Annotated in this window: 30 protein-coding genes; 18 read left to right on the top strand and 12 right to left on the bottom strand. The window is 45.9% G+C overall.

Annotation, left to right across the window (positions count from 1 at the left end):
• Positions 1-190: 190 nt before the first annotated feature.
• From QUB06_RS25625 to QUB06_RS25615, 3 genes are all read right to left on the bottom strand, one after another.
• Positions 191-1,519, bottom strand: coding sequence for a GH39 family glycosyl hydrolase (locus QUB06_RS25625; RefSeq protein ID WP_333437677.1), 1,329 nt, complete (start codon positions 1,517-1,519; stop codon positions 191-193).
• A 73-nt stretch (positions 1,520-1,592) separates the two neighbouring features.
• A complete protein-coding gene (locus QUB06_RS25620; RefSeq protein WP_333437676.1) occupies positions 1,593-5,099 on the bottom strand; it encodes a glycosyltransferase in 3,507 nt (1,168 codons plus the stop codon).
• A 127-nt stretch (positions 5,100-5,226) separates the two neighbouring features.
• Positions 5,227-7,773 carry a glycosyltransferase gene (locus QUB06_RS25615; protein ID WP_333437675.1) on the bottom strand — a complete coding sequence of 849 codons (2,547 nt, stop codon included), beginning with the start codon at positions 7,771-7,773 and terminating at the stop codon, positions 5,227-5,229.
• A gap of 160 nt (positions 7,774-7,933) precedes the next feature.
• Here QUB06_RS25615 and QUB06_RS25610 point away from each other — a divergent pair, with 160 nt between their 5' ends.
• The 4 genes from QUB06_RS25610 to QUB06_RS25595 all read left to right on the top strand — a co-directional run bounded on the left by QUB06_RS25610 (position 7,934) and on the right by QUB06_RS25595 (position 19,429).
• Positions 7,934-10,252, top strand: coding sequence for a tetratricopeptide repeat protein (locus QUB06_RS25610; protein ID WP_333437674.1), 2,319 nt, complete (start codon positions 7,934-7,936; stop codon positions 10,250-10,252).
• A 182-nt stretch (positions 10,253-10,434) separates the two neighbouring features.
• Positions 10,435-11,727, top strand: coding sequence for an ATP-binding protein (locus QUB06_RS25605; RefSeq protein WP_333437673.1), 1,293 nt, complete (start codon positions 10,435-10,437; stop codon positions 11,725-11,727).
• Positions 11,728-12,135: 408 nt separating this feature from the next.
• A complete protein-coding gene (locus QUB06_RS25600; protein ID WP_333437672.1) occupies positions 12,136-17,331 on the top strand; it encodes a PAS domain S-box protein in 5,196 nt (1,731 codons plus the stop codon).
• 712 nt (positions 17,332-18,043) lie between these two features.
• On the top strand, positions 18,044-19,429 hold the full coding sequence (locus QUB06_RS25595) for a lipid-A-disaccharide synthase-related protein (protein ID WP_333437671.1): 1,386 nt from the start codon (positions 18,044-18,046) through the stop codon (positions 19,427-19,429).
• Between the two features lie 136 nt (positions 19,430-19,565).
• On the opposite strand, the gene QUB06_RS25590 is transcribed toward QUB06_RS25595, so the two are convergent.
• Positions 19,566-20,357: a 2-phosphosulfolactate phosphatase family protein gene (locus QUB06_RS25590; RefSeq protein ID WP_333437670.1), complete on the bottom strand. Its 792-nt coding sequence runs from the start codon at positions 20,355-20,357 to the stop codon at positions 19,566-19,568.
• 89 nt (positions 20,358-20,446) lie between these two features.
• Between QUB06_RS25590 and QUB06_RS25585 the strand changes: the two genes are divergently transcribed.
• Positions 20,447-21,340, top strand: coding sequence for an EI24 domain-containing protein (locus tag QUB06_RS25585; protein WP_445251422.1), 894 nt, complete (start codon positions 20,447-20,449; stop codon positions 21,338-21,340).
• A 3-nt stretch (positions 21,341-21,343) separates the two neighbouring features.
• Here the strand turns inward: QUB06_RS25585 and QUB06_RS25580 are convergent, their stop codons facing one another.
• Positions 21,344-21,598, bottom strand: coding sequence for a hypothetical protein (locus QUB06_RS25580; protein ID WP_333437668.1), 255 nt, complete (start codon positions 21,596-21,598; stop codon positions 21,344-21,346).
• Positions 21,599-21,905: 307 nt separating this feature from the next.
• On the opposite strand from QUB06_RS25580, the gene QUB06_RS25575 reads away from it, so the two are divergent.
• From QUB06_RS25575 to QUB06_RS25555, 5 genes are all read left to right on the top strand, one after another.
• Positions 21,906-23,411 (top strand): MBOAT family O-acyltransferase, encoded by a 1,506-nt coding sequence (locus QUB06_RS25575; RefSeq protein ID WP_333437667.1) that lies wholly within the window; start codon positions 21,906-21,908, stop codon positions 23,409-23,411.
• Between the two features lie 10 nt (positions 23,412-23,421).
• Positions 23,422-24,360, top strand: coding sequence for a hypothetical protein (locus QUB06_RS25570; RefSeq protein WP_333437666.1), 939 nt, complete (start codon positions 23,422-23,424; stop codon positions 24,358-24,360).
• A 187-nt stretch (positions 24,361-24,547) separates the two neighbouring features.
• Positions 24,548-25,279: a DUF7873 family protein gene (locus QUB06_RS25565; protein ID WP_333437665.1), complete on the top strand. Its 732-nt coding sequence runs from the start codon at positions 24,548-24,550 to the stop codon at positions 25,277-25,279.
• Positions 25,280-25,418: 139 nt separating this feature from the next.
• A complete protein-coding gene (locus QUB06_RS25560) occupies positions 25,419-25,619 on the top strand; it encodes a hypothetical protein (protein WP_333103761.1) in 201 nt (66 codons plus the stop codon).
• 123 nt (positions 25,620-25,742) lie between these two features.
• Positions 25,743-26,672 carry a serine/threonine-protein kinase gene (locus tag QUB06_RS25555; RefSeq protein ID WP_333437664.1) on the top strand — a complete coding sequence of 310 codons (930 nt, stop codon included), beginning with the start codon at positions 25,743-25,745 and terminating at the stop codon, positions 26,670-26,672.
• On the opposite strand, the gene QUB06_RS25550 is transcribed toward QUB06_RS25555, so the two are convergent.
• The 3 genes from QUB06_RS25550 to QUB06_RS25540 form a co-directional block, all read right to left on the bottom strand.
• Entirely contained in the window at positions 26,666-27,292 is a 627-nt protein-coding gene (locus QUB06_RS25550; protein WP_333437663.1) for a J domain-containing protein, read from the bottom strand. The two genes, QUB06_RS25555 and QUB06_RS25550, sit on opposite strands and share 7 nt — an antisense overlap.
• Before the next feature lie 130 nt (positions 27,293-27,422).
• Positions 27,423-28,016 carry an ATP-dependent Clp protease proteolytic subunit gene (locus QUB06_RS25545; protein ID WP_190657906.1) on the bottom strand — a complete coding sequence of 198 codons (594 nt, stop codon included), beginning with the start codon at positions 28,014-28,016 and terminating at the stop codon, positions 27,423-27,425.
• A gap of 255 nt (positions 28,017-28,271) precedes the next feature.
• A complete protein-coding gene (locus tag QUB06_RS25540; RefSeq protein ID WP_190741967.1) occupies positions 28,272-28,931 on the bottom strand; it encodes an ATP-dependent Clp protease proteolytic subunit in 660 nt (219 codons plus the stop codon).
• A gap of 72 nt (positions 28,932-29,003) precedes the next feature.
• Between QUB06_RS25540 and QUB06_RS25535 the strand changes: the two genes are divergently transcribed.
• The 4 genes from QUB06_RS25535 to thrB all read left to right on the top strand — a co-directional run bounded on the left by QUB06_RS25535 (position 29,004) and on the right by thrB (position 32,539).
• Entirely contained in the window at positions 29,004-30,239 is a 1,236-nt protein-coding gene (locus QUB06_RS25535; RefSeq protein WP_333437662.1) for a VWA domain-containing protein, read from the top strand.
• 196 nt (positions 30,240-30,435) lie between these two features.
• A complete protein-coding gene (locus QUB06_RS25530; protein WP_333437661.1) occupies positions 30,436-31,002 on the top strand; it encodes a Uma2 family endonuclease in 567 nt (188 codons plus the stop codon).
• A 4-nt stretch (positions 31,003-31,006) separates the two neighbouring features.
• Positions 31,007-31,483 (top strand): tetratricopeptide repeat protein, encoded by a 477-nt coding sequence (locus QUB06_RS25525; protein WP_333437660.1) that lies wholly within the window; start codon positions 31,007-31,009, stop codon positions 31,481-31,483.
• A 90-nt stretch (positions 31,484-31,573) separates the two neighbouring features.
• Positions 31,574-32,539 (top strand): homoserine kinase, encoded by a 966-nt coding sequence (gene thrB / locus QUB06_RS25520; RefSeq protein ID WP_333437659.1) that lies wholly within the window; start codon positions 31,574-31,576, stop codon positions 32,537-32,539.
• A gap of 282 nt (positions 32,540-32,821) precedes the next feature.
• Here thrB and QUB06_RS25515 read toward each other — a convergent pair whose 3' ends face one another.
• On the bottom strand, positions 32,822-34,093 hold the full coding sequence (locus QUB06_RS25515) for an ATP-binding protein (protein WP_333437658.1): 1,272 nt from the start codon (positions 34,091-34,093) through the stop codon (positions 32,822-32,824).
• Between the two features lie 463 nt (positions 34,094-34,556).
• Between QUB06_RS25515 and QUB06_RS25510 the strand changes: the two genes are divergently transcribed.
• The 4 genes from QUB06_RS25510 to QUB06_RS25495 all read left to right on the top strand — a co-directional run bounded on the left by QUB06_RS25510 (position 34,557) and on the right by QUB06_RS25495 (position 39,863).
• Positions 34,557-37,253, top strand: a complete 2,697-nt coding sequence (locus QUB06_RS25510; RefSeq protein ID WP_333437678.1) for an endonuclease MutS2 — start codon at positions 34,557-34,559, stop codon at positions 37,251-37,253.
• Positions 37,254-37,256: 3 nt separating this feature from the next.
• Entirely contained in the window at positions 37,257-37,487 is a 231-nt protein-coding gene (locus QUB06_RS25505) for a hypothetical protein (RefSeq protein WP_333437657.1), read from the top strand.
• A gap of 17 nt (positions 37,488-37,504) precedes the next feature.
• Entirely contained in the window at positions 37,505-38,110 is a 606-nt protein-coding gene (locus tag QUB06_RS25500; protein ID WP_333044296.1) for a DUF3038 domain-containing protein, read from the top strand.
• 157 nt (positions 38,111-38,267) lie between these two features.
• Positions 38,268-39,863, top strand: coding sequence for a DUF4335 domain-containing protein (locus QUB06_RS25495; protein WP_333437656.1), 1,596 nt, complete (start codon positions 38,268-38,270; stop codon positions 39,861-39,863).
• Between the two features lie 187 nt (positions 39,864-40,050).
• Here the strand turns inward: QUB06_RS25495 and QUB06_RS25490 are convergent, their stop codons facing one another.
• The 3 genes from QUB06_RS25490 to QUB06_RS25480 all read right to left on the bottom strand — a co-directional run bounded on the left by QUB06_RS25490 (position 40,051) and on the right by QUB06_RS25480 (position 42,093).
• Positions 40,051-40,275: a hypothetical protein gene (locus tag QUB06_RS25490; RefSeq protein ID WP_333437655.1), complete on the bottom strand. Its 225-nt coding sequence runs from the start codon at positions 40,273-40,275 to the stop codon at positions 40,051-40,053.
• On the bottom strand, positions 40,241-40,624 hold the full coding sequence (locus QUB06_RS25485; RefSeq protein ID WP_333437654.1) for a VanZ family protein: 384 nt from the start codon (positions 40,622-40,624) through the stop codon (positions 40,241-40,243). The genes QUB06_RS25490 and QUB06_RS25485 overlap by 35 nt, the downstream gene beginning before the upstream one ends.
• 122 nt (positions 40,625-40,746) lie before the next feature.
• Entirely contained in the window at positions 40,747-42,093 is a 1,347-nt protein-coding gene (locus QUB06_RS25480) for a DUF3370 domain-containing protein (RefSeq protein ID WP_333437653.1), read from the bottom strand.
• Positions 42,094-42,233 lie beyond the last annotated feature (140 nt).

Raw genomic sequence — 42,233 nt, 5'->3', positions numbered from 1 at the left:
CTGTGAAATTACTCAATTTCATACTCTGACTCTAATACACCTCAGTTCCACTTTAAAATATGTTGGTAATGACAAGGCTTTGAGGCAGGGGTTTCAACCCCTGTCGGACTATCGGTTTAACGTGTTTGTTGACACAAATGGGCGCCGTCGTGTCCCTACAACTTGTCCACAATTCAAGAGGATAGCTAGCTCACTTGCTAACCGTCAATAAGTAGCCTTCGTGGACGTTGAAATTAGGGATAACATAAGCCAAGCTGCCGCTACCCACCGAAAAACTTTCTTCTTTAACGGTGACAAGCTGTGGCACTGCTCCTTCTTGATTGTTGGGAATTTTTTCTAATTTTAGATTGATTTTCTGACCTCTTTGAATACCTAGCTGCTCCAAATTGCCGAGGGTTAATCTTACCGTTGTTGCTGAGGAAAAATTGGGATCGAAATAACCTAAAAGTATCTGTGCTTTACCTTCTGGATTTGACTTGCTGGCTAAAGCGACAAGGCGATTGTTATTTGACCAACTCCGCACCCGCGAATTAACTCCGTCAGCATAAGCTTTGTAAGTCCACCAAGCTGCTCTTGGCTCAAAAGTATTAGGCGTGACCATCCCACTCAGCGTATTGTTGAAGCAATTGCTAACTTTATTTGGCCCTTGAGTATCCCAACAAGCTCTGCAAGCACCGTCAGCTTTTGCATACTCTAAGTTATACAAATAACCTAATATTTCCCCCGGCTGGTACTGCGCTAAGTTCCCGACAATTTCGTTGACGTAAATTTTTTGCAATTTCAGTTCCTTGTAAGAAGGACTTTGCTGAAAATTGCGTTTAGCCTCAATTACGTGATCGTCAACAAATAAAATCATCGCGTCGTTAAGTTCGTGCCATGAGAGGAAATTAACTTCAAGTTTGTTAGCCTTGCAGTAATCCAAAAAAGCCGCGAGATATTCTTTGCTGTAGTGGCCGAGGCTCGGCCCGCCAATCATTGCTGACGGCCCCAATTCTTCCCGCAAGATTTTGTAAGCTCTTTTGTAAGTTTCAAAGAATTGTTCTCTGCTTCCCTTCCAAAATGGATCTTTCCAATCTGGCTCATTCCATACATCCCAAATAATTTTCTTGCCTTTATTTTGCTGGGCTAACTGTCGGATGAATGCTTCCCACGCGGGGTAGTTTTGATAGGGCCAGCCATTGGGATTGCTACCGTAGCCCCACAAGTCGCTAACTACTAACTGAAACTCGGCTCCGCTGGCGATTATGCGATCGTAAATATCGAGTCTCCCGGCCCGCCAAAGTTTGGGCTGCAAGGGTTTGATAGAACTATCCGGCGGTTTTGTGGTGTCGATTCCGTGCAGGATGCCACTCATGGAAATTGTACCGGTGGCTGGCTGTCCAAAATCTACTGTAACGTTCGATCGCAGTTGGGCGATCGCTCTTGGCTGTCCCAAATAGGCTATTAACAGAACAGTGACAATAGCTAAACAAATTGGCAGCAGTTTATTAATACGTGGGAACTTGAATGTAAATTGCATATCTTTTCTTTGGTTGATGTTTTGTGGAATGGGCCGGAGAGCCCGTTCCTAAGAATGCTACAATAGCTCAGTTTTAACGAACCGATGAAAACACTTCAAAACCCTGTATTGATTCTATCACTTGTTGCCACGATCGGGAGTTGATCAGCTCGTTGCTATCGAAATTAACTCCTTTTTCCGCAGCGAAAATACCAAAATTTTTCACCCAATCAAAGATAGTTTCTGTGGTAAAATAAGGCGTGCAGGCCCAAGCTGATTGCAAATTATTCACCATCTCGGACATATCTCCCCGATCGTAAGCCTCCCAAGCTTTCCACACTAAATAATAGTATTTCAGCAGGCTATCCACTTGCTGTACCTGCTTTTTGAGTTTCGGACTAATAGAGAAACTGTCGATCTCATCGTCACTTATAAATGCCTGTTCAATTATTTCTCCATATTCCCGAAGCATCCGTTCTTCTTTGAATAGTTCTTGGGCTCGCGCTTTGCACGCTTGTCCTGCAAGTCTACGCGATTCTGGATTGTCTGCCCATATTTCCACCGTTTCTACTAACTCTTTTACTGTTCCTTCTGGGTCGATTGTAGGATCGGGGAGCAACTTTCCTGTATCTCCCAATTCTTCAGGAATCCCGCTGACTGCTGTGGCAATTACGGGCAATCCTTTCGCCATTGCTTCCATAATTGCTAGTGGCATTCCCTCTGCTTGGGAAGATAAAATAAAGATGTCGCTGGCGTCGAGCCAATCGGCAATATCCCAGCGCTGTCCTAAGAATTTAACCTGTTCTTCTACTCCCAATTTGCTCACAGTTGCTCTTAATTCAGGTTCCAGATTGTCGTGAGTAGTAGACCCAGGCCCGGCCCAAACAAAGTAAATTTGGGGCCAAATGGGACGATTTTTTAATTGGGCGATCGCCTGCAATTGATACTGATATCCTTTAATTGGAGTCAATCTCGCCGCCGTGAAACAAACAACAGCATCTTCGGGGATTCCTTGTTCTTGACGCAGGCGTTGGCGAGTGGAAAGATTCGGCGGCTCAAAATAACTATTTGGTCTGCCATAATAGATTACTTTTCCCCGTTTGAGACGTGCTTTAAATAGACTTTGGAACAAGTTTAAATTTTCGTGGGAAACTGCTACTGCTGCTTTGGCTACAATGTACTGGTAGGCAACTGCATCGAAATAGGGAATTTGATCGCCGCGATCGAAGGTTTCATAATTGCGATTGATATAACCGAGACTGATTATGTACGGTATATTTTGCTCGATCGCAACTTGTTTAGCTGCAAAGTTAGCCATCGGCCAGCCGTCACTAAATATAATTAAATCCGGTCGATCCTGGGCGTAAATCTTTTGAGCATCATCCAAATTGTAAGCTATTCGCAAAAACTCTTTCATCGTGTCGAACTCTAGCCAAATATGTTCGATACCTAGCTGTTTTTGTTCGGTAATTAAAGGGTTAGAAGCTTGACTTTGAACGCTGGTAACTCGGTAGCCATCGGCAGCTAATTTACACATCAGCGAGTGGTTAAACTGAGCCAAACCGCCGACTCCTGAGTCTTCTGTGTACAGGAGTACGTGCTGTCTTGGCTGCCGAGAAGTCGAACTGGGGGTCGATTGGAACTGATAAGGATTGTTAGCTGCGATCGCCACTATGTCTTGCCATTCCTGTAAATTGGTTAAAGCATAGGCATCAAAGTGGTAGCCGTACTGTTCCGAAACTCCCTTAAAAGTTTCCAACCAATTAAAAACAGTTTCAGTACCTGTCAAACGAGTGTAATGCAGAGATTTTTCTAGACTTTCGACCATTTCTGGCAAATATCCGTCGCGGTACATCCGCCATGCTATCCATACGAAACACTTGTAACGTTCCGCGCGTTTCAAGTCACGGATGTGCGGAGGCAAATCTGGTCGAGCGAAAAATTGCTCCATCAAAATTTCGGTATTTTTCATTAATTTGGAGCCGTTAGACATGATATTGCTGTCGTGCTGACGATAGCAGGTTAATATCTCTTTTAACCAAACTGACTTGCAGCCTTTTAAACCTAAACGTAGCACAAAATCTAAATCTTCGGTTGGCGGCAAGCGATGATCGAAACCCCCCAAGCGTTCCCACCACTCTCGCCGCAGCATCATGGCGCTGGGCCGCACTGATTTGTAGAAAACAAAGGCTTCTAAATCTAATTTTGGTTCTTCTTCCCAAGGCTTTACTCCATAAATGCCTTCGTCGTTTTTGCCAACAATAACCCAACCTGTTTGCACCATATCTAATGTGGGGTCAGCGTCAAAGCAAGCTACTTGTTTTTCGAGTTTTTCTGGTAAGAAGAAGTCGTCAGCATCTAAAAAAGCTAAAAATTCGCCTTTGGCTAACTTACAAGCACGATTGCGAGCAATTGCTGCTCCTTGGTTATCTTGATAGATGTATTGAATTAAATCGAGGTAAGGTGATAAAACTTGGCGAGTGTTGTCAGTTGAGCCGTCGTCTACGACGATAATTTCCCAGTTTTGATAAGTCTGTTCCAGAACACTTTCTACGGATCGGACAATGTAGCGCTCGCAGTTGTAAGCCGGGATGATGACACTGACGCGCGATTTTTGGGGAGTAATAATACTAGCCATTAATTGTTTCCATTCTGGTAATTGTCTGAGAGAAATGGCATCTATGTTGCAACCGTAGGTCTTAGCAATTTCAGTGATGCGCTTTACCCAATCTGCTATAGTTGCTGTCAGGGAGTACGGGGTATAATCTAAAGATTTTTGCAAATAGTCAGTCATTTCTGCCGGATAGCCGCTGTAGTAAAGTTGCCACGCCATCCATGTCAGAGCCTCATAAAAAGCAAGCTTTTCTAATTGGCGGATGTCCTCTGGCAAGTCGGCTCTACTGAAGAAATTTTGCTTTAATTTAATACAAAGGTTTGCCTGTTTTAGCGCTCTCTGGATGGACACATTTTGCCCGTGCTGGCGGTAGCATACTGTCACTTGAGGCAACCAAGCAGCTTCGCAACCAGATAGTGCTAAACGCAAGATTAAGTCGGCATCATCTACTGAATCATACTGAGAATCAAAGCCACCGACTCGTTCCAGCCACTGCCGCGAAAACATCATCGCACTGGGAAGTAGTGGCAGATAAACAATCCAGGTTTTTAAGTCTAGCTGAGGCAAGTATTCCCAGGGTTTGACATCGAAAATACTTTCGCCTTGCTCTTTAACCATTCGCCAGCCACTATTAACAATTCCTAATGATGGCTGAGCGTCAAATAACGCAACTTGTCCAGCTAACTTATCGGACAATAAAAAGTCATCTTGATCTAAAAAAGCAATTAATTCACCTCGGGATTCCTGAATTCCTCGGTTTCTCGCGGCAGCTACTCCTTGGTTTTCCTGATAGACATAGCGAATTTTTTCAACATAAGGCTGCAATGCTTGGCGGGTGTCGTCGGTTGAGCCGTCGTCTATAACGATAATTTCCCAGTTTTTATAGGTTTGGTTGATGACGCTTTCTACCGCTTGTGCGATGTAGCGAGAGCCATTATATGCTGGAATAATTACACTTACTCGCGGTGTCGAATTTGGCATTGACATGAGTTTTATCGGTGATAAGGGAGGGTTCGGCAACTGGTTCTGTAAGGGATGTAACGGATGTCAGGCAGAAGGCAGATGCAATTTTACTGCTGATAACAATCCGAATTTTTAAGGTAAATCTGGGATTTTAGCGTGCATAAAATACAGATTCAATTCCCTGTACTTCCTCTACTAATTGTTGCCATTCTGGTGAGTTAATTAGAGAATATGTATCTAAATACTGCCCTTGAGCTGACGAAAAATTGCCAAAATATTCTACCCAGTTTAATAGCGTTTCTGTAGTCAAAAAAGGTGTGTACTTCAAAGATTCTAGAAGCGACTTCTGCATTTTTATTAGATCTTCTTGACAGTAAGCCTGCCAAGCATTCCACACTAAAGAGCTGTAATGCACCCGGCTTTCTATCTTCGTTATTGACCTCTGAACCTCTTTTTGAGTAACAAATTGATCTGTTTGGTTATCATCGCAAACTAAAGCTTTTTCGATCGCCTCAATCGACTCTGCCAACATCCGTTCCTCTTTAAACACTTTCTCGGCCCGCTGCTTGCAACCTTGACCGATTTGATGTCGCAATTCTGGATTCATCGCCCAAGATTCTACAGTTTTCGCCAATTCCCTCGCGGTTCCCTCTGGATCGGTATTCGGATCGGGCAACAATTTCCCAGTATCGCCAAGCCCTTCAGGAATGCCGCCCACAGCCGTTGCCACTACCGGCAATCCCTTAGCCATCGCTTCCATGACTGCAAGGGAAGGCGCTGCATCTGCCACAGAAGTCAAAATGAATATGTCGCTAGCATCCAGCCAATCTAGGATATCCCAGCGCTGTCCGATCGCCTTCACGCGATCGCTCACCCCTAACTCTTTAATAGTTTCCCTCAATTCTATTTCTACATTGTCAGCGCTTCCCTCACCCGTTCCTGCCCACACAAAATACAGTTTAGACCACACCGGAGACTGCTGCAACTGCTTGATTGCTTCGATCTGATATCGATGCCCTTTAATCGATGCCAATCGAGCAGATGTGAAACAGACAATCGCATCTTCAGGAATATCTATTTCTTGTCGCAGGCGTTGACGAGCCGCAGCATTAGGAGGTGCAAAATATTTGGGAGAACGCCCCAAGTAAATCACTTGTCCTCGCTCTTTTGGCAACTTGAAATGTTGGCACAATACATTCAAATGTTCGTAAGCCCCAACAACCACCGCTCTAGCTTGCAGGCCGTGGTAGAGCACTCCTTCTACATAAGGCACTACATCCCCGCAGGAAAAAGTTGCGTGTTCTGGTATAACTAACCCGATCACCATCATGTATGGTATTCCCATTTCTATAACTACCTGTTTAGCTGCAAAATTGGAAAATGGCCAACCATCGCTAAAAATAATCATATCCGGTTGATTGCTAGCAAAAAGCTCTCGTGCATCCTGAGTATTTCTTAACACCCGCTGTAAATCTTTATGACCGCTAAAATCCAGCCACAAATGCTCTATACCTAACTCTCGTTCTCGCTCAAGCAAGGGGCTAGAATGTTGGGTTTGCACGCAGGTGACTCGATAGCCTAATAGGGCTAACTGGCAAAGAATGGCATGATTGTACTGCGCTAAGCCTCCCACGCCCGGATCGTCAGTGTTGTAGAGTAGAATGTGGGCTTGCGCTTTTGAAGGCGTGGGAATAGAACTTTGTTGAGATTGGGGTGGATTAGTCATCACCATCAAAATTATCTCTTGCCATTGGGCTAAGTTACTCAGCGAATAAGCGTCAAAATTTTCACCATATTCTTCCGAAGCCATCTGAAAACTTTCTAGCCAATTCAAAACTGTTTTTGTGGGCGAAAAATGCGTATATTGCAATGACTCTTCTAAACACTGGGCCATCTCTGTTAGATGACCGTCGCGATACATCCGCCATGCCAGCCACTTTAAGCATTGATAGCGTTCTGGGTTTTTTAACTGCCGGATTGACTGAGGCAAATCGGGTCGAGCGAAGAATTTTTTCATCACAATTTCTATATTCTTCATTACGCGAAAACCGCTTGACATGAGATTAGAATTGTGCTGGCGATAACAGGTAAGTGTCTCTTCTAACCAAACTGCTTTGCACCCTTTTAAAGCTAAACGCAAGGCAAAGTCTAAATCTTCTGCTAGGGGAAACTGAGAATCGAAACCGCCCAATTTTTCCCACCACTTTCGGCGCAGCATCATCGCACTCGGTCGCACGCATTTATATAGAATAAAGCTTTCTAAATCTAATTTAGACGCTTGCTGCCAAGGCTTGACAGCAGAAATCTCTCGCCCGGTTTCATCGACGATCACCCAACCTGTTTGCACCATATCTAAGGTGGGGTCAGCGTCAAAGCAAGCTAGTTGTTTCTCTAGCTTGGATGGCCGGAAATAGTCATCGGCATCTAGAAAGGCTAAAAACTCCCCTTGTGCTAGTTGGCAAGCAATATTTCTGGCGGCTGCTACTCCTTTATTTTCCTGATATATGTAGCGAATTCTGTCAAAATAAGGCTGCAATACTTCCTGCGTGCGATCTGTCGAACCATCGTCTACAACTATAATCTCCAAATTAGTAAAAGTTTGACATAGGGCGCTCTCCACCGCTTGTACGATGTAGCGAGATCCATTATATACAGGTATAATTACGCTTACTTGCGGTGTTTGAGTATGTGTTGACATTATTTAGCTCGCTGTTAACCTATGATTATCTAGTTTATATTAATGTCGCGGACATTCAGCATTATTCTCTGTTCGGTAGCTCTACTTACAAAAACTTGAACTTTGGCAAAGTGTAACATATAATTTTACATGGAATGATTACTCAAAAGGAAAATAAAAAATGAATTCAGAAACAGTGCAAGTGAATTTCCAGCAGCAGGCAGAAATTTATTTGGCTACAGGGAACTTCGATCGGGCGATCGCACTTTGCCAACAAGTTTTGGCATCTGAACCCAATTCAGCAGAGACTTGCAAGACCTTGGGAAAGGCGCTGCAAGCTCAGGGTAAACTAGAAGACGCAAGGTATTGGTATAAAGTTGCGATCGCCCTGCAACCCGATTTTGCCGAAGCTTTTGCTAACCTCGGCACTCTCTGCGCTACATTGGAACAGTGGCAAGAGGCGATCGCCTGTTACCAAAAAGCCATCTCCCTGCAACCAAACTTTGCAGGATTTTACCGTAATTTGAGCCGGATATTTACCCAAGTCGGTCAAGCTGAGGAAGCGGCAAACTGTTGGTATCAAGCACTCATCGTAGAACCAATAGAAATAGCAGAAGAATATCTCGATTTAGGTAATACTTTCCTTGCCCAAAAGAAGGCAGAAAAAGCGCTAGTTTGTTACCACCGCACCATTTATTTAAACCCGAGCTTTTGCGAAGCTTATTGCAAAATAGCAGAAGCTGCTAGCGAGCTAAAGCAGTGGGACGAAGCTATTATTAACTACCGCAAAGCTATTCAACTCCAGCCGGAGATTTCGGATTTTCATTACAAATTAGGCAATGTTTTGCAAGCTAAGGAACTCTGGCGCGAAGCGGAGGCTGCCTACCGAAAAAGTATTGATTTAAATCCCAATTCTTTTTTGTCCTACTACAACTTAGGCAGCGTGCTGCTCAAGTTAGAAAAATGGCAAGAAGCTGCGATCGCCTATCGCACGGCTGTTGAAATTAACCCGGATTATTCTTGGTCTTACTACAGCATCGGTGCAGCTTGCGATCGATTAGAAGAATGGTCTGAATCCGCCGCAGCTTACCAGCGCGCTACTGAATTAGATCCGAATTTTTTCTCAGCTTTTCACCAGTTAGGGGATGCTCTTTTTAAACTAGAAAAATGGTCAGAAGCTGAGGCTGCATACGAACGGGCGATCGCACTAAATGCGGATTTATTTTGGTCTCATTATAACTTAGCTTTGACTTTAGTTAAACTTCAAAAGTTTGAAGCCGCAACACTCGCTTATCGGCGGGCGATCGCACTCAATCCAGAATTCTCTTGGACTTACCACAATTTAGGAGCAGCGCTGTTAAAAACCCAACAGTGGAAAGCCGCAGCTACGGCTTACCAACGTGCTATTGAACTTAATCCCACTATTTCTTGGTCTTATTACAATTTAGGCGATGCTTTGAGTGGAAATCACGCATGGAACGATGCTGTTTCCGCCTACCTTTGTGCGCTTCAAATCGAGCCGTCCCTCCCTAAAATTTACATAAAGTTAGGTCAGGCTCTAATTAAAAGAACTCCGGTAGATTCAGATGTAGCAACTAGCTACTATCACCACCAAAGGCAGCCGCAGCACGCCCCTGAATTTTACTGCGAAATCGCCCAAAAGTTTGCTGAGAGCGATCGGCGTAACGAAGCCATAATGTTGTACTTGATGGCATTAGAAATTCGACCCAAAGATCCAGAAATCTCCCAAAAATTAGAGGAGATTTTAGAAAAACAGCGTCAAACAGGGGAATCTACTCTATTATTAGAGTTAGAAGCTAAGGATATTCGCGATCGCTATATCGCCCGAGTCGCCAAAGGCAAGACTTTTGCAGAAGTCGGTGGCTTGTGGGGAACTGTCAGCGAAAAAGTATCTGTAGCTAGCAAATACGGTGCAGTTTCTCTGACAATGATTGATGCCATGCCGGCATCCATGCACTGGTGGCAAGATTTTCACGATCGCATGACAAGTTTAAATATTGCTAATTATCACTGTATCAATCAAGATATCACTCAGATTCAGCTTGCAGACATTGGCGAGCCTTACGACGTAGTTCACTGTGCAGGAGTTTTGTACCATCACCCCCATCCGTTGCAGATTTTAGTTGCCTTGCGTCAGATAACTCGCGAGCATTTAATTTTCACTTCAGCTATTACCCAAGAAGTTATAGAGAATGAGTTAGGACGCTATGAACTTCCCCCTTCTGGAGTAATGTTTATTCCAGCTTTGGACGACGCTGAACGAGCTATTTTAACGGCTTACTGGCAGCCATACATCAACAACAACGCACTTATAGGGATAACTGAAAAAGCCGTTTTTGACATGGACAATTTTGCGGCGTGCTGGTGGCTGCCTACAGCTACAGCTTTAGAAGCTATGTGCAAAGTCGCGGGATTTAAAGTTTTAGACAAAGGATTGACTTGGAACAATAATGCTCTGACTCTGCTGCTGGGGATTTGAGGATTGGTAAACGAACAATAACAGGACTTGCTTGTACACAAACGGCTAAACACCCGGTTTATGAGCGGGTTCCTCGTTTTCTTTCTCGATATTCCTACTAGAAACCGGGTGTTTTCCGTAAGTCTTAAATAAAATAGCTGCCAACCTTTTTTGTGAAGAAAACAGGAACTGGGAAATAATCAATGAACAATCAGCAACCAGGGACGCCGTTAGGAAACATTTTAGTAGTAGACGATACAGCAGAAAACCTGCGTCTGTTGTCTACGATGTTGAGTCAGAGGGGGTACACCCCCCGCTGCGTGATTAACGGAAAAATGGCTTTGAGAGCCTGCAATTCTAATCCACCCGATTTGATTTTGCTCGACATAATGATGCCGGAAATGAACGGTTACGAAGTTTGTCAGCATTTGAAATTAGAATCTAAAACTCGCGAAATCCCGGTAATTTTTATCAGCGCTAAAGATGAAGTTTTCGACAAAGTAAACGCATTTGCTGTGGGAGGTGTTGACTATATCAGCAAGCCATTTCAGTTTGAAGAAGTGCTTGCCCGCATCGAAAGTCACCTCAGCCTGCGGAATTTACAAAAGCAGCTAAAAGAACAAAATATGCTGCTGCAAGAAGAAATCACGAGCCGCTTAGCAGTCGAAAAAACTCTTCAGGAAAAAAACCAAATTTTGCAACAAGAAATCAGCACCCGTTGCGCCGTTGAAAAAGCTCTGCAAGAGCAAAATTTGGTACTCCAACAAGAGATATCCCACCGCCAGCGCGCCGAATCGGCTCTATTAAAATCTAACCAAGAATTGGCGCGTTCAAATGCGGAACTAGAACAATTTGCTTATGTGGCTTCTCATGACTTGCAAGCGCCTTTAGCAACCATTGCTAGTTACGCTCAACTTTTAGAAAAACGCTACAAAGACCAACTCGACAGCCAAGGTAGTAAGTTTATCGGCAATATCGTTCAGGGCTGCACCCGAATGCAAACTTTAATTGACGATTTACTCGAATATTCGCGCGTTGGCAGGAGTCGGAAACCTTTTCAACTGACAGATTGCAATCATGCAGTCGAGCAAGCACTCGCGAACCTGCAAGGGGCGATCCGCGAGACTAAAGCCGTTGTCACCTACAGCGAATTACCCACGGTAATGGGGGATATTTCTCAACTTGTACAGCTCTTTCAAAATTTAGTCAGCAATGCGATTAAATATCGCCACGATGCACCGCCTGTGGTTCATATTACCGCTTGCAAACAGGAGGAAAAGTGGTTAATTTCTGTCTCAGATAATGGAATTGGTATTGCTCCGCAGCATCAAACACGCATATTTCAAATTTTCCAGCGCTTGCACACTCAAAGAGAATATTCTGGGACAGGTATTGGTTTAGCAATTTGTCAAAAAATTGTGGAACTTCACGGCGGATCTATCTGGGTGGAATCGGAACCGGAGCAAGGTTCAACTTTTTACTTTACCCTCGCTTAATCGAGACCTACTTTCGGCAAATGCTATAAGCTATAAAGTAGGTAAATTTTATTATTTTATAAACTTTAACTCCTAACCTAGAAGGTAAAATATAGAAGTTAATACTATTTAATAGTGTAGATGAAAGCCCTGAATAATTGGGAAGGACTGTGACTATCGGGGTGGGGAGAGGGACTACAGTTGCATTCTTTTTTTAAATGGTATAAATGACCAGTTAGAATAAAAATTGTTTTCCGTTGACAGTCTAGTTAGTGGGTGATAGAATTTTAATTATTAAACATAATTTTTGTAGCGCTTGCTTACCCCCCAATCTGACGGTCGATGTATGTGTAGGTGCAATTGAATGACTGCCATGAAAATACCAGGTAAAATTCAAGTGAGTTTAACATTTTCTTGAGTATAAATATTATGAAAGCAGTTTTTAACTTAGCTTTGCCTCCTATCTGCTTTAAAGTTCTGTTAGTAGAAGACAACCCTCAAGAAGCTGAGCTGATTGAAGATTTGCTGTCAGAAATTGGCGGCGCGCAGCGTATAGTGCTGACGAAAGTAGAGCGCCTTAGCGAAGCGCTGCAGCGATTGAATCAAGAAACTTTTGACATAATTTTATTAGACCTTTCACTGCCAGATAGTCTGGGAATCGAGACGGTGGCTCGAATACAAGAGTACGGGGTAAATGTGCCGATCGTAGTTCTGACCGCCCAAAACGACGAAGAACTTGCCCTGCGGTTGATTTCGGTCGGCGTACAGGATTATTTGGTAAAAAGAAAAATCGACAGCGAACTGTTAATTCGATCGCTCCGTTACGCCATAGAACGCCAGAACAGTCAAGATGCTTTGCGAAAAAGTGAAGAAAAATATCGCTCGGTGGTGGAAAATTCCCTGATCGGCATTGCCATCATCGCTCCAATTATTGACAGCGAAATTCCTCTAAATTGCCCCTGGATAGAAGTTAACGATGCCCTGTGCAATTTGCTGGGGTATGAGCGCTACGAACTCGTGCAAAAGAATTGGCTAGAGTTGACTCATCCAGAGGATTTGGAGGCTCATTGTGAAAAATTTTCTCAGATGTTAGCAGGTAGGCTCGACGGTTACATCTTAGACAAAAAGTGGCTCAGAAAAAACGGCGAAATAGTTCACACGCGAGTTTCCCGGCGCTGCATCCGCCGCATGGACGGGTCTATCGACCGGATAATCGAAGTAGTGTTGGACGTGAGCGATCGCTACCGCTACGAAGCCAAACTGAAAGCGTCAGAAGAATTTTTAAACCACACCATAAATGCTACGCCCGACCCAATTTTTGTCAAAGACGAGCAACACCGCTGGATGATATTAAATGATGCTTTTTGTCAGTTGGTCGGCAAATCGCGCCAAGAACTGATCGGCAAATCAGATTATGACTTTTTTCCCCAATCAGAAGCTGCTGTTTTTTGGACAAAAGATGAAGAAGTATTGACAACGGGTATCTGCTGGGAAACCGAAGAACAATTCACAGACTCGGCAGGGAAAGAACACATAATTTCTACAAAAAAAAGCGTCTTCAAAATAGCAGACGGCAGTAAAGTAATAGTGGGTACAATTAGAGATTTTACCGAATACAGACAGCAACAAAAAGCCCTGGAACAAAGCGAAGCTCGCTTTCAAAAATTGGTAGCTAACCTGCCGGGAACAATTTATCAATTACGAAGGTCAGCCAATGGAAAAATGTCTTTCCCCTACATCTCTTCAGGCAGCCGGCAACTCTACGAATTAGAGGCCGAAGCCATAGAGGAAAATGCGGAACTAATTTCCAATGGAATTCACCCAGACGACCTCTTAGATTTAAAAGCATCGATGGCAATTTCAGCTACTACGCTGGAACCTTGGCAGCAGCAGTGGCGACAGACTTTGCCATCTGGAAAAGTTAAGTGGCTGCAAGGAGCTGCGAGACCAGAAAGGCTCACTAATGAAAGCAAATCTGGCAGCGAAGGCGATATTATCTGGGACGGTTTAGTGATGGATATCACTGAATTAAAGCAGGCACAAACAGAGCGCGATCGTTTTTTTACCATCTCCTTAGACTTGCTTTGTATTGTAGGTTTTGACGGTTATTTTAAACGTTTAAACCCAGCTTGGTCAACAGCTTTAGGCTACAGTATTAGTGAATTGTTTGCCAAGCCAATGATCGAATTTGTTCATCCAGACGATCGAAAAGCCACCGCAGCCGAAGGAGCAAAACTAATAGCGGGTACGTCCAGTATCTCCTTTGAAAACCGCTACATCTGCAAAGACGGTTCTTACAAATACTTCCTGTGGACGGCATCGCCATTTAGCGAAGAAGGTTTAATCTACTCAGTCGGTCACGACATTACCTCTCGTAAACAAGCAGAGTCCCAACTCCAGCGACAAGCAGTAGCAATGGCCGCTGCTTATGACGGAATCGCCATTTTTAATAATAATAAACAATGTATTTATTCCAACGACGCTTATCTCAAAATGTACGGCTTGGCTAGCCCTAGCGAACTGTATGGTAAGAAATGGGAAATGCTCTACAGCAAAGCAGAAAATCTATTTTTTGAACTACAAATAATGCCGAGGCTCCTCCAAAAAGGGTACTGCAATATAGAAGCTACCGGTCAGCGCCGGGACGGTACTAAGTTCCCTCAAGAATTGTCGCTGACAATGCTGGTCGGTGGCGAAATCATTTCTATAGTCCGCGATATAACTAATAGAAAACAGGTAGAATCAGCCCTGCGATCGAGCCAGCGCCGGTACCAAACTTTAGCAGAAGCATCGCCAGTTTGCATATTTCACACCGACACCTTGGGAAATTGTCTTTATGTCAATAAACGGTGGAGCGAAATTACGGGATTAAACGCCGAATTAGCAGCAGAAATTGGCTGGATGAATGCCATACATCCCGATGATGTGGAGCGGGTGAAAAATGAATGGCATCGAGCAATTATTGAGAAAATTCCTTTTAAATCAGAATACCGCTTTCAGCGTCCAGACGGTCGTGTAATTTGGGTGATAGGTCAGGCAATTGCAGAAATCGGAGACAAGCAGGAAATTAAAGGCTATATCGGCACTATTACTGATATTAGCGATCGCAAAAAAGCAGAATTAGATTTGCTGCGAGTTACTCAAGCGGTGGAAAGCACCAGCGATGCGATCGGCATTGCTGACTTGACAGGGCGATCGCTCTACCACAATCAAGCCTTTGTTCAACAGTACGGCTACACCGCAGAAGAACTAAACACAGCAGGCGGATTAACAGCAATTTACCCCCAAACTAAAGTGCTGCTAGAAATGTTTAAAACGATCCGTAAAGGCAAATCTTGGCAAGGCGAGCTCAAAATCCAAACTAAAAACAACGAACTGGTAACAACTTTATTTCGTGCCGACGCCATTAAAGATGAAACTGGTCATTTAATCGGGTTAGTGGGAGTAATTACCGACATCACCGACCGCAAAAAAGCGGAGATGGCACTGCAGCAGCAATTAAGGCGAGAACGGCTGGTAGTTGCCATGCTCGATCGCATTCGCTCTTCCCTAAATTTAGAAGAAGTCCTGACAACTGCTGTCGAAGAAGTGCGGCAATTTTTGCAAACAGACCGCACAGTTATTTACCGCTTTAATCCTGACTGGAGCGGTCGGGTAGTTGTCGAATCCGTAGCCCAAAATAGAATTTCGCTGTTAAATCTTAACAATATTGATGGCTGTTTTAGAGAGAAATTTGTTGATGTTTATCAGCAAGGCTGTATTAGATCAATGGCAGATATTTACCAGGAAAATTTGACGGAATGCCACATGAAATTTCTCGAAGGAATTGAAGTAAAAGCTAACTTAATAGTGCCGATTTTACAAGCACGAGAAAGCATTTCCCAGACCCAACAGACCGCAGAAAATCAGCTCTGGGGACTGCTGATCGCCCAGGATTGCAGAGGCCCCCGTCCCTGGGATGCCTCAGAAATAGAATCCCTCCGGCAATTGTGCGTGCAATTGGCGATCGCGATCCAGCAATCCACGCTATTTCAACAAGCACAAACGGAAATTGTCGAGCGCAAACTTGCAGAATCTGCCCTCCAACAAGCTGCATTAGCCGCAGAAAGCGCCAACCGCGCCAAAAGCGAATTTCTTGCCAATATGAGCCACGAACTACGCACGCCTTTAAACGGCGTTTTAGGTTACACTCAAATCCTCAAAACCGACAAAGACTTAAGCTCAGATCACCAAGAAAGTCTCAGCAATATTCAACAGTGCGGTCAACACCTGCTGATGTTAATCGACGATGTTTTAGATCTTTCCAAAATTGAAGCTAGAAAAATGGAACTCTACCCGGAAGAGTTAAATTTTATAAATTTTCTCAAAAACATTGCCGATCTCTTTCAGATGCGGGCCTCTCAAAAAGAAATTTTATTCAATTACGAACAAGTCTCTCCCCTGCCTAGCTGCGTTCGTGTCGATCCAAAAAGATTGCGCCAAATTCTCATAAATTTACTCAGCAATGCCGTTAAATTTACTAACAGTGGCGGTGTGACTTTCAAAGTCGGCTATGTCGGCACCGGGGCCTGGAGTCGAGGGCAAGGAGAAAATTATGAGTTCTCGACTTTGAGTTCGGAACTGAAAGAAAATTATATGCGCTTCGCCCACAATGCGATCGCAGCCAAACACGCTTTAAAAATCCGCTTTCAAGTCGAGGATACCGGCACGGGCATAGACCAAAGCAAGTTAGAAGAAATATTTTTGCCTTTCCACCAAGTAGGAGGCAATACATTTGTTGAAGGTACAGGTCTCGGACTCTCGATTAGCCAGAAATTAGCGAAACTAATGGGTGCCGAAATTCGCGTCCACAGCACTTTGGGAAAAGGCAGCACTTTTTGGATAGATTTAGAATTACCAGCAGCTAAACGGTACTTGGAGGTGTCTCCTTTGCAGGAAAAACGCTGGCTTGTCGGTTTTATTGGCAACAAACGGAAAGTGCTAATCGTGGATGATAATCAACTGGATCGCGATTTGTTGTGCAGGCTGCTGCGGCGTTTGGGATTTGAGGTTGCAGAGGCGAAAAACGGTCAAGAATGCCTCTGCAAAACAGTTGAATTTCAACCGGATGTGATTTTAATGGACTTGCGGATGCCTGTAATGGATGGCTTAGAAAGTGCCAGAAAACTGCGGCAGTTGCCGGAAGTAAAAGATGTTGTGTTAATCGCTATGTCAGCTAGCGTTTTCGAGGCTACGCAGCAAGATAGCATCCTCGCAGGGTACGATGATTTTCTTCCCAAACCGATCGAAGCAAATCACTTTTTGGAACAGTTGCGCGTGCATTTGGGACTAGAATGGATTTATGGGGAATCTTCGGAAAACAAAAAGCGCAAAACTCCCAGTTTGTCACCCGCCTCTGATTTTCCTGCTTATTCTTCTCTGTTACCTGCGGCTTCTGAGTCAGTAGCAAAACTTTTGAAACTCGCAGCTATGGGCGACATTGAAGAAATTTTTGAGGAGAGTGCTAAGCTGGAGAGTTTAGATAAAAAATTAGTGCCGTTGGTCTCTAAGCTGCGCCAACTTGCTAAGGGATTTCAGCTCAAACAAATTCGGAATACTTTAAAGCAATATATCGAGGGAAAATAGTATGACTATCATGGTTGAGAGCTTGGCTGGATACATATAATTTAGATGTGGAGCAACTTACCGCCGGGAGCATCTCATCTTTGTAAAAACACTTCTTCTGGCTCCTTCCTCCTTCCTTCTTCCTCTTTTCTCCGGGCTCCTGACTCCTGACTCCTAACTCCAATTTTGGGCTTGGCTGCTTTCATTGAGATGCTCCCCTTACCGCCGCGTTATTTAGCCGGATATCTGGCAATTGTCGATCGCGCAATTGTCAGTGCAGGCGGCGGTAACTCCCAACATTAAACAAGTTATTTGGCTGCTTCAGAAGTTGTATCCCAGAGTCCGATCAACTGCTGTTAAATGCCAGATATCTTTGGGTAAAGCAGAGATTTTGAGCAGCGCCGGATCGGGTTGGATTCTACCGCGTTTTGTACTATTTCAAACAAGAATTTTCTGGTAAACTAAAGTGGAAAGTGGCTTTCCATCCCTAGACTGAAGTCCCAGGGTTTGCCGGGTATTTTTTGACAAGAGAGTTTTTGAGCGAGTTGGGATTGAAATTACTTTGCCTCATAGATTTTGAGCGCCTCCTGTGGCTCCCCATTACCGGGTTTTATACTCTTTCAAACAAGAATTTTCTGGTAAACTAAAGTGGAAAGTGGCTTTCCATCCCTAGACTGAAGTCCCAGGGTTTGCCGGGTATTTTTTGACAAGAGAGTTTTTGAGAGAGTTGGGATTGAAATTACTTTGCCTCAGTAACGGCCACGGAGAAGACGCGATCGCCCTTCGCGTCTTGCAGGAACTGCAACAGCACCCGCATCCGCCAGAATTAGCCGTGTTTCCGCTAGTGGGCGAAGGGCAAGCTTTCGCTCAACTAGAAAACGCCCGCATCATCGGCCCGGTGCAGCGGATGCCTTCGGGCGGCTTTATTTACATGGACAGAAGGGAATTTTTGCGCGATGTCAAAGGCGGCCTGCTTCAGTTGACAATCGCTCAGTTTAAAGCCATCCGCGCTTGGGTGCGGACGCAACAACAGTCTGGGAATCAAGACGGGGTTATTTTAGCCTGCGGGGATATTGTACCGCTGCTGTTTGCTTGGCTCAGCGGCGCGCCCTATGCCTTTGTCGGTACGGCCAAGTCCGAGTATTATTTGCGGGACGAGGACGGGCCTCTGGCTCGCAAATCCAGGGTCTTTGGTGGGTGGAATTGGTCGCGATCGGTTTATTTGCCTTGGGAGCGTTGGTTGATGACTCGATCGCGCTGTCGAGCCGTTTTTGCCAGGGACGCCCTGACCGCCGAGACTTTACAAAAGCTGGGAATTCCCGCTTACAATCTTGGAAATCCGATGATGGACGGACTCGAACCGGAAAACCCAGCCGGTTTTTACGGCCCTGATGCAGAGTTTCGGGAAATTGAGCGATCGCTCATCATCACCTTACTCCCCGGTTCTAGAGCGCCGGAAGCCTATGCTAATTGGCTGCTAATAGTAGAGGCTGTAGCCGGAATTTTATCGCTGTTTGCCGATCGCAAATTGTTATTTTTCGGAGCCATTTCTCCCCAGTTAAACTTAGAAGCTTTGCGACCTAGTTTAGAATTTTTCGGCTGGCGACAAGACGGGGAAGCTAGAACGCAGCGGCGAGAAGGAAGTATTTTGCGACCTCCTGTTTCAAGCGCTCAAGAAATTCAAAAAGAATCTCCTAATTTGCTATTACCGCTGACATTTGTGCAGAGAAACGCCACGATGATTTTGACTCAGCAAAGTTTTAACGATTGTTTGTACGAAGCCGATTTAGCAATAGCAATGGCCGGAACGGCTACAGAACAATTTGTAGGTTTAGGAAAACCCGCGATCGCCATTCCCGGAAACGGCCCGCAATTTACTCCAGCTTTTGCAGAAGCTCAAAGTCGCCTGTTAGGCCCGTCATTAATTTTAGTCAAACATCCCGCTGAAGTTGCCGGCGCCGTGCAGTCTTTGCTCCGCGACCCCGACAGGTTGCAGCTAATCGCTGAAAATGGCTGGCGGCGCATGGGAGAACCCGGTGCAGCAGCCAGAATTGCCGAATGTTTAATTCAGCGGTTCGGCGGTGAATGCAGCAATTCTCAATTGCCTGCAATAGACTAGGGACAAAACAATGTTTTGTCCCTACCAAGTATGTTTAATTCTACTTGCTTTTAAAAAATATTGTTCATTAACTACCTACTAATTTCCGTAGGGTGCGCCTAGGCGCACCTTACTAATACTGCATTCGCAGAAGATTTCAATTCGCCGCTTTTTCTGATGATGGAACCCAGAAATTAGCTTGAGGAATTTTAAAATCCGACTTAACCAAAACTCCCGGTTCTCGCTGCACCGGCAGCACATCTAAAGTATCCGTTTGCGCGCAATATTTTAAATCTTCAATAACACCTAAACCGAGGAGGCGCTGGCCGTGGCTGGCCCTTTCCAACAATTCGTGCAACCTATCTTGCCAGTGCAGATAAAGAGCAATAGCCCCAAATACTTCATCGTTACCAGCAAAATCGCTCGCAGGAATACCGCTTTCTGCTAGGAGACTTTGGGCGATCGCACCAGCACAAACCGTATCTTCCAACGAATAACTCCCTTCCCAACCAGAACCCACAATCCAAATAGTTTCTGGCTGTTTATTTAACAAAAACTGCACCACAGATTTGCGGTTAATCAAAGCCGCCGTTAACACAGTTGCAGCAGCTTGCACTCTCTCCAGAGCCCGAGTACCGTTAGTTGTGCTGATAAAAATTCGCTTCCCAGTCACCTTTTCTGGCGTGCAGTCCAGGGGGGAATTCCCCATGTCAAATCCGTCAACTTTGCCGCCGCCGCGTTCTCCGGCGCGAATCCGCTTATCTGCAGGCCATTTTTCGCTCTCGGCCATTAGCTTATCTAAGTCGCTGAAAACTTGGACAGCTTCTGCCCCATTATTCAGGGCCGTTGCCATTGTCGTAGTCGCCCGCAGCACATCAACTGCGATCGCGCAAGCCGGCATTTTGTCGGCTGGCGTAAGTTCCGGGGTATGGTAAATAAAAAGCTTCACTTTTGGGCTACCTGCGATAAATCCTCATCAGCAATAATAATGGAAAGTGGATGATAGAAAATAGAGTCGAGTCCTCAAAAGCAGAAAATATGTCAAAACAGCTCAATTCAAACCCCGCCCACGCCGCCATTACCGCACCAATTAGACTCCTGGCAGGTTTCACCTATCCTTTGCGAGCTTTCACGCTGATTTTGCAAACTCCCAAGCTGTGGACTTATGTATTAGTTCCCGTGGTGCTAAATTTTATAATTGGTATTGGTCTTTATTTAAGCTTGCTATTTCCCAGTTTGGCAGGGATAGACGTTTTAGTTGCCGATTTGTCCGTCCGATTTAATGCTCTAATTGCGAGTTTTCCAGCTTGGCTGAGCTTTCTCGGCGTGTTAACAGTCGCTTTCGGCTGGCTGCTGCGCGTACTCCTAGTGTCAGGACTTTTGCTGATAATTGGATTTTTGTTAGTGCAGTTTGGCGTGATTTTAGGTTCGCCCTGGTACGGCAAACTTTCCGAACAATTGGAACTTCTGCGGAACGGTCAATTGCCCGCAGAAGAACCAATGAATTTGGCGAGTAGTTTTCGAGATATTCAAAGGGCGATCGCCTTTGAACTGCGAAAACTACAAATTTTGTTGAGCGTCGGTATACCGCTGCTGCTGCTGAATTTTATCCCGGGAGTCGGCTCTATTCTTAGCAGTTTGGGTGGCGTAGCTTTGGGCGCGACTATTGTCTGTTTGGACTTTTTAGATGCACCTTTGGAGAGGCGCAGGCGACCTTTTCAGGAGAAGTTGGAGATAATTTGGGGGAGTTTGCCGGCCAGCGGGAGTTTTGGTTTGGTTTGTTTGGGTTTGGTGAGCATTCCCCTGTTGAATCTGTTGGCCATTCCGCTGTGCGTGACGGCGGGAACGTTGTTTTTTTGCGATCGCATTTGGCCGGCCCGCTTTGCCCCAGAAGAAACTCATAGCGATCGAGAAACTAACATTACCAATTAAAAACTAGGAAGATGCTTCTTCCTTCGGCTGACTCTGGGAGTTAAGACTCAAAAACGGGCTTAACAACAGCCAGCTAATGAAGAAAAAGGATGCTGTAAATAGCTGGACAATATCGATCGCCGACAAATATCCGTCAGATAATAGTGCAATAGTTCTATCTGTCAGCCCGAATATCCAAGAGAGAATCCCAAACAGCCAAATGCCTTTTTGGAGCATGGGCAAAAATGCTGAAACTTCGGAGTTTTGCTGCTTGTTCATTGATTTAGCCCTTGTTTGCGAAAAGTCTGATTAACCGGGGCACCCCAAGGGCTTAAGGATTTTTGGTGTCTCCTCGGATTCCCTTTGTTATCTATATGTTAAGAAATATTTCCCGATATGACAACGCGCCCTGAGAGGGATTCCCGCATCTATCTCCAGAGGTAGTTGGAGCGCTGACAAAGAGTTATATTTGCTACACTTTGGTAGGATGCGCGATCGCGATCGGGTTCTGGGCCACTCTTGCCATGAGTCCCAGGCGCTTGATATAGTGGGTCACAGGCTAGGTAAAATAGCGAAATCACAAATTATGTTATTTAACAGTATTGAATTTTTAGTATTTTTTGCGATTGTTTTCGCCATATATTATTTCCCTCCGTTGCAAAAAGTGCAGGTTCCCATCCTGATAATTGCCAGCTTTATTTTTTACAGTTGGAGCGCCCCCGCACTGTTGCTGATCCTGCTACTTTCCATTATTATCAATGCTACAGTCAGCTTTCAAGTTGCCAGAATTCCTGACAAAAAACAGCGAGTTTTTTGGGCTTTATCGGGAGTCGTTCTCAATGTATTAATTTTGAGTTTGTTTAAATACGCCGGTTTGCTAACTAACTTTGTTACCGATGTTTTTAATATTGCTCGTTCCGAAGGCAGTATTGCTTATTTATTCTTAAAATTGCCTCTGCCTATCGGCATTTCTTTCTACACCTTTGAAGGCATAAGTTTAATCGTAGACGTACTGACTCAAAAAAACAAAAGCGAAACCGAAGCAAACGCTTACGTCTCGCCCAACTTCACCCAACACCTGCTAAATACTTCATTTTTTATTAGCTTTTTCCCCAATTTACTGTCAGGCCCGATTTTAAAATCCCAGACTTTTTATCCCCAGATTGTTCCTAAATACTTTAAAGATATTCCTTGGAATTTCATTTTTCGCTCGCTCGTAGTCGGCTACTTCCTAAAAATGGTCATCGCCGACAACTTAAAAGACTATACCTTCTGGATCAGCTTTCCCTACTACCAAGGATTTGGAACTATTACCAACCTGACACTGCTGTTTGGCTACTCAATACAAATTTTCGCCGATTTTGCCGGTTACTCCTTAATTGCGATCGGTTTTGCTGCTGCTTTGGGTTACAAAATTCCCGACAATTTCGACTTTCCTTACATCTCTCGTTCCCTCTCCGAATTCTGGAGAAGGTGGCACATTTCCCTCTCAACTTGGCTCAGAGATTATCTATATTTTCCCCTCGGCGGAAACCGCAAAGGAAAAATCAGGACTTATGTTAACTTAATGATAGTAATGACTTTAGGAGGATTATGGCATGGGGCTGCTTGGAGTTATGCAGTTTGGGGAATTTATCACGGCTTGGGTTTAGCCGTAGAACGCTTTTTTGGCTTCGACAAATCTAAAAACAAATCGCAAGAACCAAATCAAGCAGAAACCAAACCACTCTGGCAGCAATTATTATTGGACAGCCTTAGCGTTTTAGGAATTTTCTCTTTTGTTTCCGTGGGATGGCTGCTTTTCAAACTGCCTCGATTTGAAGAAGCGGTTGACTTCGCAGTTACTTTAGTTCGCAACTATAAAGTCAAGCCCGGTTGGAGTCACATTATTCCGACGCTAATTTTTTGCCTCCCCGTAGTAATTTATCACATTCCCCATTTTCCCACTTGGCAAAATAGGATGAAACAGGATTCAAATAAAAACGGTCAAAAAGTCTGGAGCTTGTATCAAGATTTAGCTTTAGGAATTATGCTAGCAATGATATTCCTCAACAGTGGCAGCTCGAAACAATTTATTTATTTCCAATTCTAGAAGGTGTTCTATGTTTGTCAAATTCCCGTTGCGACCGATTTTGCGCCCGGTACTAATTTTTCTGTTTATAATGAGTTTTTATCAAGTGCTCGTCAGCGGCGGAGTTTTGCCTGCTTCCGAGGGAGTTAGCCTAATTCAAAATAATATTGTCAAAGCTCAAAGGTATGTATATCAGGATGATTCCGATCTGAAAATGGTAATGGTAGGTAGTTCTCTAGCTGCCAACCTTAATATTAAAGACATTGGAGAGGGCGTAAAGAGCATAGCATTAGGCGGAGGAGCGAGCCAAACAGGTTTAGAAATAGTTAAAAGAAGTAAAAGCAAGGCTCGGATCGTTTTGGTAGAAATAAATGATACTATTATCCGCAAAATAGATGCAGAATTAGTGGATTCTTTGTATCACCCTATTTTTTATTGGTTACGCCAGTATCTACCGATGATGAGAGAGGAATACCGTCCCATTAGCATTTTTGTTGATTTTTTTAAAAGTCGCTCGAAGCAGAATCAAAAAATGACGCGAGAGGCTCTAGACAGATTAGAAGGTCGAAATCTTACTCCTGAATTATCGCAAAAAGCTATCCAAACGATAGTTGATATTCAAAGTCAACCTTTGTCTAAACAAGATGCAGAAGCTATAAAAAAAGAAGCTGAGTTTATTAAAAGTCAAATCGCCGAAATTAACAAGAATAGCGGGGCAAAAGTAGTTTTATTTGACATACCGCAAGAGTCGCGAGTTAACGCTGCAATCAGGAGAAAACAAGTCCAAGAATTGGCTAAAAAGCTGTTCCCGTCCGACCGTTTTGAGTGGCTGCCGCCCCCAAAAGATCGAGAATGGCGTACCAATGACGGTGTTCACTTGATCCGCAGCGACGCTAGAGATTTTGCCGAGTTTTTGAGGGATAAATTGCTGGGCACGGGTAGTGGCGGGATCTCTGGGCACCGCGCCTAGAAAAGAAAGCTTGTAATGTGTAGTGAAGTATGTCATACTACAAACTGAGCAAGTTTGGTTAAAGAACGATCGTGAGGTTTGTACTGAGGAGGGAGGGTTCTCAAAGCCCCAAAAGCCACAGGACAAAACATTTGATTATCAGTATTAACCCGGCTTGATATGAGTTCAGCGTCAATAAAATCGAACAATGGCACGCTTAAATCAGATTATTGCGATCGAAAAAGGCATCAAAAGCCGCTCCGTCCAAGAACTCGCAGAAGCTCAAAAAGCTCTCCAGAAGCCCGCTGTGCTTTCTGGAATCTCCCGCACTTACCGTCCCAAAGACGAAGAAGGCGAACAACTGCCGCCAGAGTCCAAAAAAGTTGAAGTCAAAGCAGAAGAGATTATCCGCAAAACGACTGAAGTTTTGATCAAACTCTTCGACGTAACCGCAACCAAAGATTGGACAAATTGTAGCGCCCGCGCGGACGTAACTGTAGACGGAAACGTGCTTTTGAGCCAAGTTCCCGTCAGCTATTTGCTATTCATTGAAAAGCAGTTAGCAGATTTGCAAGCATTTATCAAAAAACTTCCAGTCTTAGATGCTTCCGAGACTTGGAACTTCGATGCTTCGGCAGACTGTTGGGCCACAGAACCGGTGCAAACTCTCAAGACTTTTAAAACTCCGCGCAATCACGTTAAAGCTGAAGCTACCGAACACCATCCGGCTCAAGTCGATGTTTATTACGAAGATATTACGATCGGCTATTGGCGCACTGTCAAGTTTTCTGGAGCTTTACCAGCGCGGCGGATCAATGAGTTGCTGCAAAGGGTGGAAATCTTGCAGCAAGCTGTTATGTTCGCCCGCGAAGAAGCTAACAATTCTGAAGTTGAGGAACAGAGAGTGGGAGAGCGAATTTTTCAGTTTATTTTCCGCTGATTGCTTGCTTTTTTGATAGTTATGGTTTAAGATATAAACAGAGTACAAGTTAAAACTCAAACTTCAACTTAAACCGTACAAATGTGACAGTGCAGGTTCGACTCCTGTCCCTTCTACCCAAAATAGGGGGGTAGCCCAATTGGCAGAGGCAGCATTGCGTACAAATTCAACAGCAAGTTATTACTCTAAACTCAGCATTCACCGCCGATCGCTAAAACGAATGTCAGGAAAAAATAACATCATCGAGGTTGCTGGCTCATATCCAGCCCCCTCTACCAAACGCAGGGGGGTAGCTCAATCGGTAGAGCGCGATGCTATTAATCTTAAATCCTTGACTTAAATGTGATAGCGTGCGTAAATGGGCGGTAAATATAAACCCAGTAGTAAGGTCAGAACTGCTGGGTTTTATGCTAATAATTGAATCAATTTGTTAAATCCGTCTGTCGTGGACGTATCAAGGCCGATGATTTACTGCATCAATCCTCAATGCGAACAACGCGAAAATCCTGCTGCTGCTCAAAATTGTCAGGCTTGTGGCACGGATTTGTTAATTGCCGATCGCTATCGTATCCTTAAACCAGTGCGATCGCCCAATCCCGCACGCCCCACAGACATCTTTGAAGTTGAAGACTTGGGAACCGGGGAAAACGAATGGGGCACTGTCAAAATTTTAAAAGTCTTGAAACACACCCACAACCCCGATTTAGTTCGCTTGTTCAAGCAAGAAGCGCGAGTTTTGATTTGGCTGGCGGGAAAGGGCTCAGTTCCCCAAGTCGAACCTGACGGTTATTTCCAAATTAAACTCCCCCATAACTTCCAGAAATTGTGTTGTTTGGTGATGGAAAAAATTAGCGGAGAAAACTTGGCAGAATTCTTAGATAAAAACCAGCACGTTTCTCAAAAACTAGCTCTTGATTGGCTGCAACAAATTACCAATATTTTGCAGGAAATCCACAAATATCATGTAGTGCATCGGGATATTAAACCATCCAACCTGATGGTTGAAGCCAATGGAAAATTGAGATTAATTGACTTCGGCGCCGCCACAGAAGCAGAGATAGAGACCGCACCCATAGGTTCTGCTGGATACGCCGCACCGGAACAAATTCTAGGTAAAGCAGGCGTGCGATCGGACTTTTTTGCCCTAGGGCGTACTTTTGTACATTTATTAACAGGCATAGAGCCGATCGACTTTCCCGTTAATGGAAAAACTGGTAAAATTAATTGGAGGAACCAGGCTGTAGATATTGACCCGTTACTCCTAGAGTCGATCGACGAATTGATAGAACCGCTACCAGAAAACCGGCCTGAAAATACCCAAGTTATTTTAGAAAAATTAAAAATTCACGACGCCGACCCCCTGAAAGAGGGGGACGCAACATCGCTTCAATAAATCTGTTCCAACCTGCGAAAATCCCGCTCAACTTCTGCCCACAAAGCCCGATTGTGAGGGTCAGTTTTCACAGCCTTTTTCAAATAAATTCTCGCCTTATCAACCTGCTTTTCTCCGATCAAATGTCGTCCCCAGCGCTGATAGGCGATCGCCTGCCACTGACGCACCTCCAAATCTTCGGGAACCCGCTGGGCCAAACCCTCAATCAAGGCGATCGCCCGCGGGAACCTCTGATATTTCAGCAACTGCTGCAACTCAACATAAGCATCTTGCTTTAACTTTTGTTCTACCGCGGACAGATCCGCATGAGATTGAACCGCAGCCTCTTTTCGAGTCACCTTAACTGCTTGGGGTTGAGCTTTCACCCCCCGATCCGGCGGTGTCCAAGTAGGCGGCACAGTTGAATTGGCAACTTTCGACTCCGCAACATGGTGGGGGGCAACCTTCACCAGGAACTTATAAGCCTCAGTAATAGCAATAAACTTATTCTTAGCCTGTTCGTTTCCCGGATTCACATCGGGGTGATACTGTCTGGCTAACTGCCGATAAGAGGCCTTAACTTGCGATAAACTCGCACCAGACCTCAGTCCTAACTGTCGGTAATAATCTGCAATATCCATCTAGCATGAATGAGCGTTGATAATACCATTAAATATGGCAGAATCCTTAAATGTAAAGATTCTGCCAAAATTTACTGCGAACTAGGTTGTAGTGCGAGGGTTGCCCGCACTACTGAGGCGAAAAAACAACTTACGGACGATCTTCGATCACTCTGTCAATCAAGCCGTATTCCTTGGCTTCCTCAGCGGACATGAAATAGTCGCGATCCATGTCCTTCTCGATTTTCTCGATCGGCTTGCCAGTATTCTTAGCATAGATATTATTGAGTTCGTGGCGCAGCCGGAGAATCTCTTTCGCCTCAATCTGAATATCCGTTGCTTGTCCCCGCGTCCCCCCAGAAGGCTGGTGAATCATGATTCGCGAGTGAGGCAAAGCTAACCGTTTCCCCTTCGCACCGGCAGCTAACAGGAAAGAACCCATCGAAGCAGCCAAGCCCACACAAATCGTCACCACGTCCGATTTAATGTGCTGCATGGTATCAAAAATAGCCATGCCTGCCGACACCATCCCACCTGGGGAATTGATGTACAAAATAATATCCTTACCTGAATCTTCCGAATCGAGATAGAGCATCACAGCGATGATTTGATTGGCAATTTCATCGTCAACGTCCCTGCCCAAGAAAATAATCCGTTCCCGGTAGAGGCGATCGTAGATATTAATCCACTGAGTATCATAACCCCCCGGCATCTTGTAGGGAACTTTTGGCACACCTATAGGCATAATTCGGAACTCCGTTTAGTTGGTAATTGGTAATTGGGAATTGGGCATCGGGAATTGGTAATTGGGCATCGGGAATTGGGAATCGGTAATTGGGAATCGGTAATTGGGAATTGTTAGTCCTAAAAAGACTATTGAATAACTAATCAGGGTAGAAACTACTAGCCATTAACCCTTAATTATTACTCATGCCCATTCCCCATTTCCCATTACCTATTCCCCATTCCCCAGTCCCCATTTCCAATTCCCCATTCCCAGTTAGATGACTCCAGCCGGCAGCGGTTTCGGCAATTCTTCCGAACTTTCAAGAACGCGATCGATCAAACCGTATTCTTTAGCTTCATGGGGCGTCAGGTACAGCAACCGATCCATATCTTTAGTAATCTTTTCGATCGGTTGGCCCGTACAGCTTGCAAAAATCTCAAGCATCGTCGCTTTATTTGCCAGCACTTCCTTAGCCCGAATTTGAATGTCGCTTGCTTGACCCCGCGTGTAAGCCTTGGGTTGGTGCAACACAATCGAAGCGTGCGGCAAACTCGCCCGAAAGCCTTTTGTACCAGCCGCTAACAGCATCGCAGACATCCCCATTGCCGAACCGAGGCAAATAGTGTGCACGGGCGGCTTAATATACCTGATCGTATCGCAGATAGCGAAGGCTTCTGTTTCAAAGCCGACGGGTTCGCCACTGTAACCAGAAGTGCCGGTCGAGTTGATGTAGATTTTGATCGGCTTATCCGGGTCTTCGTACTGCAAGAACAACAGTTCAGCGATAATCAGTTCTGTTACCGCAGGCACTAGAGGCATCCCCAGATAAACGATCCGCTCCTTCAGCAACAGGGATGGCAAATCGGGAGGTGGCGTCCGAGAGTTCCCTTCCCCGTAGTATGGCGATTGCACAGCTTTAATTGGTGTGTTCATATAACCGAAATGTTGCCTGAACTGATGGAGCTATTCTTAAAGAAATAGTAACGCAATCTTTAGGTATCCCGCATGAAAGTTAGTTTGCTCCCGGTTTTAAACGACCCTAACCTTGACGCTGCTGCGCCCTCGACGCAGCGCCAGCTAGCTATTTCAGTGTCTGCGATGGCAAGCTCGATCGACTCCAGCGTACCCTTAAACCTGTGCCTGATTCTCGACCACAGCGGTTCGATGGGCGGACGCCCCTTGGAAACCGTCAAACAAGCCGCCGGACGGTTGCTTGATCGGTTGAAGCCCGGGGATCGCTTTTGCGCGGTGGCTTTTGACCATAAAGCCAAAGTCCTCGTCCCCAATCAAATTGTGGGAGACCCCAGTAGCATTAAACGGCAAATTGAGCAATTGCGCCCGGCCGGCGGCACAGCAATTGATGAGGGCATTAAGTTAGGTATTGAAGAGTTGGGCAAAGGCAAAAAAGAAGCTATATCTCAGGCGTTTCTGCTGACTGACGGCGAAAACGAACATGGCGACGACAACCGTTGTTTGAAGTTGGCGAAACTAGCCGCCGAGTATAATATGACTTTAAATTCTCTGGGATTTGGCGATAACTGGAACCAGGATATTTTGGAAAAGATTGCTGATGCAGGCGGCGGTGCTCTGGCTCACATTCAGCGTCCTGAAGATGCGGTTGACGAGTTTGGTAAACTATTTAGCCGCGTCCAAGGTGTAGGTTTGACTAATGCTTATTTGCTATTTTCCCTAATGCCAAAAGTGCGGTTAGCCGAACTCAAACCGATCGCCCAAGTTGCCCCGGATACGATCGAATTACCGGTACAGCAAGAGGGCGATCGCTTTATGGTGCGCCTGGGAGATTTAATGAAGGATATAGAGCGAGTAGTTTTGGCTAATATTTATATTGGACAGTTGCCCGAAGGTACACAGACGATCGGGCAATTGCAAATTCGCTACGACGATCCGAGTGTCGGTCAAGGTTTGCTTTCCGATCCCGTTGCACTTTCCGCTAATGTCCAGAAACTTTATCAGCCGGCTCTTAACCCGATGGTGCAGCAGCACATTTTAGCTTTGGCTAAATACCGCCAAACTCAACTTGCAGAAACTAGATTGCAACAGGGCGATCGCGCCGGCGCGGCAACGATGCTGCAAACGGCTGCTAAAACTGCTTTGCAAATGGGCGATAAAAGTGCCGCAACTGTGCTACAAACCTCTGCTACTCGTTTGCAGTCTGGTGAACAATTGAGTGAAGCCGATCGCAAGAAAACTCGGATTGCTTCTAAAACTATTTTGAAATAATTGGGCAATGTCAAAATTAGGCAATGTGAAAATTAGGCGATTTCAAAATTAGGCGATTGGAAATCGCGACTACACAAACAAAACCCGCCTGCGCGGGTTTCAACATTCTGGTTTTTGCAGCCACAGGTTGAAAACTGTGGCTGCTGTGGATGCTCGATCGTTTAGAATGTTTGTATCACCTATCAAGAGTGTTTGTATGAGCCAGACAATATCTGATAAAGTACGCTGGACTACCGCCGATTTAGAACTATTGCCCGATAACGGCGATCGTTATGAAATTATTGATGGAGAGTTATTTGTGACTAGAGCACCGCATTGGGGTCATCAAAAGGCTATAGGCAACCTCTACCAAGAACTTAATACTTGGTCGCGAGAAACTAATTTAGGAGAAGCAGGAATCAATCCGGGTATCATTTTCACGGATGCTGATAACGTTATTCCTGATGTAGTTTGGGCCAGCAATGAACGCTTGGCTATCTTGCTAGACGAAGCCGGCCATTTAACCGCCGCACCTGAGCTAATTGTTGAAGTATTGTCTCCCGGTACAGACAATGAAAGACGGGATAGAGATTTGAAACTCCGACTCTATTCGGTACGAGGAGTACAGGAATACTGGATTGCGAATTGGCGGTTGCAGCATATTGAAGTTTATCGTAGGGAACAAGCAAGTTTAAGGTTAGTTGCTACGCTGTTGAGCGCTGATGAATTGACCTCGCCTTTGTTACCTGATTTTAGTTGCTCTGTCGCTCGAATTTTTGCTTAGATTTATGAAACACTTTTACCGGGCGATCGCCCTTTGGGGATTTGTTACCGTTTTGGGTGGCATATCCCCTGCCATTCCAGCAGAGTCAGCGCCAATACTCATCGTTCAAAATTCTGCTGAAGACTTATTTAATAGTGCTTTAGCCAAATCAGAAGCAGGAGATATTCAAGGGGCGATCGCCGATTACACCGAAGCCATCCGCCTCAACCCCAACTACGCCAAAGCGTACAACAAACGCGGCATCATCCACGGTCGCAATCTCAAAGACTATCAAGCAGCTAAAGCAGATTTCGATCGCGCAATAGAAATTAACCCCAACTACGGCGACGCTTACTACAACCGCGCCAGAGTCCGCGAGTTCTTAGAAGACAAACCGGGGGCGATCGCCGATTATCAAAAAGCAGCCGAACTCTATCAAAAAGACGGCAATACCAACGATTCTCAAGATGCTATCAAGCACATTGAAATGCTGCAAGAATAAATGGCTTTTGAAAACATAGTATAATATCCTGCGATCGGCGTTCATCCGCATTCATCTGCGGTTAAACACTCCAAATTAACTATTCAAAAAATGCCCGAAACTTCCACCGTCACCATCACCGTACCCGCCACAACCGCCAACCTGGGCTCCGGCTTTGACTGCATCGGCGCCGCTTTAAGCCTCTACAACCGCTTCCAATTCTCCCGACTCGAACCTTCAGCAACAGAGAAACTCAAAATTACTGTTACAGGCAAAGAAGCCGCCAAAGTCAAGACAGATGACAGCAATCTCGCTTATCAAGCTTTTCTCAAGTTATACGAACACCTGAAGCCATCGCCGCCCCCTGTAGCGATACATATAGATATGCAAGTTCCGCTGGCTAGAGGTTTGGGGAGTTCCGCCACAGCTATTGTCGGTGGGTTAGTCGGTGCAAATGAATTAGCCGGAAAGCCTTTGACTCAGGTGGAAGTGATGCAATTGGCGATCGAACTTGAAGGACATCCCGACAACGTTGTCCCCGCTTTACTCGGAGGATGTCGCCTCGCTGCTAGCAATCCACCCCCCCAACCCGCCCTTAGCAAGGGGGGGCAGGGGGGGGGTGCTTGGGAGATTTGCGATATTCCCTGGCATCACAATATTGTGCCCGTGGTAGCCATTCCCGATTTTGAACTTTCTACAGCCGAAGCGCGCCAAGTTTTGCCCGCAGATTACAGCAGGGCTGACGCGATTTTTAATGCTGCACACCTCGGTTTGCTAGTGCGGGCTTTGGAAACTGGGAATGAAAACTGGCTGCGCTGCGCCCTCCAAGACAAAATTCACCAGCCTTACCGACAATCTCTGATTAAGGGATATGAAGCGGTGCAACAAGCCTCCGTGAATGCAGGGGCCTATGGAATGGTAATTAGCGGTGCCGGCCCAACGCTTTTGGCTTTAACGGATGCTACTAATGGTGATGCGGTTGTGAGGGAAATGGCGGCTGCTTGGATGGAATTTGGGGTAAAGGCAGATGTAAGGGCGATCGGCCTCGATACTCAAGGCGCGCAAGTCTCCCTTTAGTAATTCCACTCCTAGACACGCAACATCTACATAACCGTGTTTTGTAGGGGCAATCTCCCGTGGTTGCCCCTCTCGATGGAATTATTCATATTTCTATTCTCTTCCTCTCTCCTTCAAATCTCTTGAATATCAACTCAAGTCTCTTTTCGATAACTTCTGCCATTCCCTCTACAACATTTTACATTAAAAAAGTGCAGTCATTGTAGGGGCTGATTCACAATAATTTCAGGCTAAAACCAACCATTTCAAAAACCCGCCCCCACCAACGGTAAATACTGTTAATTAACTGTGACGCAGCGGAATCTCTATCTGAATTTTAGTGCCTTTACCAGGTTCGGAAAAACACTTGAACTCTCCTTTGTGCTGCTCTACAATTATCCGATAGCTGAGAGCAAGTCCCGATGATATGGGTGGTTCCGCAGGTTTTGCTCCCAAAAATGGCTCAGAAATTTCGGCTGTGGTATCTTTGCTATGTGCGATGTCGTTATCAGCCACCTCAATAGAAATTCGTTGAGCATCGACCACCTGAGTGGTAATCAAAATCACAGGCTTAAATTTGATGGATTCCAACTCCTCTAACTCTTGAGCCGACTCTTCCAAAGCATCGATCGCGTGATTGATGATATTCAGAAAAGCTTGATTGAGCAGACCTGCATAACACTCAATTTGTGGCAAATTGCCGAATTCTTTCATCACCTTGATGTCTCGCCTTCCCTCGCGAGCCGGCAAGCGGTGCTGCAACAACAGCAGAGTATTTTCTAAACCGTCGGAAACATCAAATAACTGCCAGCCCGATCGATCGCTGCGGGAAAAATCTTGTAGCGACAAGATAATTTGGCGGATGCGATCGCTCCCGGTACGCATGGAACTCACAATTTTTAATAAATCGTCGAGTACGAATTCCACATCCATATCTTGTTGTTTTTGCAGAATTTCCGCTCCCGGATCGACTAGCTCTTTTTGATACAATCGCAGGAGTTCAATTAAATCGGTAGCGTAGCTTTGGACGTGAGTTAGATTGCTGTAAATAAAAGTAATTGGGTTGTTAATTTCGTGAGCGATACCTGATACCAATTCGCCCAAACTAGACATTTTTTCACTTTGCAGAATTCGATCGCGCGACAGTTGCAATTCTTGCTGGGTGAGAGCCAACTGCGCCCTCAACTCGCGCGATTGCTTAGAAGCGCGCACCCGCGCCAATAATTCCTGCTTAACTATCGGTTTAAACAGAAAATCGTCAAAGGGCGCATCCAATTCTTGAATTTCATCAAATTGCTCCGGTGTTGTCAGCAGAATAAAATAGGCCCTCGCCAATTCTCGTGAAGCGAAGCTATCCCCTAGGGAATCGGCTTTCACCAGCCGGCACACCTCCAAAAAGTTGATTTGAGGTGAAGTCCCGTCGCAAATTATCGCATGGGGGGACAATTCCCTCGCCAAGTCTAAACCCTCTTTGTCGTCCGAAACGACTCTCACCTGATGTCCCTCTTGGCTGAGTAACTCTTGGACAACTTGAAAAGTCACAGTATCCCCGATGATCGCCAGAATCTTTGCCATACTTCTACCAACTCCACAAATTACTTTTTAGGATACAACCGCCAGAATTGCGCTAACAGATTTAAAATTCCAAAATAGTTCAATTACATCAAAAAACAACCGATGCCCGCTCCCTCAAAACCCAAAATAGCCCATACCATTTTAGATTTTATATTTTAGAGTAAAAAATTGGGAATGACTTACTGTATAATAGTTGGAAGCTTGCCTACAGTTGCATATTTTTTTGGGACTGGTATCACTAGAAGGTATAATTTTAGACTGGTAATGCAAAAATGCAAATTTTCTCCTTCGTAATTAATGTTACATCAGAGCTTTCTGCCGAAAGACTGCTGAGGGCGATCGCAGATAGTTTCTCAAATTGCGCCAGGAAACAATAAAAAACTTTAAAATCAATTAATAGTATCGTTAAATTCACCTTCTCGGTCAGCGCCTGAGAATGCCAATTACCAACACCACCTCAACTTTGATTCAAGCCGAAACACTAGAACTATTAGAATGGCCGCGCCTGTGTCAGCACTTGGCTACCTTCGCGGCCACCAAACTTGGCGTCGCCGCCGCCCTAGACCTCGAAATCCCGGCAACTCAAGCTCAAACAGCAGAACTCCTAGCTCAAACTCAGGAAGCTTATCAGTTAGACAGCCGCGCTGGCGGTGCTTTGAGTTTTGAAGGAATCCAAGACATCGGCACTTCTCTGCAGCGAGCGGAACTGCAAGGTTTGCTCAGCGGCGAAGAATTGCTGGCAATTGCTACTACCCTCGCCGGAGCAAGGCAATTGCGCCGGATAATTGACTCTCAGGCAGATGTGCCGACGCTCCAAGAACTGGCATCCCAATTGCGGACTTATCCCGAACTAGAGCAAGAAATCCATCGCTGTATAGACGATCGCGCTCAAGTAGCAGACAGAGCCACTCCTAAGTTAGCAGGAATTAGAGTTCAAATGCGACAGTTGCGCGATCGCATTTATCAAATATTGCAGGGGATTTTACAGCGCCAATCCAACGCCGTACAAGAACAGCTAATTACCCAAAGAAGCGGACGCTTTGTCATTCCCGTCAAAGCTCCCCAAAAAGATGCCATACCGGGCATCGTTCACGACTCCTCGGCTAGCGGCGCGACACTGTACGTAGAACCCCACAGCACAGTCAATCTTAACAACCAAATGCGGCAGTTTCTCAGGCAAGAACAAGCCGAAGAAGAAGCAGTCCGCCGCGCCCTCACCGAGCAAGTCGCAGCAGTAAAACCCGATTTAGATAGATTGGTGGTGGTAGTTACAACTTTAGATTTAGCAGCAGCTAAAGCGCGTTATAGTTTTTGGTTGCAAGCAAATCCGCCGAAATTTATCGAATTGGGAGAACCAGAATTAGCACCAAAAAATCCCGAAACAGAAGATGAGGAAAAAGAAGATGAGGAAAACTCAGAAAACAGTCAATTATTAATTCGCAACCTGCGATCGCAAATTACCCTGCGCCAGTTGCGCCATCCTTTATTAGTTTGGCAGCAACATCACGAGCAAGGCTTTCCAGTCGTGCCGGTCGATTTAACGATCGCGCCGCACATCCGAGTCGTCGCCATCACAGGCCCCAACACTGGCGGCAAAACTGTCACCCTCAAAACCTTGGGCTTGGCAGCTTTAATGGCGAAAGCCGGAATGTTTGTTGCCGCCCGCGAACCCGTAGAATTGCCTTGGTTCGACAATATTTTGGCCGATATTGGTGACGAACAATCTTTGCAGCAAAGTTTGTCTACTTTCTCCGGCCATATCCGCCGCATCAGCCGCATTTTAGAAGTTTTACACAATAAATCGCAGGCGGAAGGGGAAGAAAATTCAACAAACCTTCCAATTACTAATTCCCAACAGCAAGACCAAGAAGTCACAGATACACAGAACACTGTTTCTGCTCTCCCAATTCTCAAACCTAAATTACAAATTCCTCAACCCCAAATCCCAATTACCAATTCCCAATTACCAATTCCCAAATCTTTAGTTTTGTTAGACGAAGTAGGAGCGGGGACAGACCCCTCAGAAGGCAGCGCATTGGCGATCGCCCTGTTGCAATACCTCGCCCAACATTCCCTATTAACAGTTGCAACTACCCACTTTGGCGAACTCAAAGCCCTCAAATATCAAGACTCCCGCTTTGAAAATGCCTCAGTAGAATTTGACGACAATTCCATGCAGCCAACCTATCGCTTGCTGTGGGGAATTCCCGGACGTTCCAACGCCCTCACCATTGCCAAAAGACTCGGTTTGCTAGCATCCATAGTCGAAGAAGCTCAAACCTATGTCGGGGGAGCCTCTCAAGATGTCAATCAAGTGATTGCTGGACTGGAAGCACAGCGCCGGAAACAGGAAACCAAGGCCAGAGAAGCAACTCAACTGCTACACCAAACCGAAAAACTGCACAGAGAAGTTTCTCAAAAAGCAGCCGCTTTGCAAGAGCGGGAGCGAGAACTAAAAATAGCTCAGGAAGTGGCAGTAAATGAGGCGATAGGGTCGGCAAAATCAGAAATTGCTCAAATCATTCGTCGCTTGCAGTCTGGCAACCAGACGGCTCAAAATGCCCAACAAGCGACAGAAACCTTAAATCAAATTTCCCAAAAACACCTGCCCTCTCGCCAACAACCGGCTAAACCCAAACCGAGTTTTATGCCGAAAGTGGGCGATCGCATCCGCATTCCCAGCTTGGGCCAAACCGCCGAAGTCCTCAGCGGCCCAGACGCTAACGAAGAGTTGAGCGTTCGGTTTGGGATTATGAAAATGACTGTCAAATTAGGAGAAATTGAATCCCTCGACGGTCAAAAACCCGAAACTAAAGCTCAATTAGCCAAGGCGGCCGCCCAAGCACAAGCACTCGCTACGGCCAAAGCTAAGCAAGCAGCGGCGGAACCTGCAAAACCCAATCCCGAAATCGCCATTCGCACTGCTAATAATTCGATCGACCTACGGGGTGCGAGAGTCTCAGACGCAGAAATCGAAATAGACAGAGCTCTTTCCAAAGCCGTGGAATACGGAGTGCTGTGGATAATTCACGGCAAAGGTACGGGACAGTTGCGGCGCGGCGTTCACGAGTTCCTCGCGACTCATCCGCAGGTTTCCCGCTTTGAGCTCGCCAGTCAAAAAGAAGGAGGTGCAGGTGTGACGATCGCTTATTTACATTGATTTGTGGCATCCCGTGGCGTAGCATGGTTAGGGGTGAAAATCTATGGGTTTGGCGGATTGCGATCGATCGAACTTGAAGCCGCAACTTTTAACCCGCAACTCCGTCCAGCAGTTAGGATTGCCGGAATCAAAGCAACGAGCTATGGAGACAACTTAACAGATGTGCTGTTGCCCACAGGCCGCAAAGCTTTAATCAGTGCATACTGTTTGATATCCTGCCTCAACCAGTCTTAATTTCCCGTGCTGAAGCCATGCGCTCGACCGTAAAGTCCTCCGCTCCCACAAACGAAACGGGCCCCTCTCCCAACTGGGAAGAATTGACCCAAAAAGCACCAGAACCTACCCAGTTGGACAACATTAAAGCCCAACTGGATTTAGTGCTGTTAGCCCTAGAAGCACTGGCAGAAATAGGCTCAGAGGCGATGCTCAAGGTAGCAGCCGAACTGAATTTAGAGCCAATGGTAGCCGATCGGGTAGCTTTGTGGCGGCTGCGCCAATCTAACCCGCTGCGGAAAGGCCACGGAGGGCGCAAAAAACTCGATGTGGAGGAAGCTCGATCGCTCGTTTTGATAAGCTGTCATTTGGCAAAACAGCACCAAGCTTTAATCCGCCGCGCTGTTGCTTTGCTGGAACAAATGGCAGAGCAAAACCGCGAACCTCACACCATCGCTTTGCTGGGAGATTATATTGACAGGTTCAGCAACACTTATGGCTCGCGCATGGAAGATGCAGAAAATTTATCGGCCCGAGAGTTGACTGATTTGGCCCTCAAACTCCTAATCGATTTGCTGTTTTACAGCAGTCCCGGCGGCCACCGCCGCCTCTGGCTGGCTCTTCTAGACCGTGCTAAAAATTAGTCATTAGTCATTAGTCATTAGTCATTAGTCAGCAGTCAACAGCCAACAGTCAACAGTCAACAGCCAACAGCCAACAGTCATCAGTCAGCAGCCAACAGTCATCAGTCAACAGTCAACAGCCAACAGTCAACAGTCAACAGTCAACAGACTTTCTGCTATGGTTCTCAAACGGTACACGCCCCCCACTTGCACGCTGGAAATTACAGCCAAAAGTTCGCCTCTATCTCGCTGGGCGGGCCAACCGGTGTTTAAATCTTTAAGTTTCGAGCTGCGACTCGACGACCCCAGGCTGCCAGACACCCAACACGTTACTCTCAGGGGCGATCGAATTCAACTCGAAACCCTCCACCAAGCTGTCAGCAACTACGTCCAAAACTTGCTCGGCGAATCCCGCGATTGGGAAAGCAACCTCAACTCTCAAACCGCTCGTACCACTGCGGGTGCAGACTCGCCAGAAGTCGGCCGTAATGCCGTTATATTCGATCGATCCGTCAACACTTCCGAACTAGCAACCTCCGCCCCAAACACTGCCTACCTTCCGGTTCCCCCCCGCTTAGAGCCCCGCGGCTTGCTCGCCCACAACTTGTTTTTAGGCTCTTTGAGCGCCGTAGAATCCGGGCCAGTAGTTCCCTTGAGCACCCTGCAACTGTTTGACTTGGCCACAGCACTAGATGACTGCGCCGCCGAAGTGATGGCGCTTCCCAACCTCAACCGCGAGCCCCGACAACCCCTGTCCTCACCCTGGCTCAAGGTGGCAGCAATGCTGGTCGCCAGCGCCGGCCTGACGACAGGAATTCTCAAAATGCTCGATCGAACCGCCACCTCCCCGCAAACCGCCACAGCCCCCGCCACAGCCCCCGCCAATCCACAATTGAACACCACTCCAGGAAACCCCCAGTTAGCTGCCGGCGTTTCCCCCAGTCCAGTTCCCGCCCTACCGACACCCCCAGCACCAACACCTGCAGCCACACCCGGTTTACCACCGCTGCCGCCCCCGCCCATCAACACCGCCGCCTCCCCCAGCCCCAGCTTGCCCCCCATCGCCCTCGCCCCAACTCCCCCCACCAACAAACCCAGCCCCATCCAGCAGCCACCCCTACTATTTCCCGCCAACGGCAGCGCACCCAGCGCCCCACAGAGCGCCCCAGCATTCCCTCAAGGGCAAACAATCACAATTCCCGCCCCCGAAGAAGCGCCCATTTCCGCCCCCCAAGCACCCGCACCAGTACCCTACCTGCTGCCCCCATTACCGCCCAGACTAGCTCCCGCCGTACCGCCCCCCCTGCCGCCCTCCCTGTCTGCTTCCAGATTTCCCGTTCCCCCGCCGCAACCATTCCCCAGCCCCATCGAGCCGATTGTCCCCCCCGCCAGTACCGAACTCCCAGCCCTTGAGGACGCTCAACCGCCTGCGGAGTCTGAGGATAACAACCAGGTGGCGGCGAGCAAAAAAAACCACACTTTATTTGATACAATTCCTCAAGTTTCAGAAGCTAGAACGTACTTTGAGGAACGCTGGAAGCCTCCTGAAGGAATGGAACAAACTTTGGAATACAGCGTGCTGATCGATGAAAATGGGTCAGTTCAAAGTATTGTGCCGATGGGAAAAGCAGCAGCAGATTATATCGAGCAAATTAATATGCCATTAGCCGGCGAGCCGTTTGTTTCTGCCGTTTCTAATGGAAAAAACCCAAAAATTCGAGTTGTTTTGAGACCAAACGGTCGAGTACAAACCTTTTTGGAAGAGAGTGATTAAACGCTCTCAAACACATTGTCGAGATGGGAAATCCCGGTTAATTGCTAATCTTAAACAAGTTCAAAAAAAATCAAATTTTAACTGCGGCCGCAGCACCCAGCGTATTGACATTTGCTCCTGTTTGTGATACCCATATCTCTTTACCCCTGCGGGCAGAGTCACCAGTAAAAAAAGTTGCTGACACTCGTCAACCGGTTCGCATTGTGCACTCTCGAAACTTCCTTCTTCTTTCTTCCTGACATCCGTTACATCCGTTACATCGGTTATATCCGTTACATCCGTTACATAATCCGTTGCCGAACTTCCTTCTATCCTTTACATCCGTTACATCCGTTACATCCGTTACAGAATCCGTTGCCGAACTTCCTTCGATATCATCAATGCCCTTTTTTTCTATCCCAAACTTCTCCAATCCAGTAAAAAACTGCAATGCCGCCAAAACTAAATAAAAAATCTTCAATACTAGCAGTACGATTGGGTAAAATCGCTTGCAGCATTTCTTCCGCAGCAGTGAAAATAGTAAAAATTGCGGGGCCGAAAGGAATTGAATAATTAAACAAATTCATATTTTTTTTGCCACTTGCTCTATGGCACAAAAAAGATGCTATTCCGTACAAAATAAAGTGGCCGAGTTTGTCATAAGGCGGATGAGCTAGAGGAAAGTTGACTAATTTCCCCGTACCTGCTAAAAGCATAATACTGAGAAGAATTAAAACGTACACAAAACAAGCAACTATCCAGAATTTTTTAGAGAAGTTCATCTTTTTTTTGCCGATACCGACTAGACACAAACCAAGGCAGCCCAACGCGAAACTAATATCAAATCTGGTTAATTACGCATTGTCTTTGTAGGCGTCTGCCTACCCGTAGCAGCAGCTAAAATTTAATTGGTTTTCACTGTCAAAACTTGCGGCGGCGACGCATCGGGCGGATAAATAAAATCTACTTCTACCAGTCGTTTTTCTCCCGATGTCATCTCTAATTTTACCAAAGGTTCCCCCTGCTGTCCCCGCCGCTGCACTAAATGCACGTAGCGAGTTTGAGGCACTTTATTGTCATCAGTATAGCGCACTCTGACCGTTCCCCTAAAAAAAGTTTGAGGTGCCGGAGGTTCTAAAAAAGTAAGTCCTCCTGAAGTTAATTTGTCTGTCTTAATTGGAGTTTGAATTGCGACAGTTACAGTTTGATTTTTGCTGGTAGAATTGTATAGTGGCAAGCTGAGACTGTATTGAATTCCGTAATTGCCGTGGGCGCGGTATGCTGTATCTGGGTAGCGAACTAACATCCTCGCACTTTGCACTTGATTTGTTCCCAGCATTCCGCGCGGGAGACTGCTTAATGGGTAGGAAAATGCTGTTCCGGGTTGGGGAATTGCTAGGTTTGATGTGGCGGGGTTGTCTGAGAGAAGTGCTCGCCATTCTGAACCTAATGCTACACCGGCAACTCTGCCGTAAATTATTTGACCTTCGGTGATTTCGGGCGGTGTGGGAGTTCGATCGCGCGGCCCGGCTATATTACCATTGTCTAATAAGTTTTGCCATTCTGCTAAGTTGGGCGATCGCTCGTTTCCCTGTGCATCAACTCGGGCAAACATCGCCAGACTGGCAACATAGACTATACCATCGCTGCGTAACCGCATCAAGGTCGATCGACCATTAAGCGGCGGTTTCAATTCTCGCACCGGTATCGGATGATTCATCAAAAGCTGGCTTTTTCCAGGGGGAATAATTAACTGCCCAGGAAAATCAGACTGTCTCCTTCCTCTGAGAATATCATTCACAGCGCGGCTTCCCGGCCCCGCATAAATATTACTGTTTGAATTATCGACTTGCGGCGGTAATTCAATAAAAGGTGCATCGGGTTGACTGAGATAACTCGCAGCTTGCAATATATCTAATGTTACAGGTTTATTGCCCGGATTATAAACAATTACTCCTTGATACAAGGTTCGCAAATCTTCCGGGGAAGGTGCGCGGGCGATGTGGTGGGCAAATATGTCGAAACGTCCTTGAAACGGAAAGTTTAAATGTGCCGCCGGGAATCTTTTACCATCAGGGGGAAATGTCGAAAGCAGAATTCCTTCTTGCAGCACTAATTCGGGACTGTTGCTGTTAAATACTGGTATGTTGTCTAACTGTCCGGGGAGAGGTCGCACTTCTTGGATTTGAACAATTTCTTGAGGTGCGGGAGGGGTTTGGGCTAAGGGGATGATTGATATAATTGGCAGCATTTTTTGATATTTTGATTGAGTCTTAGATTGATAGAAAACCGCAGAGGAACGCAGATGGATTTCCAGGGTAAGAGCATCTTAATTAAGCTTGACACAAAGGTTCAGAAGAACCTAACATATGATCGGCGAAACAAGAACTC

The organism is Microcoleus sp. D2_18a_D3, assembly GCF_036702455.1.
Taxonomy (GTDB): Bacteria; Cyanobacteriota; Cyanobacteriia; order Cyanobacteriales; family Microcoleaceae; genus Microcoleus.
Note: the sequence above shows the minus strand (reverse complement) of the source record. Positions and strands in the feature narration are given on the sequence as shown.

Coding starts and splice junctions, on each gene's coding strand:
- QUB06_RS25625 (WP_333437677.1), bottom strand. CDS start 1,519: ATGCAATTTACATTCAAGTTCCCACGTATTAATAAACTGCTGCCAATT.
- QUB06_RS25620 (WP_333437676.1), bottom strand. CDS start 5,099: ATGTCAATGCCAAATTCGACACCGCGAGTAAGTGTAATTATTCCAGCA.
- QUB06_RS25615 (WP_333437675.1), bottom strand. CDS start 7,773: ATGTCAACACATACTCAAACACCGCAAGTAAGCGTAATTATACCTGTA.
- QUB06_RS25610 (WP_333437674.1), top strand. CDS start 7,934: ATGAATTCAGAAACAGTGCAAGTGAATTTCCAGCAGCAGGCAGAAATT.
- QUB06_RS25605 (WP_333437673.1), top strand. CDS start 10,435: ATGAACAATCAGCAACCAGGGACGCCGTTAGGAAACATTTTAGTAGTA.
- QUB06_RS25600 (WP_333437672.1), top strand. CDS start 12,136: ATGAAAGCAGTTTTTAACTTAGCTTTGCCTCCTATCTGCTTTAAAGTT.
- QUB06_RS25585 (WP_445251422.1), top strand. CDS start 20,447: ATGTCAAAACAGCTCAATTCAAACCCCGCCCACGCCGCCATTACCGCA.
- QUB06_RS25580 (WP_333437668.1), bottom strand. CDS start 21,598: ATGAACAAGCAGCAAAACTCCGAAGTTTCAGCATTTTTGCCCATGCTC.
- QUB06_RS25575 (WP_333437667.1), top strand. CDS start 21,906: ATGTTATTTAACAGTATTGAATTTTTAGTATTTTTTGCGATTGTTTTC.
- QUB06_RS25570 (WP_333437666.1), top strand. CDS start 23,422: ATGTTTGTCAAATTCCCGTTGCGACCGATTTTGCGCCCGGTACTAATT.
- QUB06_RS25565 (WP_333437665.1), top strand. CDS start 24,548: ATGGCACGCTTAAATCAGATTATTGCGATCGAAAAAGGCATCAAAAGC.
- QUB06_RS25555 (WP_333437664.1), top strand. CDS start 25,743: ATGATTTACTGCATCAATCCTCAATGCGAACAACGCGAAAATCCTGCT.
- QUB06_RS25550 (WP_333437663.1), bottom strand. CDS start 27,292: ATGGATATTGCAGATTATTACCGACAGTTAGGACTGAGGTCTGGTGCG.
- QUB06_RS25545 (WP_190657906.1), bottom strand. CDS start 28,016: ATGCCTATAGGTGTGCCAAAAGTTCCCTACAAGATGCCGGGGGGTTAT.
- QUB06_RS25540 (WP_190741967.1), bottom strand. CDS start 28,931: ATGAACACACCAATTAAAGCTGTGCAATCGCCATACTACGGGGAAGGG.
- QUB06_RS25535 (WP_333437662.1), top strand. CDS start 29,004: ATGAAAGTTAGTTTGCTCCCGGTTTTAAACGACCCTAACCTTGACGCT.
- QUB06_RS25530 (WP_333437661.1), top strand. CDS start 30,436: ATGAGCCAGACAATATCTGATAAAGTACGCTGGACTACCGCCGATTTA.
- QUB06_RS25525 (WP_333437660.1), top strand. CDS start 31,007: ATGAAACACTTTTACCGGGCGATCGCCCTTTGGGGATTTGTTACCGTT.
- thrB (WP_333437659.1), top strand. CDS start 31,574: ATGCCCGAAACTTCCACCGTCACCATCACCGTACCCGCCACAACCGCC.
- QUB06_RS25515 (WP_333437658.1), bottom strand. CDS start 34,093: ATGGCAAAGATTCTGGCGATCATCGGGGATACTGTGACTTTTCAAGTT.
- QUB06_RS25500 (WP_333044296.1), top strand. CDS start 37,505: ATGCGCTCGACCGTAAAGTCCTCCGCTCCCACAAACGAAACGGGCCCC.
- QUB06_RS25495 (WP_333437656.1), top strand. CDS start 38,268: ATGGTTCTCAAACGGTACACGCCCCCCACTTGCACGCTGGAAATTACA.
- QUB06_RS25485 (WP_333437654.1), bottom strand. CDS start 40,624: ATGAACTTCTCTAAAAAATTCTGGATAGTTGCTTGTTTTGTGTACGTT.
- QUB06_RS25480 (WP_333437653.1), bottom strand. CDS start 42,093: ATGCTGCCAATTATATCAATCATCCCCTTAGCCCAAACCCCTCCCGCA.